This window comes from Nitrosomonas sp. Nm166 (assembly GCF_900112825.1).
In the GTDB taxonomy this organism is placed as follows: Bacteria; Pseudomonadota; Gammaproteobacteria; order Burkholderiales; family Nitrosomonadaceae; genus Nitrosomonas.
Map to the genome: position 1 here is coordinate 1 of NZ_FONE01000018.1, position 56,326 is coordinate 56,326.

General features: G+C 45.1%; 55 protein-coding genes, 1 tRNA gene and 1 pseudogene. 33 read left to right on the plus strand and 24 right to left on the minus strand.

Going from position 1 to position 56,326, the window contains the following annotated elements:
* Positions 1-171 precede the first annotated feature (171 nt).
* Entirely contained in the window at positions 172-594 is a 423-nt protein-coding gene (locus tag BM021_RS06650; RefSeq protein ID WP_090720149.1) for an OsmC family protein, read from the plus strand.
* Positions 595-614: 20 nt separating this feature from the next.
* On the opposite strand, the gene lipA is transcribed toward BM021_RS06650, so the two are convergent.
* The 7 genes from lipA to BM021_RS06685 all read right to left on the minus strand — a co-directional run bounded on the left by lipA (position 615) and on the right by BM021_RS06685 (position 6,083).
* Positions 615-1,559, minus strand: coding sequence for a lipoyl synthase (gene lipA, locus BM021_RS06655; protein WP_090720151.1), 945 nt, complete (start codon positions 1,557-1,559; stop codon positions 615-617).
* Entirely contained in the window at positions 1,549-2,217 is a 669-nt protein-coding gene (lipB, locus tag BM021_RS06660; protein WP_090720153.1) for a lipoyl(octanoyl) transferase LipB, read from the minus strand. The genes lipA and lipB overlap by 11 nt, the downstream gene beginning before the upstream one ends.
* 6 nt (positions 2,218-2,223) lie before the next feature.
* Positions 2,224-2,490: an HP0495 family protein gene (locus tag BM021_RS06665; RefSeq protein ID WP_090720155.1), complete on the minus strand. Its 267-nt coding sequence runs from the start codon at positions 2,488-2,490 to the stop codon at positions 2,224-2,226.
* Positions 2,491-2,535: 45 nt separating this feature from the next.
* Complete coding sequence (locus tag BM021_RS06670; RefSeq protein WP_090720156.1) at positions 2,536-3,405, minus strand: D-amino acid aminotransferase; 870 nt, start codon at positions 3,403-3,405, stop codon at positions 2,536-2,538.
* Positions 3,406-3,435: 30 nt separating this feature from the next.
* Positions 3,436-4,557 (minus strand): D-alanyl-D-alanine carboxypeptidase family protein, encoded by a 1,122-nt coding sequence (locus BM021_RS06675; RefSeq protein ID WP_090720158.1) that lies wholly within the window; start codon positions 4,555-4,557, stop codon positions 3,436-3,438.
* 88 nt (positions 4,558-4,645) lie between these two features.
* Positions 4,646-5,191, minus strand: coding sequence for an NUDIX hydrolase (locus BM021_RS06680; RefSeq protein ID WP_090720160.1), 546 nt, complete (start codon positions 5,189-5,191; stop codon positions 4,646-4,648).
* Between the two features lie 28 nt (positions 5,192-5,219).
* The gene (locus BM021_RS06685) at positions 5,220-6,083 is read right to left on the minus strand and encodes a DUF2914 domain-containing protein (RefSeq protein WP_090720162.1); all 864 of its coding nucleotides are present in this window, start codon (positions 6,081-6,083) and stop codon (positions 5,220-5,222) included.
* 228 nt (positions 6,084-6,311) lie between these two features.
* Between BM021_RS06685 and ligA the strand changes: the two genes are divergently transcribed.
* The 4 genes from ligA to def are packed head-to-tail and all read left to right on the plus strand — an operon-like array spanning position 6,312 to position 10,197.
* Entirely contained in the window at positions 6,312-8,339 is a 2,028-nt protein-coding gene (ligA, locus tag BM021_RS06690; RefSeq protein ID WP_090720164.1) for an NAD-dependent DNA ligase LigA, read from the plus strand.
* Between the two features lie 18 nt (positions 8,340-8,357).
* Positions 8,358-8,903, plus strand: a complete 546-nt coding sequence (locus BM021_RS06695; protein ID WP_090720166.1) for a hypoxanthine-guanine phosphoribosyltransferase — start codon at positions 8,358-8,360, stop codon at positions 8,901-8,903.
* Positions 8,904-8,921: 18 nt separating this feature from the next.
* Entirely contained in the window at positions 8,922-9,668 is a 747-nt protein-coding gene (locus BM021_RS06700) for an S-methyl-5'-thioinosine phosphorylase (RefSeq protein WP_090720168.1), read from the plus strand.
* Positions 9,658-10,197, plus strand: coding sequence for a peptide deformylase (def, locus tag BM021_RS06705; RefSeq protein ID WP_090720170.1), 540 nt, complete (start codon positions 9,658-9,660; stop codon positions 10,195-10,197). The genes BM021_RS06700 and def overlap by 11 nt, the downstream gene beginning before the upstream one ends.
* A 156-nt stretch (positions 10,198-10,353) precedes the next feature.
* Here the strand turns inward: def and BM021_RS06710 are convergent, their stop codons facing one another.
* Entirely contained in the window at positions 10,354-10,773 is a 420-nt protein-coding gene (locus tag BM021_RS06710; RefSeq protein WP_090720172.1) for a CopD family protein, read from the minus strand.
* 120 nt (positions 10,774-10,893) lie between these two features.
* Between BM021_RS06710 and BM021_RS06715 the strand changes: the two genes are divergently transcribed.
* The gene (locus BM021_RS06715) at positions 10,894-12,405 is read left to right on the plus strand and encodes a carboxypeptidase M32 (RefSeq protein ID WP_090720174.1); all 1,512 of its coding nucleotides are present in this window, start codon (positions 10,894-10,896) and stop codon (positions 12,403-12,405) included.
* 10 nt (positions 12,406-12,415) lie between these two features.
* Here BM021_RS06715 and pbpG read toward each other — a convergent pair whose 3' ends face one another.
* A complete protein-coding gene (pbpG, locus tag BM021_RS06720) occupies positions 12,416-13,243 on the minus strand; it encodes a D-alanyl-D-alanine endopeptidase (RefSeq protein WP_090720176.1) in 828 nt (275 codons plus the stop codon).
* Between the two features lie 365 nt (positions 13,244-13,608).
* Here pbpG and BM021_RS06725 point away from each other — a divergent pair, with 365 nt between their 5' ends.
* The gene (locus BM021_RS06725) at positions 13,609-14,403 is read left to right on the plus strand and encodes a lysophospholipid acyltransferase family protein (RefSeq protein ID WP_090720248.1); all 795 of its coding nucleotides are present in this window, start codon (positions 13,609-13,611) and stop codon (positions 14,401-14,403) included.
* On the opposite strand, the gene BM021_RS06730 is transcribed toward BM021_RS06725, so the two are convergent.
* The 3 genes from BM021_RS06730 to BM021_RS06740 are packed head-to-tail and all read right to left on the minus strand — an operon-like array spanning position 14,354 to position 16,477.
* Positions 14,354-15,157 carry a symmetrical bis(5'-nucleosyl)-tetraphosphatase gene (locus BM021_RS06730; protein ID WP_090720178.1) on the minus strand — a complete coding sequence of 268 codons (804 nt, stop codon included), beginning with the start codon at positions 15,155-15,157 and terminating at the stop codon, positions 14,354-14,356. The genes BM021_RS06725 and BM021_RS06730 overlap by 50 nt on opposite strands.
* Before the next feature lie 57 nt (positions 15,158-15,214).
* Positions 15,215-16,021 (minus strand): 4-hydroxy-tetrahydrodipicolinate reductase, encoded by an 807-nt coding sequence (gene dapB / locus BM021_RS06735; protein ID WP_090720180.1) that lies wholly within the window; start codon positions 16,019-16,021, stop codon positions 15,215-15,217.
* A gap of 54 nt (positions 16,022-16,075) precedes the next feature.
* Positions 16,076-16,477 (minus strand): outer membrane protein assembly factor BamE, encoded by a 402-nt coding sequence (locus tag BM021_RS06740; RefSeq protein WP_090720182.1) that lies wholly within the window; start codon positions 16,475-16,477, stop codon positions 16,076-16,078.
* A 77-nt stretch (positions 16,478-16,554) separates the two neighbouring features.
* Between BM021_RS06740 and fur the strand changes: the two genes are divergently transcribed.
* Positions 16,555-16,995: a ferric iron uptake transcriptional regulator gene (gene fur / locus BM021_RS06745; RefSeq protein ID WP_090720184.1), complete on the plus strand. Its 441-nt coding sequence runs from the start codon at positions 16,555-16,557 to the stop codon at positions 16,993-16,995.
* A 70-nt stretch (positions 16,996-17,065) separates the two neighbouring features.
* Complete coding sequence (locus tag BM021_RS06750; protein WP_090720250.1) at positions 17,066-18,415, plus strand: lytic murein transglycosylase; 1,350 nt, start codon at positions 17,066-17,068, stop codon at positions 18,413-18,415.
* A gap of 37 nt (positions 18,416-18,452) precedes the next feature.
* On the opposite strand, the gene BM021_RS06755 is transcribed toward BM021_RS06750, so the two are convergent.
* Positions 18,453-19,439 (minus strand): malate dehydrogenase, encoded by a 987-nt coding sequence (locus BM021_RS06755; RefSeq protein WP_090720186.1) that lies wholly within the window; start codon positions 19,437-19,439, stop codon positions 18,453-18,455.
* A 414-nt stretch (positions 19,440-19,853) separates the two neighbouring features.
* On the opposite strand from BM021_RS06755, the gene BM021_RS16040 reads away from it, so the two are divergent.
* The 9 genes from BM021_RS16040 (at position 19,854) to dapD (ending at position 24,761) form a co-directional block, all read left to right on the plus strand.
* On the plus strand, positions 19,854-19,916 hold the full coding sequence (locus BM021_RS16040; RefSeq protein WP_256207820.1) for an entericidin A/B family lipoprotein: 63 nt from the start codon (positions 19,854-19,856) through the stop codon (positions 19,914-19,916).
* A gap of 325 nt (positions 19,917-20,241) precedes the next feature.
* The gene (locus BM021_RS06765) at positions 20,242-20,430 is read left to right on the plus strand and encodes a PLD nuclease N-terminal domain-containing protein (RefSeq protein WP_090720190.1); all 189 of its coding nucleotides are present in this window, start codon (positions 20,242-20,244) and stop codon (positions 20,428-20,430) included.
* A gap of 338 nt (positions 20,431-20,768) precedes the next feature.
* Positions 20,769-20,966, plus strand: a complete 198-nt coding sequence (locus BM021_RS06770) for a YciI family protein (RefSeq protein ID WP_090720192.1) — start codon at positions 20,769-20,771, stop codon at positions 20,964-20,966.
* A gap of 131 nt (positions 20,967-21,097) precedes the next feature.
* Entirely contained in the window at positions 21,098-21,268 is a 171-nt protein-coding gene (locus BM021_RS06775) for a DUF1428 family protein (protein ID WP_090720194.1), read from the plus strand.
* A gap of 44 nt (positions 21,269-21,312) precedes the next feature.
* Positions 21,313-21,918: a DUF1579 domain-containing protein gene (locus BM021_RS06780; protein ID WP_090720196.1), complete on the plus strand. Its 606-nt coding sequence runs from the start codon at positions 21,313-21,315 to the stop codon at positions 21,916-21,918.
* 65 nt (positions 21,919-21,983) lie between these two features.
* On the plus strand, positions 21,984-22,139 hold the full coding sequence (locus BM021_RS16045; protein ID WP_256207817.1) for a VOC family protein: 156 nt from the start codon (positions 21,984-21,986) through the stop codon (positions 22,137-22,139).
* Positions 22,136-22,471, plus strand: a complete 336-nt coding sequence (locus tag BM021_RS06785; protein ID WP_256207818.1) for a VOC family protein — start codon at positions 22,136-22,138, stop codon at positions 22,469-22,471. The genes BM021_RS16045 and BM021_RS06785 overlap by 4 nt, the downstream gene beginning before the upstream one ends.
* A 239-nt stretch (positions 22,472-22,710) precedes the next feature.
* Positions 22,711-23,904 (plus strand): succinyldiaminopimelate transaminase, encoded by a 1,194-nt coding sequence (gene dapC / locus BM021_RS06790; protein ID WP_090720198.1) that lies wholly within the window; start codon positions 22,711-22,713, stop codon positions 23,902-23,904.
* Positions 23,905-23,939: 35 nt separating this feature from the next.
* Positions 23,940-24,761 (plus strand): 2,3,4,5-tetrahydropyridine-2,6-dicarboxylate N-succinyltransferase, encoded by an 822-nt coding sequence (dapD, locus tag BM021_RS06795; protein ID WP_090720252.1) that lies wholly within the window; start codon positions 23,940-23,942, stop codon positions 24,759-24,761.
* Positions 24,762-24,844: 83 nt separating this feature from the next.
* Here the strand turns inward: dapD and BM021_RS06800 are convergent, their stop codons facing one another.
* A complete protein-coding gene (locus tag BM021_RS06800) occupies positions 24,845-25,180 on the minus strand; it encodes a BON domain-containing protein (protein WP_090720200.1) in 336 nt (111 codons plus the stop codon).
* Between the two features lie 181 nt (positions 25,181-25,361).
* The gene (miaA, locus tag BM021_RS06805) at positions 25,362-26,315 is read right to left on the minus strand and encodes a tRNA (adenosine(37)-N6)-dimethylallyltransferase MiaA (protein WP_090720202.1); all 954 of its coding nucleotides are present in this window, start codon (positions 26,313-26,315) and stop codon (positions 25,362-25,364) included.
* A 154-nt stretch (positions 26,316-26,469) separates the two neighbouring features.
* Between miaA and BM021_RS06810 the strand changes: the two genes are divergently transcribed.
* The 8 genes from BM021_RS06810 to BM021_RS06845 all read left to right on the plus strand — a co-directional run bounded on the left by BM021_RS06810 (position 26,470) and on the right by BM021_RS06845 (position 41,191).
* Positions 26,470-26,658, plus strand: coding sequence for a twin transmembrane helix small protein (locus tag BM021_RS06810; RefSeq protein WP_090720204.1), 189 nt, complete (start codon positions 26,470-26,472; stop codon positions 26,656-26,658).
* Between the two features lie 100 nt (positions 26,659-26,758).
* On the plus strand, positions 26,759-27,928 hold the full coding sequence (locus BM021_RS06815; protein ID WP_218147827.1) for a BaiN/RdsA family NAD(P)/FAD-dependent oxidoreductase: 1,170 nt from the start codon (positions 26,759-26,761) through the stop codon (positions 27,926-27,928).
* Positions 27,929-28,165: 237 nt separating this feature from the next.
* Positions 28,166-28,564 (plus strand): zinc-ribbon domain-containing protein, encoded by a 399-nt coding sequence (locus tag BM021_RS06820; RefSeq protein WP_090720208.1) that lies wholly within the window; start codon positions 28,166-28,168, stop codon positions 28,562-28,564.
* 632 nt (positions 28,565-29,196) lie between these two features.
* Positions 29,197-29,466, plus strand: coding sequence for a hypothetical protein (locus BM021_RS06825; protein WP_090720210.1), 270 nt, complete (start codon positions 29,197-29,199; stop codon positions 29,464-29,466).
* 96 nt (positions 29,467-29,562) lie between these two features.
* On the plus strand, positions 29,563-30,702 hold the full coding sequence (locus BM021_RS06830; protein WP_090720212.1) for a DUF1207 domain-containing protein: 1,140 nt from the start codon (positions 29,563-29,565) through the stop codon (positions 30,700-30,702).
* 208 nt (positions 30,703-30,910) lie between these two features.
* Positions 30,911-34,246, plus strand: coding sequence for a maltose alpha-D-glucosyltransferase (gene treS / locus BM021_RS06835; RefSeq protein ID WP_090720214.1), 3,336 nt, complete (start codon positions 30,911-30,913; stop codon positions 34,244-34,246).
* Positions 34,243-36,069, plus strand: a complete 1,827-nt coding sequence (gene treZ, locus BM021_RS06840; RefSeq protein WP_090720216.1) for a malto-oligosyltrehalose trehalohydrolase — start codon at positions 34,243-34,245, stop codon at positions 36,067-36,069. Before treS ends, treZ begins: the two co-directional genes overlap by 4 nt.
* Entirely contained in the window at positions 36,062-41,191 is a 5,130-nt protein-coding gene (locus BM021_RS06845) for a malto-oligosyltrehalose synthase (protein ID WP_090720218.1), read from the plus strand. Before treZ ends, BM021_RS06845 begins: the two co-directional genes overlap by 8 nt.
* Positions 41,192-41,415: 224 nt before the next feature.
* Here BM021_RS06845 and ampD read toward each other — a convergent pair whose 3' ends face one another.
* Entirely contained in the window at positions 41,416-41,964 is a 549-nt protein-coding gene (gene ampD, locus BM021_RS06850) for a 1,6-anhydro-N-acetylmuramyl-L-alanine amidase AmpD (protein ID WP_090720220.1), read from the minus strand.
* 84 nt (positions 41,965-42,048) lie between these two features.
* On the opposite strand from ampD, the gene tmk reads away from it, so the two are divergent.
* The 7 genes from tmk to BM021_RS06885 all read left to right on the plus strand — a co-directional run bounded on the left by tmk (position 42,049) and on the right by BM021_RS06885 (position 48,797).
* Positions 42,049-42,672, plus strand: coding sequence for a dTMP kinase (gene tmk / locus BM021_RS06855; RefSeq protein ID WP_090720222.1), 624 nt, complete (start codon positions 42,049-42,051; stop codon positions 42,670-42,672).
* Positions 42,665-43,750 (plus strand): DNA polymerase III subunit delta', encoded by a 1,086-nt coding sequence (gene holB / locus BM021_RS06860; RefSeq protein WP_090720224.1) that lies wholly within the window; start codon positions 42,665-42,667, stop codon positions 43,748-43,750. Before tmk ends, holB begins: the two co-directional genes overlap by 8 nt.
* Before the next feature lie 354 nt (positions 43,751-44,104).
* Complete coding sequence (locus tag BM021_RS06865) at positions 44,105-46,153, plus strand: integrin alpha (RefSeq protein ID WP_090720227.1); 2,049 nt, start codon at positions 44,105-44,107, stop codon at positions 46,151-46,153.
* Positions 46,154-46,187: 34 nt separating this feature from the next.
* Complete coding sequence (locus BM021_RS06870; RefSeq protein WP_090720230.1) at positions 46,188-47,237, plus strand: TIGR03032 family protein; 1,050 nt, start codon at positions 46,188-46,190, stop codon at positions 47,235-47,237.
* 136 nt (positions 47,238-47,373) lie between these two features.
* Complete coding sequence (locus BM021_RS06875) at positions 47,374-47,778, plus strand: RNA-binding S4 domain-containing protein (RefSeq protein WP_090720232.1); 405 nt, start codon at positions 47,374-47,376, stop codon at positions 47,776-47,778.
* 56 nt (positions 47,779-47,834) lie between these two features.
* On the plus strand, positions 47,835-48,620 hold the full coding sequence (locus BM021_RS06880; protein ID WP_090720234.1) for an aldolase: 786 nt from the start codon (positions 47,835-47,837) through the stop codon (positions 48,618-48,620).
* A gap of 100 nt (positions 48,621-48,720) precedes the next feature.
* Positions 48,721-48,797 (plus strand) — tRNA-Val (locus tag BM021_RS06885).
* A 179-nt stretch (positions 48,798-48,976) separates the two neighbouring features.
* On the opposite strand, the gene BM021_RS06890 is transcribed toward BM021_RS06885, so the two are convergent.
* The 8 genes and pseudogenes from BM021_RS06890 to BM021_RS15735 all read right to left on the minus strand — a co-directional run.
* Positions 48,977-49,141: a DUF1328 domain-containing protein gene (locus BM021_RS06890; protein ID WP_090720235.1), complete on the minus strand. Its 165-nt coding sequence runs from the start codon at positions 49,139-49,141 to the stop codon at positions 48,977-48,979.
* A 307-nt stretch (positions 49,142-49,448) separates the two neighbouring features.
* Positions 49,449-50,993: an FAD-dependent oxidoreductase gene (locus tag BM021_RS06895; RefSeq protein WP_090720238.1), complete on the minus strand. Its 1,545-nt coding sequence runs from the start codon at positions 50,991-50,993 to the stop codon at positions 49,449-49,451.
* A 190-nt stretch (positions 50,994-51,183) separates the two neighbouring features.
* Positions 51,184-52,572: a flavin-containing monooxygenase gene (locus tag BM021_RS06900; protein ID WP_090720240.1), complete on the minus strand. Its 1,389-nt coding sequence runs from the start codon at positions 52,570-52,572 to the stop codon at positions 51,184-51,186.
* Complete coding sequence (locus BM021_RS06905; RefSeq protein ID WP_090720242.1) at positions 52,556-53,419, minus strand: phosphate ABC transporter ATP-binding protein; 864 nt, start codon at positions 53,417-53,419, stop codon at positions 52,556-52,558. The genes BM021_RS06900 and BM021_RS06905 overlap by 17 nt, the downstream gene beginning before the upstream one ends.
* Positions 53,419-54,267 carry a phosphate ABC transporter permease PstA gene (gene pstA / locus BM021_RS06910; protein ID WP_090720244.1) on the minus strand — a complete coding sequence of 283 codons (849 nt, stop codon included), beginning with the start codon at positions 54,265-54,267 and terminating at the stop codon, positions 53,419-53,421. The genes BM021_RS06905 and pstA overlap by 1 nt, the downstream gene beginning before the upstream one ends.
* On the minus strand, positions 54,264-55,154 hold the full coding sequence (gene pstC / locus BM021_RS06915) for a phosphate ABC transporter permease subunit PstC (RefSeq protein WP_090720246.1): 891 nt from the start codon (positions 55,152-55,154) through the stop codon (positions 54,264-54,266). The genes pstA and pstC overlap by 4 nt, the downstream gene beginning before the upstream one ends.
* The gene (locus tag BM021_RS06920) at positions 55,111-55,878 is read right to left on the minus strand and encodes a phosphate ABC transporter substrate-binding protein (protein ID WP_256207819.1); all 768 of its coding nucleotides are present in this window, start codon (positions 55,876-55,878) and stop codon (positions 55,111-55,113) included. Before BM021_RS06920 ends, pstC begins: the two co-directional genes overlap by 44 nt.
* A 264-nt stretch (positions 55,879-56,142) precedes the next feature.
* Positions 56,143-56,326: pseudogene (locus BM021_RS15735) on the minus strand (hypothetical protein); the annotation flags it as partial.

Genomic DNA, 56,326 nt, shown 5'->3' on the forward strand with positions numbered 1-56,326 from the left:
GTCGTCAATTGCACAAAAAATCGCTATAGTATCCATCGGAATCTGACTCCTCCAGTGATGAAGCTCTTTCTCATAATCGTTTCATCATAAGGAATCCGGATTCCTGTTACAGCTTTTTTTATGTCGAACTCGCGTTACAAATAGTATTCTTATGCATTCATCGGGAAGGAAATGAAAACTCGGATCACGTGGAAAGAAAATGTCAGTTTCTTAGCCGAATCAGGCAGCGGCCATTCGGTATTGATGGATGGAGCTCCAGAAGCCGGCGGACAAAATCTCGGACCGCGTCCGATGGAAATGCTGTTGATGGGACTGGGCGGATGCACCACGTTTGACGTGGTGCTGATTCTGAAAAAAAGCCGCCAAGACATTAGTAATTGTGTGGTAGAGATCGAGGCAGAGCGCGCGACCACTGATCCAAAGGTGTTTACACACATTCACTTGCATTTCATCATCACGGGAAACAATTTGAATCCGCAACAAGTGGAACGTGCCATTCATCTGTCTGCAGAGAAGTATTGCTCGGCCTCAATTATGTTAAAGAATACTGTAAAAATAACGCATGACTTTGAGATTGTCCTGCATAAAATGTAATTTTTGAGGAATCAACATCGTTAGAGCAGACCGGATTCATGCGCTTGTTGGTCTGCATGATAACTGGATCGCACCATTGGTCCACATGCTGCGTGACTAAACCCCATTTCGAGCGCTGTTTGTTCGAATACTTTAAAACTTTCGGGTGTGACGTAGCGCATCACCGGTAAATGACCGATACTGGGTTGCAAATACTGACCAATCGTCAGCATTTCAACGTTGTGCTCGCGTAAATCGCGCAATACCTCCATAATTTCTTCATCTGTCTCGCCTAAACCCAGCATCAGACCTGATTTAGTCGGAATGTGAGGAAAATCAGCCTTAAAGTCTTTCAATAATTTCAATGAGTGGGCGTAATCAGCGCCAGGCCGACATTGTTTATACAATCTCGGTACTGTTTCGAGATTATGGTTTAAAACATCCGGTGGACAAGCAGCGAGTTTCTCAAGCGCAATTTCCAGGCGGCCCCTGAAGTCTGGCACCAGAGTTTCTATTTTTGTGTGCGGTGAGTGTGCGCGTATTTCACGAATACAATCGGCAAAGTGCTGTGCACCCCCATCACGCAGATCGTCGCGATCCACGCTGGTAATCACGACATATTTTAATCTCATGGCGGCAATCGATTGAGCAAGATGCAGTGGTTCGTCGGCATTTGGTGGCTTGGGTCTACCGTGCGCGACATCACAAAAAGGACAACGGCGGGTACATAAATCACCCAGAATCATAAAAGTGGCTGTGCCTTTACCAAAACATTCGCCAATATTGGGGCAGGAAGCTTCTTCGCAAACTGTATGCAGTTTGTGTTCGCGTAACAGCCGCTTAACTTCATAAAAGTTTTCGCTATTGGATGAGCGAACACGTATCCATGAGGGTTTGCGCAATAAGTCACTGCGTGATTGTGGGGTAACTTTAATCGGATTGCGTGCCGTTTTATCAGCCCCTTTTTGGCGAATATCAGTGGTCATATGAGCTAGGTGATCCTTTGAAAAGTTTTTCTTGTAATTGGTTTACCAGCCGGGTATTCAAAATTTCTAGTCCATCGGTAATACCCAAGTCTTTGGTTTGTGTCACTTGCAAGCCTTGATAGCCGCAGGGATTAATGTAGGAGAAGGGTGTTAAATCCATATCAACATTAAGCGCGATGCCGTGATAGCAAAAATTCTTTTTGATTTTGAGTCCCAGTGCAGCGATTTTGGCATTACCGACGTATACCCCTGGTGCTTCAACACGCCCCACGGCTTTGATACAATAATCTTGCAGCAAGTCTATCACGGCATTTTCCAGGTTTCTGACCAATTCTCGCACACCCAGCTTTAAGCGGCGTATATCCAGTAGCAGATAAGCGACAATTTGCCCTGGCCCATGATAGGTAATTTGGCCGCCTCGATCGGTCTTGATCAAAGCAATTCCATGGTCGTGCAATAAGTGCTCAGGCTTTCCCGCAATGCCTTGCGTAAAAACCGGAGGATGTTGTAATAACCAAATTTCATCGTGCGTTTCAGAGGTTCGGGTATTGGTAAAGTTTTTCATAGCTTGCCAAGTGGCATAATAATCGGATAGCCCTATGTTTCGGACCTTGAAACGGTATTGGTCATAATCCATTGAAGGGTCATGATCTTGCATAATCACTCACAATACCACAGCAATCATCGGATGATCCGATAATGCTTGATATAGCGCATCTAGTTGTAATCTGGAAGTTGCGCGAATGGTACAGGTAATACTTAAATAAGTACCATTCTTGCTGGCTTTGATCGCCATGCTTGCGTCGTCAAAATCAGGTGCATGGTATTTGACGATAGCCAGCACAGTTTGTGTGAAATCCTGCTGTGCTTTGCCCATGATTTTGATCGGGAAGTCGCAAGGATATTCAATTAAAGAAGGCTGCTCTGTCATGTGAGAAATTAAACCCCCTGAATTCAAATATTCCAGAGTATGATTTTATGAGCTTGCAGCGTCAGGAAAGTGCCCACGCATATGAGTGGCTTTATACTGCTGATAGAGCATATATAAGCGAGTAAACATTTTTCCAGGTTTCCTGTTTCCAACGGGTTTGCTGTCCAGCGATGTGATCGGCATAATTTCCTTGGTGGATGATGTCAGTAAGATTTCATCCGCCGTGCGAATTTCTGTTTCTGAGATTTCCCTAATTTCGTGTGGAATCTGATTCGCTACTGCCAGCTCAAGCACCACATCATAAGTAATTCCGGGTAACATCAAATGACTCTTGGGGGGTGCTAGCAGTACCTTGTTTTTGACAACAAATATATTACTGGCGGCACCTTCCGTCAAAAACCCATCTCGGATCAGAATGGTTTCAAGTGCATGTACATCCACTGCCAATTGACGCAGCAATACATTTGGCAGCAAAGATATAGCCTTGACGTCGCAGCGTATCCAGCGGTTATCGACGGCGGTAATGGCGGATGCCCCGCCAACCAGCAATTGTGCAGGCGGTGGCAACAATGGATTGCTCATGATAAAAACAGTAGGCGGGACATCAACGGGAAAAGCATGATCCCGTTTAGCTACACCACGGGTGATGTGCAGATAAAGATATTGATCTTCCCCTTCATTTTTGGCAATGACTTGCTCCAACAAGTTTTCCCAATCCTTATCACTGAATGGGTTCTGTAGCCGAATTCCGTCCAGACTGTGTTGTAATCGATTGAGGTGCCTGGCGAGGCGAAAAGGTTTGCGCGAATACGCGGGAATTACTTCATACACGCCATCACCAAAAATGAAACCACGGTCCAGAACAGGAATGTATGCTTCCTCAATAGGCATAAATTTACCGTTCAGATATATCATGTGAGTCTTTATAATGTGTTGAGATAGGGATTAGTTCAAGAGCAGTTTTACGCTATCCCATGCACGACCGAAGATATTGGCCATTTCAACTTTTTCCAAAGCAACTAATGGGTAAGTTTCGATGATTTTGTCATCAAGCGTAAATCTTACTGTTCCTACTTCCTGGCCCAGCTGAATGGGAGCAATCAGTGGTTGCTTGTACTCCATGGTGGCTTTCAGTCTGTCTGATTGCCCTTTGGGCAGCGTGAAATAAACATCGCGATCAAAACCAGCTTTTAATTCGTTTTGAGTACCTTTCCATAAATGAATCGTGGTCAGCGAGTCATTCTTCTTATATAAATGCAGGGTGTCATAAGACTGGAAGCCGTAATTGAGTAATCGTTGGCTTTCAACGCTACGCGCGTTGGCTGATTTGGCGCCGATCACTACCGATATGAGCCGTCTTTTATCACGTATCGCCGATGTAATCAGACAGTAACCAGCATCTTTCGTCCATCCTGTTTTCATGCCGTCCACATGTGGATCTATCCATAATAGCCGGTTTCTGTTCGGTTGGGTAATGTTGTTATAGGTATATTCCTTTTGTGAATACAATGGATAGAATTCAGGAAAATCGCGGATGATAGCAGCTGCCAGCAAACTAAGATCATGCGCCGTTGTATAATGATTGGGATCGGGTAATCCGGTTGAGTTGGTAAAGTGCGTATTTTTCATCCCCAAACGCTCAGCTTCTTTATTCATCATGTCGATAAAGCTAATTTCTGAACCGGCAACTGCCTCTGCCAGAGCAATGCAAGCATCATTTCCCGATTGTACGATCATGCCTCGAATCAGTTCATCGATAGTTACCTGTTTGTTAGGTTCGATAAACATGCGTGAACCAATCATTCGCCAGGCGCTTTCGGATACCGGCGCTACCTGATTCAATGCAAGGCGGTTTTGCTTCAAGGCTGAGAATACTACATAGGCAGTCATCAGTTTGGTAAGGGAGGCTGGCTCGATACGCTCATGTGCATTTTGACTAGCTAATGATTGTCCGGTTTGGAAATCCGAAAGCATGTAAGCTTTAGCTGCTATGGTTATGCCTTGCTGCTGGGCAAATACTGAAGAGGCAGCCAGGCACAACAGCAATAATAGGAATAAATGCTTCATAGGAATTTATGAAAAATAATTATTATATCCTGCCCTAAGAGAATCTAAAACCTTCGTTTTTGATATGGGCATTAATTTGTAGGTTATATCAAGCATTGCCTGGCGATCGATCAATTACACCCATATGAAACCCTAGCTTGCCTTGACTACGTTCCTTAAAATAATGCTTCAGGGGATCGTGGATGACCCGGAACGCCATGTCTTCCCAAGGAATTTCCTGTTCAGACATGAGTTTGACTTCCAGGCTTTCAATGCCAGGCTTGAAATCAAGATCAAGCAGCCGTGCACGAAATAATAGATAAACCTGGCTAATATGAGGAAGGCTGTAAATGGCGTATAAGTTACCCATTTCTACTCTGGCATTGGCCTCTTCCAGAGTTTCACGAGCTGCTGCCTGTGCCAACGTTTCGTTATTTTCCATAAAGCCAGCGGGTAGCGTCCACCAGCCACGACGGGGTTCTATGGCGCGACGGCACAGCAAAATTTTATCTTCCCATTCAGGTATACAGCCCACAACCATCTTTGGATTTTGATAATGTATGACATGGCAGGTAGTACACACATATCGTGGCAGAGAATCGCCTTCAGGAATAAGCAATTCGACAATGGCGCTACAATTGCTGCAGTATTTCATACGGAATCCTCAAATTATTGGATGAAATTCAATGTTGAGTGACGGTAAAGTTCCTTGCGGCCAATTGAGTGCCGGATTCATCAAGCAATTCAACCCGCCAGATTCCCAGCCGTTGAAAATCCAATTGCTTGCTCGAATAAGTTCGCCAATTGTCATTATGAATTTCCAGCGACAATTGTGAGTCAAGTATATTGTTGCGATACCACGCGACGCTGACCTTTTTGCCCTGCAGATTCTTTAAATGCAGATAAAAGTAAATCGGTTTGGATTCACCCTGGTGCAACTGGATAGCATCGATAGCGTCGACCGACTCATGCGCTTCTATAGCTTGGCTTAATTGGGCCCTGAGTACCTGGGAGTGATCCAATATTTTTGGAGGTTTCGATTGGAGGATGATTTTAGGTTTCTTGCGTGGAATTACAATTGACCTATTAACATTTGGAACTGGCCTAGGTTTTGCTATCGATGTTTTGGCAGGTTCGACTCGGCTTTTTATTGGTTCAGACTGGGTAATGCCTTTGGATGGCGCTAAGTTTGGAGAGTCATTGTGTTCAGGTTGTGCCTCAATGGATTTGTTTGCGATAGGCTTATCCTTTATTTCAGGCTCTGGTGCGGCTTTTTCTGCTGCCATTTTATTTTCCTGCATGGAAGTGGCCTGATCAATGAACGGCATGGTGTCGCTTAATGGAACTTTGCGCTGATCGGTACCAGAAAGAACATAGTCGACCAAAGCAAGAATAAGTATCAGAAGCAGAACGGCTATGGAAATCTTTCTCCAGTCCAGCGATTGCTCATAGGTGATCTCTGGTTCAGGCAAGTCGGGATAAATCTGTTCTATGGCTTGATGCGGCTGCTGAATTTGAATGCGGATTTTTAATTTGTTGTCAATCATAAGAGAATATCTCAAGACATATAAATAAATGTCTGAAAGTAAATAGCTGATTTATTCAAGATGGAAATTTTCTATATACGCTTTACTAAGCTTCATTGTAGATTTTGTGTGGATATTAAATGAAGTAAGCTATTTATGATCTTATGATCTTGCGGCACCAACTCTGGCATGAATCCGTATTCCATAAGATCGACAGCATCGTATATCACAGCACATAAGTTATAAAGTATGAATGAAAACATTGAGAAAATAAAATTGCATGTACGGGATTTGCGTGCTGCAATCGAATTGCATAATTATCGCTATTATGCATTGGACAATCCAAGTATTCCTGATGCTGAGTACGATAAATTGTTTCGCGAATTGCAGCAAATTGAGCAGGATTACCCTCAACTGATCACGGCAGATTCGCCCACGCAGCGCATTGGTGTCCCACCACTTAAGGCATTTTCGCATGTTACGCATCGTGTACCCATGTTGTCGCTGGGCAATGCCTTCGATAAGGCAGAAGTGGAAGCATTTGACCGGCGTGTTTGCGAGGGATTATCCGTTGATAGGGTGGAATATGTGGTCGAACCGAAATTTGATGGACTTGCAGTCAGTTTGTGTTATGAAAATGGCGTGTTTATAACAGGTGCGACTCGGGGGGATGGCAATACCGGCGAGGATATTACCTTAAACTTGAAGACCATTAAATCTATTCCTTTATCATTGCCGGTAAAAAATCCTCCGTCACTGCTGGAAGTGAGAGGGGAAGTGCTGATGCTGAAGGCTGACTTTCTGGCTCTGAATCAACGACAACTGGCTAAAGGTGAAAAGGAATTTGCCAATCCACGCAATGCTGCGGCAGGCTCATTGCGCCAACTCGACCCGGCTATTACCGCAACCCGGCGCCTTACTTTTTTTGCTTATGGAGTCGGTCGATATGAGGATGCACCCATACCGCAGGATACACACAACAATGTACTGAAATATCTCGCTACATTGCATTTCCCAATTGCAAAGGAATGTCAGGTCGTCAAGGGTCTTCAGGCATTGTTGAATTATTATCAAGCGATTAGTGCACAACGCGATCAGCTGCCGTATGCGATTGATGGTGTGGTTTATAAAGTCAACTCTTTACTGCAACAGAAGAAGCTTGGCTTTGTGTCGCGTGCGCCGCGTTATGCAATCGCACATAAATTTCCAGCTCAGGAAGCGGTCACCCAATTACTGGATATTGATGTGCAGGTCGGCAGAACAGGTGCTTTAACGCCGGTTGCACGTTTAAAGCCAGTGATTGTTGGTGGTGTGACGGTAACCAACGCAACACTGCATAATGCTGATGAAATCGAGCGCAAGGATATGCGTATTGGTGATACTATCATCGTGCGACGCGCAGGCGATGTGATTCCGGAAGTGGTATCTGTAATGGTGGAAAAACGCCCAGTTGATACGCGGATATTCGCTATGCCGACACACTGCCCGGCGTGTAGTGCCAAAGTTGTACGGCTCCCGGATGAGGCGGTATTCCGTTGTACCGGCGGATTATTTTGCCCGGCGCAACGAAAACGGGCGATTTTGCATTTTGTATCACGGCGAGCAATGAATATTGATGGTTTGGGTGATAAACTGGTGGACCAGCTGGTAAATCATGGCATTGTGCGCACACCTGCAGATCTGTATAAGCTAGGACTGGCTGCATTAGTTAATCTGGAACGGATAGCGAATAAATCGGCCAATAATCTTCTGCAGGCAATCGAAAAAAGTAAACAAACTACGCTGGCGAGATTTATTTATGCTTTGGGTATCCGCAATGTTGGTGAAGCGACGGCAAAAGATTTGGCTAATTACTTGGGTAGCTTGGATCGGCTGATCGAGGCACATTCTGAGTATTTGCAACAAATCCCTGATATCGGTCCTGTAGTTGCCCAAAGCATTGTAGAGTTTTTTGCTGAAAAGCATAACTGCGAAGTCATTGAGCAGCTTCGTGCATGCGGCGTGCGCTGGAATGAGCATGAGGGAAAATCAGTATTGACTAACGCATCAGCATCGTTGATTGGAAAAACATTTGTGCTGACTGGAACACTGTCGACAATGAGCCGTGAAGAAGCTAAAGAAAAAATTGAGTCACTCGGTGCTAAAGTTAGCGGGAGTATTTCCAAAAAAACTGATTATGTAATTGTAGGCGCCGGTCCCGGCAGTAAATATGATAAGGCGCTGAGTTTAGGCATTCCTGTGCTCGATGAAGCAGGGTTACTGGAATTATTGCAATAATATTTATATTTGAAATTTATGCTGAACTATCAACAAGCACGACAGATTCTGGATGCTGCTGAATTAATTCATTCAGAGCAAGTCGTATCGCAAACAGTACAGCGACTGGCGGCTGAAATCACGCAGGCTTTATCCCACCAGCAGCCATTGGTATTGTGTGTGATGGGCGGGGCTGTGGTGTTTACGGGACAATTGCTGCCGCAACTTCAATTCCCGTTGGATTTTGATTATCTGCATTTGTCACGCTATGACAAAAAAAAGCATGGCGGAGCCATTCGCTGGCAAGTCGAACCCCATGAGACCGTGAAAGACCGAATTGTTCTGGTGCTGGATGATATTCTGGATGAAGGGGTTACGCTGGCCGCCATTCGTGACAAGATATTGATAAGTGGCGCCAAAGCATTTTATAGTGCGGTATTTGCGGAAAAAGAAACAGGCAAATCCAAGCCATGCAAGGCTGATTTTGTTGGATTAACGGTACCTAACCGATATGTTTTTGGTTTTGGAATGGATATTCAAGGTGTTTGGCGGAATTTACCCGCTATCTACGCAGTCAAAGATTGAACTAGAAATAGGTGAGCAATGCTTGCAATTATTGGCGGGAGTGGATTAACGCAATTGTCCTGCCTCGAGATATCAAATCGGCAAATTATACGAACACCATATGGAGAACCTTCTGGTCCATTGACGTTCGGTAAATTGAAGAACGAGGATGTTGTTTTTCTGGCGCGGCATGGTCATGGTCATACAATACCACCCCATGCTGTCAATTATCGTGCAAATTTATGGGCATTGCATTCGTTGAAACCATCTCATGTCATTGCTGTAGCATCGGTAGGAGGTATTCGATCTGACTTGATTCCGGGCCGTTTGGTAATTCCGCATCAAATTATCGACTATACTCACGGACGTAAATTCACTTATTTTGATACCACAGACCAGCGTGTAACACATATTGACTTTACCATACCGTATTGCCAGCAAACACGTGTATTGCTGCTACAAGCGGCTACCCATGCCAATGAGGAAATTATTGATGGAGGAGTTTATGCAGCGACACAAGGCCCAAGACTGGAAACAGCCGCTGAAATCAGTCGGCTTGAACGTGATGGTGCGGATATGGTCGGTATGACCGGTATGCCGGAAACAGCGCTGGCGAGGGAATTAGGGTTGAATTACGCCACCCTTGCGGTAGTGGCTAATTACGCTGCCGGGCGAGGCACTAACGTGAATGGCATACCGCTGAGGGAGATTTACGCAGTGCTCGAACGGGCAATGGTGAGTGTCAGGAACATATTGGAATATGTGGTGAGTCGTGATGGCTATTAAACCAGTCCTTAAAATGGGCGATCCATTGTTGCTCCAAGTGGCTAAAAAAGTCGATCAATTTCAATTCGACACCCCTGAACTGCATGCCTTAATCCAGGATATGCAAGATACCATGTCATCCTTGAACGGTGCGGGACTGGCCGCGCCGCAGATTGGCGTGAGTTTGCAGGTGGTGATCTTCGGAGTAACCCATAATCCGCGTTATCCACGGGCAGAAGAAGTTCCTTTCACTGTTTTGATTAATCCTGAATTGACGCCATTATCCGATGAAGAAGAAGAGGGTTGGGAAGGCTGCTTAAGTGTGCCAGGAATGCGGGGCGTGGTGCCGCGCTACACGCAATTGCGTTATCAGGGTGTAGATCAATACGGAGCAATGATTGATCGCAAAGTCAGCGGTTTTCATGCACGGGTGGTGCAACATGAATGCGATCATTTACAAGGGATTCTCTATCCAATGCGCATCAGGGATTTTCGTTTGTTTGGATTTACAGATGTGTTGTTTCCGGGGCAGGTGGTGATGGATGATTAATAACAGATGAATAATTCTTAGCAGTGAGGTACTTAAACAACTTAAACGTGAAATTGATGCATGGTAATCTGGACTGAACTGTACATAACTGTACATAATTTGAGCAATAGAATATTAGATTTGTATGGACAATTATTCAGAAAATCCATAAATTAACTACGTTAAATCTGGTTTAACTACCACTAGCATCACAACAGCAAACAGAATCAGTACCGGAAATTCATTAAACCAGCGGTAAAACACATGGCCATGCTGGTTACTGTCATTTTTAAAAGCAGTGACAAATTTTCCGCAGTAATAATGATAAACGATCAATGTCAAAACCAATGTCAGCTTGGCATATAGCCAGTCACCAGAAAAATCATAACCCAGCCACAACCACACACCGAAAACAACAGTTAACACTGCGCCGGGTGTCATGATGCCGTAATAGAGCTTGCGCTCCATGATCTTGAAGCGTTCCTTACCGGGTTGATCCTCACACATGGCGTGATAGACAAATAAACGCGGCAGGTAGAATAGACCGGCAAACCAGGTAACCATAAAAATGATGTGCAGTGATTTTATCCAGAGCATGGCAGTATGAATTGTTGGCCTTGTTAAAATTGTTATGATATTGGCTCGTGATTTTATCACTATCCTCTGAAATCAGGTGGATTGCACCCCAGCATTTGAATTAAATCGGATAATGAAAATATGAATCAACACTATCAGAATTTGGTTAAAAAATTGGAAGAAATTGCCCATTTGAACGGTGCGCTGAGTACGCTAGGTTGGGATCAGGAAGTCATGATGCCGCTAGGTGCAAGTGAAGCGCGTGCCAAGCAGATTGCAGCGCTGGCTGGTGTCATTCATGAACGCATAACCGATCCAGGGCTCGGGGATTGTCTGAATGAACTCAAAAATGTGGATCTCGATTCCTGGAATAAGGTGGAGCGCTGCAATATTCGTGAGGCGCGGCGCAGCTATGAACAAGAAACTCAAGTTCCTAAACAGTTGGTGCAGGAACTGGCCGAATTAAGCTCACTCGGGCATGGCATTTGGGTAGCAGCGCGCCAGGACAACAAATTTTCAAAATTTGCGCCGGTCATCAAACGTTTTCTGGAATTAAAGAAGGAATGGGCACAATGTGTCTGGCCTGACCTTAAACCCTACGACGCGAATATTGATTTGTTTGAGCGCGGCACAACAATGGAAATGATCACGCCGATATTCGAGCGGCTAAAAGCGGAATTAATACCGTTGATTCATACCATTCAGAGCCGTTCTTATCAACCAGATACTTCATTTTTACAGGGTAAGTTTGCGCTGGATAAGCAGGAAGCACTAGCACGCAAAATAAGCCAAGACATGGGTTTTAATTTTTCGCAGGGACGTATGGATATGTCAGTGCATCCTTTTTGCGGCGGCAGTCATCCAACGGATGTGCGCATTACTACGCGTTACAAGGAAAGTAGTTTCATTGAATCGTTGTATGCGGTAATCCATGAAACGGGACATGCGATTTATGAACAGGGACGCCCTGTTGCGATGGGGGATTTGCCGGCAGCGGAATCACTAACGATGGGCATTCATGAATCCCAGTCTCTGTTTTGGGAGCGCATGATCGGACAAAGCAGGCCTTTTTGTACGCATTATTTTGAGATGATCCGTACAGCTTTTACAAATAATCTGCGATCTGTTACCGTCGATTCATTTTATCGCGCGATTAATATCTGCAAACCCGATTTTATCCGGGTAGAAGCTGATGAAGTGACTTATCCGCTGCATATTATTCTGCGCTACGAAATCGAGAAAGGTTTGTTTGATGGGTCTATATTGGTAGATGATTTGCCGCAGATCTGGAATGAACTGATGTTGAAGTATTTGGGTATTGAGCCGCCCACTGACGCGCTGGGCGTTTTACAGGACTCGCATTGGAGCGGAGGTGCATTTGGTTATTTTCCTTCTTATACTTTAGGTGCGATCTATGCATGTCAATTTTATAAAACACTGCTGAGTGAGCAACCCGATACCGAAAAAAATATTGCAGAAGGAAATTTTGTACCTATTAAAAATTGGTTAAACGAAAAAATCCATCGTCAGGGTAGGCTGTATACACCACAACAGCTCGTTCAGCGCGTCACGGGCGAGGGCTTGAATCCGGATTATTTCGTTGATTACCTTAAGAACAAGTATCGTAAAATCTATAACCTGACTTCTATCTAATCCCAGTTTTTTATACTTGTCTGCGACCTTGATTGCCTTCTATCCATTTTTTTACGCGATTGGCGTCACCAATTCGGGTATTTTTGCCCCAGGAATTCAATAAAACAATCACAACGGGCTGACCAGAAATGTTGGCTTGCATGACTAAGCAGCGTCCAGCTTCATTCAGATAGCCGGTTTTAGAAACACCAATTTCCCAATTCTGGTTATGCACCAGGCTATTGGAGTTGACATACTGTAACTGGCCGCGTTTATTTCCAGGTGATACAAAATGCTTGGATGTGGTTGAGAATTCCCGAATAGGAACATAGTTGTTGGAAGCGGATACCAGTTTCGCCAGATCCCGCGCGGTAGAGACATTTCCGCTATTCAGACCGGTAGAATCGACAAAGCGGCTGTTAACCATTCCAATTTTCTTGGCTTTTAGATTCATAGCCTGAACGAATGCTTGCGTGCCACCGGGATAAGTGCGACCTAATGCTGCTGCGGCGCGATTTTCCGATGACATTAGCGCTAACCGTAATAATTCATGGCGTGGATAACTGCTGCCCACAGGCAATCGTGAAGACGTGCGTTTCAGTTTATCGACATCAGCTTGGGTAATAGTGATTTTTTCATTCGGTGGCAAGTGTGCGTCAAGAGTGACCATGGCGGTCATCAGCTTGGTAATGGAGGCGATTGGCATTACTTTGTCTGCATTTTTATCATAGATAATACGCTCATTTTGCGCATTAAAGACGATGGCAGCTTGCGATTTGATATCCGGATTGTTTTTCTGAGCAAGCGCATGATGGGAACAAAAAAATAGAATGCAAAATAACAGGACTGCTTGTTTCATTCTTTCTCATCTCCAATGATTGATAAATTTTTTAAATTATTTTTAAAACTTTTGTGGTAGCGGAAAACAATCAGAAAGTCATTCAATAAATCCGTGATTATTTCCTATCAAATGGCTGGAATTCCGGATTATTACGATATAATTGCTTGGCTGGATGAGGAACAAAATAGCCTGCAATGCAAAATGCCGCACATTTTACTATAGATTTGAGCGCATTTTAATAAAAATTAAGAATAATAAGTTCTTTGTTTATAGAAGGTTATGCACTTCTATTAAGAATTTTCATCAATAAATATGATTTAGGTAACTGAAAAGAACCATAACTTAAGTGATTTTCTCCTATGTCATCCTGCACAACAAGCCTGATGCAGAAAACTACTCCGCTATTATTACGCCTTATTCGCCTGATTCAATTGCTGTTACATGTCACTTCAGGATTATTGCAATCATTTGCTTATCCATTTTTCCCGCTGCACATTCAGCGGCACATCATGCAACAGTGGGCAAGTAGCCTATTGTCGATTCTGAATATTAAATTGCATTGTCATGGCAGACTGCCAGGTCCGGAAGTAACACGTGCATTGTTTGCTGCTAATCACGTATCGTGGTTGGATATCTGTGTATTGATGGCAGCATGTCCGAGCCGGTTTGTGGCTAAATCAGAGATCAATGATTGGCCAGTATTAGGATTAATGAGTAGAAATACGGCTACATTATTTATTGAGCGCGCAAAACGTAACGATACTTTACGCATCAATCAACAAATTATTGAGGTACTGGAAAAGGGCGAACGTGTTACAGTTTTTCCAGAAGGAACCACGACAGATGGTACAGAATTAAGTCATTTTCATGCTTCACTGCTGCAATCGGCTATCACTGCAGATGCGCTACTTTATCCTGTAGCTATTTGTTATCGCAATGTGGCGGGAGATATTTGCCAGGAAGTTGCTTTTATAGAACCCTCGCTGGTTTTATCGTTACAAAGAATACTGCGTCAGGTAAAAATTGATGTTGAATTAACTTTTGATGAGCCAATTCAATGCGGGACGAAGAATCGGCGGGAATTAGCCCGTTTAGCGGAACGAGCGATTGCGGATACGCTGTCACTGCCTATCCCACACAAGAAAGTTGAAAAACTTTTCGGTCCTCCAGCCGGATAGCAGTTAATTGCCTGCCCCAAACGCAGCCACTATCTAACGCAATCAAATTATCCGTCAGATATAATCCTAATGCAGACCAATGTCCACAGATGATGGTATGGTGCTGACTGGCCCGCTGAGGCAAGTTAAACCATGGCAAATAACCCAAGGGAATGGATTGCGGATCACCTTTGAAAGCAAGATTCATTTTGCCATCCCGTGTGCAAATGCGCATCCGTGTCATCGCATTGATGATCACCCGCAAGCGTACATTACTTGGCCATTCATCCTGCCAGTAATTGGGTTCATTGCCATACATGGATGCTAATAATTCCTGATCATTGTCTTGACGCAAAGCATTTTCAACTTCGCGGGCCAATTGCTCAGCTTGTGCAATTGACCAGGATGGTAATAATCCTGCATGTACCATGGCATATGGACCCGCGACATAAAATAACCTTTGCTGTCGCAACCAGTGCAATAGTTCATCTCGATCAGGTGCATCCAGAACGGGCCGGATAGTGTCCTTGGGGTTGCTTTTTATTATTCCTGCTGCGACCATTAATAAATGCAGATCATGATTACCCAGTACCATGATCACTGCGTCGCCAGCCTGTTTGATATACCGCAATAGCGGTAATGAATCTGGGCCACGATTAACAATATCTCCGACCAGCCATAGTTTGTCTTGAGCAGGATCGAACTGGATAAGATCCATCAGACGCTGAAATGCCGTAAAGCAGCCTTGAAGATCACCCATTGCATAAGTTGCCATTGTCGGCTGCCGTTTGTTTTATTTAAATGGTATTTGATCTATGATCACTGTAAGTATTTAACGTAAACCGAGCACATCTTGCATATCGAATAGACCATTCGGTTTGTCGGTCAGAAAACGTACTGCGCGCAGCGCACCCATTGCAAAAGTCATGCGGCTGCTGGCTTTATGCGAAATCTCCACGCACTCACCGATACCGGCAAACATGGCAGTATGATCACCTACGATATCTCCTGCACGAATGGTGGCAAATCCGATAGTTTGCGGGTTTCTTTCGCCAGTAACACCTTCACGTCCATAAACCGCTACTTTACTCAGGTCTCTTTTCAAAGCATCAGCAATGACTTCTCCCATCCGCAGTGCCGTGCCAGATGGCGCATCCACTTTATGACGGTGATGGGCTTCAACAATTTCAATATCATATCCTTCATTGAGCACTTTGGCGGCTATCTCTAGCAACTTGAAAGTCACATTCACACCGACGCTCATGTTCGGGGCAAATACAATGGCGATATCTTTTGCTGCTGCTTTGAGTTGAGCTTTTTCTTCTGTTGAAAAGCCGGTTGTGCCGATCACCATTTTTACCCCGGATTCGCGACAAATGGCAAGGTGCGCAAGAGTGCCTTCAGGGCGGGTAAAGTCAATGAGTTGATGGCAATCTTGCAGGGCGGCAGCAAAATCGCTGACAACAGGAATACCGCAACGGGTACCTATCAATTCTCCCGCATCCTTATTCAGGTAAGGATTGCCGATTCTCTCCAGTGCAGCAGCGAGTTGTATATCTGGTGCTTGCTCAACCGCTTCCAGTAATGTACGGCCCATGCGTCCAGCACTGCCTGCGATAGCGATTTTTTGAGTGATCATGTTATTGGTGTGATGATTATAAATTTAAATAAAAAATGAATATAAACTATCAGTTTACTTTGTTTCCGTCTCTTCAGGTTTGCTCGTTGCAGGTTCTGGTCTGGCTTCTGCAGGCTTGGGCTTTATCGGATCTTTGGAGAAACTTAAATAATTCTCCATATTGATCAGCTTGTCATCTTCAAAAAATATGGTTAATCTTTTCTGCTCAACGAGATCGCCACTTTCTCGCAATACATAAACATAATCCCATCGATTGTCACGGAAGGTATCGACGATCAAGGGCGATCCCATGACAAACAAAACTTGGGATTTGGTCATACCAGGTTTTAATTTTTCTAGCATTTCTTCGGTAACCACGTTGCCTTGCTGTACATCAATTTTGTAGAGAATATGAGGAAGAAATGAGCACCCTGTCAAGACTAGAGAAATGAGCAGCATGAAAGTTTTTACAACCATTTTATTGATATGATATGTTTCTAATGTAAGCGTAACACTATATGATACAGTAAATTATTTTTTGAACAGAGATAACCATGAGTAATTCCGGCGATCTGAAAAGCATAGATCTCAAAAACATTGGGCTTAAAACAACCTTACCACGACTTAAGATCCTGAATTTGTTTGAACAAAGCAGTGTGCGTCACCTATCTGCTGAAGATGTTTATAAGGAATTGCTAAATGAAGGTGAAGACATAGGTTTGGCTACTGTATATCGTGTTTTAACACAGTTTGAGCAAGCTGGTTTGTTGGAACGACATCATTTTGAAAGCGGCAAAGCCGTATTTGAGCTAAAAAGCGATGGTCATCATGATCATTTGGTTTGCCTGCAATGTGGTCGTGTAGAAGAATTCTATGATGCGGAAATAGAAAAACGCCAAATCGCTATTGCCCAAGATCATGGATTTAAATTACAGGAGCATTCATTATCCCTCTATGCGGATTGCATTAAGCCAGCTTGCCCTTATCGAAAGTAAGAGAATGCAAGTGCTTGTATCAAGCTATTCAATAAAAATTAAGGAAACGCTGATTAATTCGGCGAACGTGATGAAGCGCGAGGCGCACGGAACGCAGCAACCGAGACATATCAATCAGATAGACGAGGAAGCGAATACCGCGCAACAAAGCGATTCGCCCGTGCAGTCAATTAATCAGCGTTTCCTTAAGTTTTCCCTACTTTACAGACTAAGTTGCGGGTATATATTTTTAGGAATACTGGTATTTTCTGGCTGGATACCAGCTGTCCATGCGGATAACAATCAGTTTAGTGAATGCATAGCCAGAATCGGTTCTCAAGCAAGAACTGTAGGGATCTCCGATAGAACGGTTCAGCAAGTATTGAGCAAGACTAAATACTTACAGCGCATCATTGAATTGGATCGGCGCCAGCCAGAATTCACACAGACATTTGCAAATTACTTTAACATACGTATTAATGATGAGCGCATTCAGCGCGGCCGAGAATTATTAGTCAGATATCGTACTTTATTGGATCAGATTCAACAAGAAACCGGTGTTCCGGCACAATATCTGATTTCATTCTGGGGTTTGGAAACTAATTATGGCACTCATTTTGGTGATTGGTCGGTCCCTGATTCCTTAGCTACGCTTGCGTGCGATCAACGCCGCAGTAATTTTTTTACACAAGAATTGCTCAATGCGATGCGTATCATTGATGTGGGGGATATTTCTCCTGAGCGGATGATTGGATCGTGGGCAGGGGCGATGGGACATATGCAGTTCATGCCGTCAACTTTTCTAAGTTATGCTAAAGATATCGATGGCGATGGACGCCGTGATCTATGGGGCAGCATTCCGGATGCTTTGGGGTCAGCGGCAAACTTTTTGCAGCAACTGGGCTGGATTTCAGGATTAAATTGGGGACAAGAAGTTCGATTGCCACCGGCTTTTGATTATTCGTTGGCCGGACGAGATCAAATGCTGAGTCAGGCGGAATGGGCAAAACTGGGTATTACCACAGCATCTGGAGCGCCATTGCCGCCGATAGAACAGAGAGCTGCATTACTCGTTCCCGCCGGCCATCAAGGACCGGCTTTTTTGGTTACCAGGAATTTTTATATTCTCATGCGTTGGAATCGATCTGAATTTTACGCCTTGTCAGTAGGGCACTTGGCAGATCGTATTGCAGGCGCAGTTGCATTACAACGCACGCCACCAGTTGATACTATAAGAATAACACGGGAACAGGTGCGCCAGCTTCAAATAGATTTGTCGAAATTAGGTATTGATGCCGGCGAAGCCGACGGTGTCATGGGTTCAGCGACGCGTCAGGCGATCAGTCGTTTTCAGCAAAAGACGCAACGTATTGCAGATGGCCATCTGGATGTCACAGTGTTAATTGCTATTCGAGAGGCAGCCAGCTCTTTATCCCGCTAAAATATGGAAAAACTGGTATCTCAGATTTAACTCAAATTTAATTCAGTAGATGTTTAATTGCTGCTTGTTCGTTAACCAATTCCTGGTAGCTTTTCTGCATTCTTTCCTTGTCCCGTTCATTTATTTCTAATCCCTGAACAATTTCATACTGACCGTTCTGACAGATAATTGGGAAGCTGAAGATGACGCCAGCAGGAATACCATAGCTGCCATCGGAAGGTACTCCCATTGAAACCCAATTGTCTTCCGGAGTGCCAAAAACCCAATCTTGCATATGATTAATAATGGCATTGGCGGCGCTGGCGGCGCTTGACCTGCCACGACGCGCTTCGATAATTGCCGCGCCGCGTTTCTGGACTGTCGGGATGAAGTGGTTTTCTATCCATGCAGGATCTGCTAACAAAGAGGTTACTTTGTTGTTACCGATGGTTGCATGACTTAAATCAGGAAATTGTGTATTGGAATGATTGCCCCATACGATTATTTTCTTTACATCTGACACAGGCACTCGCAGCTTTAACGCAACCTGAGATAATGCACGATTATGATCCAACCGCAACATTGCTGAGAAATTACCAGGATCAAGATCGGGAGCATTTTTTAGAGTGATGTAAGCATTCGTATTGGCAGGATTGCCAACGACTAACACTTTGACATTCCGCTTGGCGACTGCATTGAGTGCTTTTCCTTGTTCAATAAAAATAGGACCATTGGCTGCAAGGAGGTCTTTGCGTTCCATATTTTCCCCGCGCGGGCGTGCACCTACCAGCAAAGCAATATCGACATTATTGAACGCAACTTCTGGATTGTCTGTAGTAATAATTTCTCTTAATAACGGGAAGGCACAGTCATAAAGCTCCATGACAATGCCATCAAACAAGGGCTGCGCATCAGTAATATCATGTAACTGTAGAATAATCGGCTGGTCTTTGCCAAACATATCACCTGCCGCTATGCGATATAGCAGGCTATAGCAAATCTGTCCAGTTGCGCCAGTGACAGCAATACGAATAGGCGGTTTCATTTATTCCAATCCTCTAGAAACTACCAATAGACTGAGAAAATTGGCGGTATATGGGGAAAAGTAAACAAATTATACTTGGAATCAAAGTCTCGCGGAAGAGCAAGTTTATTCACAAAGTAACAGAGCCATGTCATTTCATAGTATCAAATTTAAAGAAAGGCTTTGGAAAGTACGGAATTGGATCAATACAATATTCATGAGAACTCACTTCTCCAGATGAAATGTACGATTACGTACAGACTAGCATGAGGATGAGGAGGATTATAAAAAATAGCTTGGTATTATTTGTTATGGTTCTTCTAACGATTTTAAAAGAAAACCTTATCATTATTAGATTAAAAAGAGCTCATTATGAAAATGTTAACTTTTATGATTGCCTTGATTGCTGTTATTCAGTTATCTGCATGCAACACTATGAGAGGAGTGGGGAAGGATGTTCAGAGTGGTGGCAGAGCAATTGAAAAGTCTGCAGACTAGCTACTAAAAGGCTAGAGACGAAGAGATTCATTGCTTTGAGGAACTTATAAGACTATTGAACGTTGAATTTTCCAAAGGCCAATAACTGTACTCATAACCGTGGATAATCGCGGCACACTCACATCCATCTGAGTCAATGGATATCTATAAATTATGTGAACGATGAATAGAGGAAAATCTATGATCGATAGCTGTGAAGTACTTCAGCTAAATCTTTAGCTGCTTGGATTCATTATTGCTTCCTTCTAGTAAGAGCCCCACAGTGCAATTACTTATCTTATATGTGATATTGAGTTTGCATTAATTCAAAAATAGGAAAATAATCATGGATATTGAAGTTGGTGGTATTTCTGGTCTTATTTTGTTAGTCCTGGATGTATGGGCAATTGTAAAGGTCACTCAAAGTTCAGCATCTACAGGTAACAAAGTATTATGGATAGTAATAATTTTGATTCTGCCTTTAGTCGGTTTGATTCTGTGGTTTTTTTTGGGGCCAAGAGAGAGGATAACTTAGTAAGCCACTAGAAAGTCAACTTGAACATTGTAATGATTGTTTGATATATTTGTACCAGTTTGTACCAGTTTTAATGAATAGTTGGTTCAGCATTTAAAAACTATTAATATATATTAATCAGCCACTTATATTATTAAGTAAGCCAACAGATATGCGATCAGTTCGGTAACTGTACAGTCTGGTTTGAGCTTGTACAGATGTACAGGTTATGCATTCTTAACCATTTTAATCAAGAAACCTTCGGTAGCATCATTCATCACTGTTGGAATCCGATTTATCTCGATTTTCCAGTCGTAGCCTCTAGAATGACTTGGTCTTAGGTTTGGCTTACGTAAGTTATGCGTAAGGTTGGCATCGATGTGGCAGCCGTTGGACTAGGAAGCCTGCAACTGGATTCTACCGCTACAACAGTTAGAGTACGCGATGGCAAAATTAATATAACTGATAGGCTTTTCACCGAAACCAAGAACTTATTGCATTATGATCAAAGGCATGTCGAAGGCCAAAGCCATCGAATGGAGCAAGCGCTTTCCTAATCCTCTGGGCGAAGGAGTGAGTGTGAATTGAAGTGTGGCAATTGTTTGGGCTGGATGGTTCGAGCCAATTGAGACTATTGATTTAATCGGTCGCGCGAGCTGGAGGCCACCAGAGCGATTGAATTTTTTAAATGGCTCTTAATTTTGCATGGATCGTCTTTGAATCGAGGGAACAGCGTGACCGAATTAATCAGGCAGTGATGGCTGATCCACGTTTGGCAGGAATGATGAATTCCGATTCTCCGCCGTTCGATTGCAAGCGTATGGTATACGGTGGTTTCAAGATAATTGTTGACTTCTAGAAAATCTATTTTTATTGATAAATTAAATCTTATACGAGGAAATCATGCGCTATATACAATTACAATTTATTTTTACTGCTTTTTATGTTTTGTTAGCGATATCTGCTGCTATTGCTGATGACAAACATAGTGATAAACAGATGGATCCGCGAGAAATGATGGAGGTTTACACTAAGCTGGCTACGCCAGGGAAACCTCATGAGTTAATGGCAAGTCTCACAGGTAGTTGGACGACGAAGACTAAAGAATGGATGGATCCGCAGAAACCCTTCATTGAATCCACGGGCACCGCAGATATAAAAATGCTGCTAGACGGGCGCTACCTGCAGCAAGAGATTACCGGTACTATGCACGAAAAGCCTTTTTCAGCAATCTGGACCATTGGATACGATAATCTACTCAAGCAATATGTTTCGACATGGATCAGTACGATGAGTACGGGGGTTTTCATGATGGATGGCACGGCCAGTGAAGATGGTAAAATCATTACCTTTAAAGGCCAGCATGCCGAAGTGGGAGGAGGACAGATGACACATCGCGCCATCTGGAAGATTATAGATAGCAATAGCCAGGAATTTGTGATGTATGGTACTCATCATGGTGGTCAGGAAATGAAAATGCTGGAGACTACCTATTCAAGAAAACAGTAACTCGGTAACAGGAGTCACTTTCCTGGAGAAGAGGAAAGCGGCTTGAATATTTTGGGAGTAAATGTATGCAAAAAATCAACCCCTGCTTATGGTTTGATCACCAAGCCGAAGAAGCGGCCAATTTTTACACGGCCATTTTTAAGAACTCACGCATCAAAAAATTGCCCGGTATGGTAAAGCAGGTTTCGAGTTCCATTGCAAATCGGAAGGATCTATTATGACTGTGGAATTTGAGCTGGATGGTCAAACATTTACCGCCCTCAATGGAGGACCGGCGTTCAAGTTTAATGAAGCCATATCGTTCCAGGTAGTTTGTAAAACACAAGACGAAGTAGATTATTACTGGAGTCAGCTCTTCCAAAGCGGCGATGAACAAGCTCAGCAATGTGGTTGGCTGAAAGACAAATTCGGTGTTTCCTGGCAAATTGTCCCGGAAATTCTGGGTGATCTACTAGGCAATTCCAGTTCTGAAAAATCAGAGAGAGTGATGCAAGCCATGCTACAAATGAAAAAGATCGATATTGCCAAGCTTAAATCGGCTTATGATGGATAAAATAAGCAATGCAATAAAAATAGCCTTTTCCTAGAGTCTCATAATATCCTAATTAGGCTCAACCTGTCTGGGTGCAGGTGTGATCAAATGAAACACAGATTCCCGATTGCTGCAACATGATTTGGTTTAAGTTGTTCATTCTTGCCAGTGCGTTTTATAATCCGCGCACAACAAATTATTCAATTTTTGAGGTAGTCAGTGCAAAAGCTTATCACTGAGCATTGCGGCTAACACAGGGTATGAATCCAAATCTGAATCAACTGCAGCCTTATCCGTTCCAAAAATTGCGGCAACTGCTTGAAGGTATCACGCGTAATGCTGCGTTAAGTCCAATCGAATTGCAGATTGGTGAACCCAAACATGCAACACCTGATTTTATTCGTCAGGCGATGGTGAACAATCTTGATGGTTTGTCCACTTATCCGACGACACATGGAACCTCATCGTTACGCACCAGCATCGCGGCATGGATTAAACGGCGTTTTAAGCTAACCGATATCAATCGAGATACAGAAATCATTCCAGTCAATGGCAGCCGTGAAGCGCTGTTTTCCTTTGCGCAGGCGGTGATTGATCGCAGCATTTCTCAGCCGGGGGTAGTTTGTCCCAATCCGTTTTATCAGATTTACGAGGGTGCTGCACTATTGGCGGGAGCCATGCCGTTTTTTATTAATACATTGCCGGATGACCATTTCAAGCTGGATTATTCACAATTAACCGATGCAGAGTGGTCACGCACGCAACTGATTTATGTATGCTCACCCAATAATCCTACAGGCAGCGTCATGAAACTGAATGAATGGCGGGAATTGTTTGCGTTGTCAGACCGCTACGGTTTTGTGGTGGCCTCGGATGAATGCTATTCGGAAATTTATTTTGATGAAAAAAATCCGCCCTTGGGAGCGCTGGATGCTGCGCAACAACTGGGCCGCACTGGTTTCCCACGCCTGGTGGTGTTCAACAGTCTGTCAAAACGTTCGAATGTACCGGGGCTGCGTTCTGGCTTTGTGGCCGGCGATGCCAAACTATTGGAAAAGTTTTTGCTGTACCGGACTTATCATGGATCGGCGATGAGTCCAGCCGCTCAGGCTGCTAGTGCTGCGGCTTGGAGTGATGAAGCGCATGTGGTAGAAAACCGCCGTTTATATGCCCAGAAATTCTTCGAAGCCGTAGCGCTGTTATCGGATGTAACGGCAGTGCAGATGCCGGATGCAGGTTTTTATTTATGGGTCAAAACCCCCATCAGCGACACCGAATTCACCAAAAAGCTATATCAAAATTATAATGTGACAGTGCTGCCGGGCAGTTATCTGGCACGTGAAGCGCATGGTATGAATCCAGGAAAGAATTTCGTGCGGATTGCGCTGGTTGCATCACCGCAAGAGTGTATTGAAGCCATGAGCAGAATGAAAAATTTTTTAAAATCCTTATGACTCAATGCCTTGAATTTAAATTATCAGGAAAAAATATGAATGAATTAGAAACCATCATTGAAGAAGCTTTTGATCGTCGTGCTGAGATTACACCGCGCAATGTTGATGCCAGTTTAAAGGAGGCGGTCACACAGGTTCTTGCAATGCTTGATAGCGGTAAACTGCGCGTAGCTGAGAAAATCAATGGTGAGTGGATGACGCATCAATGGATCAAGAAAGCAGTGTTGCTGTCATTTCGTATTGAAGACAATAGCTTTATCAAAGGGGGTTTTTCTAATTATTTTGACAAAGTACCTTCAAAATTTGCTGATTACAGTTCAAGAGATTTTCGTGACGGTGGTTTTCGTGTCGTGCCGCCTGCGGCAGTGCGCAAAGGCTCATTTATTGCCAGTAATGTGGTGTTAATGCCGTCGTATGTCAATATCGGTGCGTATGTGGATGAAGGCACCATGGTTGATACGTGGGCGACAGTTGGATCCTGTGCGCAAATTGGCAAGAATGTGCATTTATCGGGTGGGGTTGGCATCGGTGGCGTACTGGAGCCGGTGCAGGCGAATCCGACGATTATAGAAGACAATTGTTTCATCGGGGCGCGCTCAGAGATTGTGGAAGGGGTGATCGTCGGCGAGAATTCAGTAATTTCAATGGGCGTATATATTGGTCAGAGTACGAAAATTTATAACCGCGAAACCGGAGAAGTCAGTTATGGCCATATTCCACCGGGTTCTGTTGTGGTATCAGGTAATTTGCCGGCTGAGAACGGAAAATACAGCCTTTATTGTGCAGTGATCGTCAAACAGGTAGATGCTAAGACTCGGTCGAAAACCGGTATTAATGAACTACTGCGTGGAATTTGATTGATTTAATCAAATAAATAAAAAATCCCCGTCATTGGGGATTTTTTTATTCAGATCTGGACAATTGATGGCTCAGTTTCTGATTATTTTTTGACGATCTGGTTATCTACTTTCTTTACTCCGTCCACGGTCCAAGTATGCATGTTGACGCGGGTAAGCTGATCTTCATTATTAACCGTGCCACTGAGGACGACATTGCCATCGTTCACTTTAATATCGATTTGGGTGCCTTGTAAAAATGGATCCGATTGCACCGCTGAAGTAATGCGTGCATAAATGGTCGAGTCATCGTAAACCGGTGCAGAAGGTGGAGGAACCCAGGATTTATGTGTTCTTTCAGCGTAGTTTTCGCAAGCAGTCAGTACAAACACTGTCATCAATAGTGCTGCTAAAGTAAATAATTTATAATGGATTTGCATAGTATTTTCCTATTAGTATTTTTCTAATGAAACCAAACTCTGCAACATAAACGTTCTTAGTTCGATTGCCTTTGTTAACCAAGTTCTTGTTCTGAGATATTTTAAATCATAACCCTACTGACAGGATATACAATAGATTCAGAAAATAGCATGCATTAAAGGTCAAACCGGTATTTTAATTCTATCCGAGGCTTTCTTGTAAAAAGCGTTGCACCTGTGCAGTTAAATTCCTTGTCAGACAATCAAATTCCTGCATTGCATCAGTTTTCATGCTGCGCAACCAAGTCAGTTGCCGTTTAGCTAATTGGCGAGTGGCGGCAATTCCCATATTGCGCAATTCGGAAAACTTTATCTTATTATCCAAATAAAAACAGGTTTGACGGTAACCTACACTACGCATTGATGGTGATTCAATACTAAGGAAAGGAAATTGTTGGCGAATGGATTGAACTTCCTCGATCAATCCGCAGTTCAACATGACTTCGAAGCGCTCTGCGATGCGTAGATGTAATTGGCTACGCTCGCTGGGAATGAGCGCAATGCGTATTTTGTGATAAGGAAAATTTGTTTGCCGAGGCATATTCAGAATCTCAGACATCGGTCGCTGAGTTAAATAGCATACTTCCAGAGCCCGTTGAATGCGTTGACTATCTGTCGGCTTAATGCGCGCTGCAGTTTCTTGATCTAATTCAGCCAGTCTCTGATGCATGGCTGACCAACCCACTTCTTTAGCCATATTTTCGAGCATCAGGCGTAGATTATGATCTGCTGGCGGCAATAAAGATAGACCTTCCTGTAATGCCCGGAAATAAAGCATCGTACCGCCGACCAGCAGTGGAATTTTGCCGTGCCGAGTGATCTCATGCATGATATTCAGCGCATCATCACGAAATTGCGCAGCTGAGTAATGCTGATCTGGATCAATAAGATTAACCAGATGGTGAGGTGTACGAGATAGCGTTGCCTGATCGGGTTTAGCCGTTCCGATGTCCATATAGCGATAAACTTGAGCAGAGTCAACACTGATAATCTCAACTGGAAAATTCTCTGCAATATCCAAAGCAAGCTGGCTTTTGCCACTTGCAGTAGGACCCATTAAGAAAATAGCTGGTGGCAGATGGGTTAAATTGTGCATCGTAGCTATGGAATAATGGATGAGTATTGAAACAAGCTATTGAACTAACAATGATTGGGCTGAGGCATTAATATTTAATAGTGAATAGTCATTGGACAATTCGTAAAACTCGGCTAAACTCTGGCACATTCAAACTTCTCGTAGGGGCAAGCCATTGAAAATCTTCGCAGCCATATTATTTCTTATCATATTATATAGCTTAGGCTCAGCGTTGTATTACATGTACAAAGATAAGGGGAGTTCAACACGTATGGTCAAGTCCTTGAGCATACGCATTGGTCTGTCGCTTTTTCTATTTATTGTCATGATGATATCGACTTATTGGGATATGGTGTTCAACTAAGAATGTGCCCTGTAAAGAAATATTGATATATTCATCGTGATCAATAATCTTGAGAAAGCTCTCCAAAGATGTCGTCATCATAGGCTCAGGCGCGGCAGGTATGATGTGTGCGATGGAAGCTGGCAAACGCAGACGCAGCGTATTACTGATCGACCATGCCCGAAAATTGGCAGAGAAAATCCGTATTTCCGGTGGCGGTCATTGTAACTTTACCAATCGCCATACCAAGGCGGAAAATTTTCTTTCCGGTAACCCTCACTTTTGCCGTTCCGCCCTTGCTCGTTTCACACCTCAGGATTTTATTGCACTGATTGAGAAACACCGCATTCGGTACCATGAGAAGAAATTAGGGCAATTGTTTTGTGATGATAGCTCACAGCAAATCATTGATATGTTGCAGCATGAATGTGCAATCGCGGGTGTGGATTGGCAAATGCCTTCTCAAGTCAGGCATGTTGAGTATGTTTCAGCCGATGAAGAAACGCCATATACCAAGCAAAAATTCATACTAACAACAGAACGCAATACTATTACAGCAGGTTCACTAGTAATTGCCACGGGTGGTTTGTCAATTCCTCAAATTGGTGCCAGTGCATTGGGGTATCAAATTGCTCATCAATTTGGTATTCGTGTAACGCCTTTGCGTCCGGGATTGGTGGGCTTAACTTTTTCTGCTGAAGATTTTATTGGTTTTAAAAATATTTCAGGGGTGGCGCTTGATGCTGAGGTCAGTTGCAGGGGTACTTCATTTCATGAAAATATATTATTTACTCACCGTGGCTTAAGTGGTCCCGCAATTTTGCAGATTTCCTCTTATTGGCAACCTGGTGAACCGCTTCATATCAATTTGCTGCCCCAGCAAAATGCACAGCAAATTTTTTTAACATATAGACAAAGCACTGTGACGTTACCAAATCTGCTGGCCCGTTATCTACCGAAACGTTTTGTGCAAGTATGGTGCTCAGTAATGCTCGCTCAGCTATCCGTGACTGAAAAGCCCATGAATCATTATCGTAATAATGAATTAAGCCACCTTGCAGATAAGCTTCACGATTGGCAAATTGTTCCGAGTGGAACGGTGGGTTATAAAAAAGCAGAAGTCACGCTGGGGGGTGTTAATACGCATGAATTATCATCCAAGACGATGGAGTGCAAGCATATACGAGGCCTATACTTTATCGGGGAAGTGGTGGATGTTACCGGTCATTTGGGTGGATTTAATTTTCAGTGGGCTTGGTCGTCGGGTTACGCAGCCGGACAAGTAGTTTAAGTATTTCATAGCGTATTTTATTTTTAATTGCAATTGAGCATCAGATACATTGTTAGCATCCTTGATGAAATATGCGTTATTTAACCCTCTGATAGCACGCCGATCCAATTTTTCTTTTAGCGTATTTCATTGTCTTTGCAGTAAATGATAATATGAATTCAATGTCTGACGCTGCTTTAAGCCGTAGCTAGTTTTACAGTAAATCATTTTATAAAATATCATTACAAGGACTTTATTATGCGTTGTCCAAAATGCGGAACAGAAAATTCGGATCATGCGGAATTTTGTATCAACTGTCATGAAAGTTTGTTAAGTAATCCTCAACCAGACGTGGGTACGAATCAGTACATCAGCAATGAGTCAGTCATTCAAAGTGAGACTAAGGCGCATGATTCTCTGCAGGTGGGCAAGAGAAATCCATCGCATGTTTCAGATAGTGAAAAACCAGTGGTTTCAGTTGGACTAAATATCGCCATCATTATCGGTACGATAATTTTTCCCATTGTAGGCATAGCCATGGGTTATACCTACTTTAGAAAAGATCATCCCGATGCAAAAAGAGCAGGAAAAAACTGGCTAGTACTTGGATTAATTATGTTTTTATTAAATATCTTCTTAGTTAGCTTCATGAAATAATGCTCGGCTATTTCGCTAGGCTTGAGTGATCTTTAAGCTGATGAGCAAACTTTACAGCTCACAGCTGAAGCTCGAACTACTTACTTTACAACAACAAACTGCATATTTATTTGTTTTGCTAATAGTGAATATCAGAACATTCTAGTTTATATCCTGTATTCATGAACTTGCTAAATACCAATATTGTTTTGACCTCATTCCTGCGGGATGAGTGAAACTAGTTACTCTTATCTATTCCAATTATGTGACCTGTCTAATAGACAGGTTCACTCAATAAGTGTTGCAATACCAGAAAAATTCAATTAGTCGTGGCTTTTGTTGATTTAGGTTTGCGTGATCCTGAATGGGACGTTGCAATACCAGAAAAATTCAATTAGTCGTGGCTTTACTTCGTTCACTAACCGATTGGCCATGCTTAATCTAACACTATTTTTACTCTTGTTGCTGCGGTTGAAATACTTGGTTAATAGGTATTTACCGGTATGAGCAACTTGAGTATCGCGATAGAAATCTGCCTATGTAAAGAGGAGCCTTCATTCTTTACCGAAGGATAGCAAAGCGGAAAAGTTAGGTATGCAGTTTGTTCGTGTCTGTATTAGTGAGATTCATTCTAAGCGTACAGGAGATATAAAATGAAACGATTTATATTCATCATGTTGACCATGTTTTTATCATTTTCTCAGCCAGGACTTGCTGATGAATCACTCAATGAAAAAACGGAGGCAGGCAAGAATGGCAAGCAAGTCGACAAGTCCGTAAATCGTGCAGAAGAAGTAACCTGTGCTGAAGGTGATCTTGAATGTCTGCAGCGAAAGGCCGAACACCGTGTAAAAGAAGTTTACGATTCAAGTAAAGATAAGACTTCTGAAATAAGAGAAAAAATTGATAATGACAGGAAGTAATATTGACTCCTTTCCGATTAAGCTGGCAGTAAAATTTTATCAGTCTGTTTCAGAATAGAAAGTAGTATTTCTGGCAATAAAATTAAGGAGAAAATAATGAATTCTGTGCGGCTTCTTGTTTTCCCTGTAATCTCTTTATTTCTAGTAGCACCTAGCTATAGCGATGTGATACCCAATGATTCGTATATTGCGGGCTATGCAACCGGGATTCTTAAACGTGATTTCAAGCTGGACTTATCCTCATTAATTGTGCGAAATGGGATTATTACGTTATCGGTACCGCAACTGTCATCAAAAGATCGTGCTCAAATTTTGAAGATGTTATCTGAAATTCCTGGAGTAAACAGCGTAAAGTTGCTAGAAACCGATAATCAGCAAAGAAGTGCGGCTATTACTTCGCCACCCACTGAGGAAGGTACTCCTGCAAGTTCTGCAAGTCCATTTGTATCAGACTCAACAGCTCTGCCTACAGGTTTTCTACCCGCAGGGCATCTATTCAAACCTCTGTTAGCTGATCCGCGCTGGGCGCATTTTTCAGCCGCTTATCGTAACTATGTGGGCGATAATCTTGATGGGAATAATAACGGATCAGTGAGTTTTGGTGAAACTATCCCATTTTATCGAGCTAATCTAGGTCAATCGACTATTCAATGGGAAGCCGGTTTACAAGCTGGGGTTTTTAGTGACTTCAATCTCGATGCGCGTTCTTCCGATTTAATCAATACGGACTTTATTGCTTCTGCCTATTCAAGTATGCGAAAAGGCCAGCTCTCTGCTTTCGCCCGGATTTATCATCAAAGCTCACATCTTGGCGATGAGTTTCTGTTAAGAACTCGTCTAGAACGTATTAATCTCAGCTATGAAGGCGCAGATCTTAGGTTCTCGCAGGAGCTACCTTATGGAGTACGAATCTATGGTGGAGGAGGAGGAATTTTTCATAAGAACCCATCTACGATTAAGCCTTGGTCAGTTCAATACGGAATTGAATTCAGAAGCCCGTGGCGGATTAATTTTGCAGCCATGAGACCTATACTGGCCGTTGACTTTAAGAATTTCGAACAGAACAACTGGCGGTTGGATGTGTCTGCCAGAGCCGGCGTTCAATTTGATAATTTTGGTGCTTTTAATCGCAGGCTTCAATTTTTGATAGAGTATTATAATGGCAACTCTCCTACGGGTCAGTTCAATAAAGAAGCGGTTCAGTATCTCGGAATTGGTGCGCACTATCATTTTTGATGAGCTATGCCTTAGGTGCTTTGATTTTGCAATGCTAAAGCCGAGTTTTGATAGTTGACACATCGTTAAAGTTAACGAGTCAGCAATAAGTCTTTATGTGTATGGCATCACCTTACATTTTCTTTAATAACTTGACCAACCAATGATTGCTCGTTACGGTAACTAACCGGACCACCTATGCGCTAATGAATGAGTGATAAAAAAATTTATGCATATCGAGGAAGATACTTTCTGGTACAAAGATGCCATCATTTATCAATTACATGTGCGTACTTACTGTGATAGTAACGGTGATGGGATTGGAGACTTCACCGGGTTGACCTCTAAGCTGGATTATTTGAAAGGACTTGGAGTCAACACACTTTGGCTGTTGCCATTTTATCCATCGCCTCTGCGGGATGATGGTTACGATATTGCTGATTATAGCGGTATTCATCCTGATTACGGCACGATAGCTGATTTCCGTCTCTTTCTACAAGAAGCCCATAAGCGCGATCTCAGAGTCATCACTGAATTAGTCATTAATCATACGTCGGATCAACATCCCTGGTTCCAGGCAGCCCGTATAGCGCCGCCCAGCTCTACCAAAAGGAATTATTATGTCTGGAGCGATACCGCCAAGAAATATGAAGGTACACGCATCATTTTTACTGATACGGAAAAATCTAACTGGACATGGGATGAAACAGCAAAGGCGTATTACTGGCATCGATTTTTTTCTCATCAACCTGATCTCAATTTTGCTCATCCACATGTCATTAAAGCAGTATTGCGTGCTATGAGATTCTGGTTCGACATGGGCGTAGATGGGATGCGGCTGGATGCCATTCCTTACCTGTGCGAGCGTGAAGGTACCAGCAATGAAAATCTTCCCGAAACTCATGCTGTCATCAAGTATCTGCGCGCAGAGCTGGATCGGCATTACACCAATCGGGTATTTCTCGCCGAAGCCAATCAGTGGCCGGAAGATGTCTATGAATATTTTGGCGATGGAGATGAGTGTCATATGGCATTTCATTTTCCACTCATGCCGCGCATCTTCATGGCAGTGGCCCAGGAAGATCGTCACCCGATTATTGAGATTCTCGCGCAAACACCAGAAATACCTGAGAACTGCCAATGGGCTGTATTCCTGCGCAACCATGATGAATTAACGCTGGAAATGGTTACAGACCGTGAGCGGGATTACATGTATCTGACTTATGCGACAGATCCTCGTGCGCGGCTTAATCTTGGCATTCGAAGGCGACTCGCACCGCTTATGGAAGGCAATCGGAGCAAGATCGAGTTGATAAACAGTTTGCTACTTTCCATGCCGGGTTCTCCTATCATTTATTATGGGGATGAAATCGGCATGGGTGACAACATTTATCTGGGTGATCGTCATGGTGTGCGGACACCGATGCAATGGAGCCCTGATCGCAATGCTGGTTTCTCCCATGCCGATCCGCAGCGATTATATTTGCCGCCTCTGATGGATCCGTTGTATGGCTATGAAGCAGTGAATGTGGAAGCTCAAAGCCGTAATGCGAATTCACTACTAAATTGGATGAAGCGCTTAATTCTTACCCGTAAAATTCACAAAGCTTTCGGTCGTGGCACGCTTAAATTTTTGCATCCGGGTAATCGCAAAATACTCGCCTATCTGCGCGAATATCAGGGCGAAAAAATTCTGTGCGTAGCCAATCTCGCAAACACCGCTCAGCCTGTCGAACTGGATCTTGCGGCATACAAGGGTTGTGTTCCAGTTGAGTTGCTGGGACGGACTGCTTTCCCTGCTATTGGAGAACTGCCTTATTTACTAAGTCTGCCAAGCTACAGTTTTTATTGGTTCCGATTGGCTATGGATGTGGATGCACCTGTATGGCATGTGGATAAACTTCCGCGAGAGGAACTACCAGTTTTAGTATTACCCGAAGGATTGCTGAACGCACTGATGTCCAAGCCTAAGGGGAAGGTCAGTGATGTGCTAGCTCGGAAAACCCGTGCAAAGCTGGAAACTGAAGTTTTGCCGCTCTTCCTTTCAACGCAGCACTGGTTCATGCAAGGGGCGGAAACTCTTGTTCGCCTCGAATTAGAGTTGGCAGATATCTGGAAAACAGTAGAAAGTAAAGAATGGTTGCCGTTGCTGATCAATCTCACCTTTGATACAGGGATAGTCCAGACTTATTTCCTGCCGGTGGGCTTATTGCTGGGTGAAGCTGCCGATCAGCAATATCATGCTTTATCACCATGGATGCTAGCCAAAGTCAGGCAACATGCACGTGTAGGTATGCTTTATGATGCTTTAGGTGAAGATGCTTTCTGTCATTTCTTACTGAATGCCATCGTAGCCGAGTTGCACCTTCCTTTTGCTTCGGGTGAGATGGTATTTTCCAGAACCTCGGCGTTTCCGCAATTGCCTGAAACATTGACTGTGATTCGACCTGGCGTGGAGCAAAGCAATACATCCATTGTGTACGGTAATCAAGCTATCCTGAAAGTTTACCGGCGAGTACAAGCAGGTATCAATCCGGAATTGGAGATGGGGCATTTTTTAACAGAAATATCGCCGTGCTCAAGCGTTACGCCTTTGATGGGCAGCGTGGAATACCAGACTCGTGATACTGTTACTGCTATTGCGACATTACATCGTTATGTGCCAAACCAGGGTTCTTTTGGGAACTATACACAAGATTATTTAAACCGCTACTTCAAGCTGTGCATCGAAGAGCCTGGCCGGGCCTATGATCCTAATGCGCACATGGATTATCAGGCACAGATGAATACGCTGGGACAACGTACAGCTGAGTTGCATCAAGCATTATCTCAAAAGACCGGCAATTCCGCATTTGATCCTGAACGCTTGTCATTAAGTGAACTTACTGCTCACGCAGAGCAACTGCGAGCAAGGCTGATCGCCATTTTTGATAAATTAGAACAACTCTTCACACATTTGCCCGGACCATTGCACGATATGTGTAGCCATCTGCTCAGCATGCGGCTACGTATGCTGGATCGAGTCACTTATTCGCTGCCAGATGATCCAGTGTTATATAAGATTCGTATTCATGGAAATTATCATCTTGGTCAGATATTGATCGTTCATAACGATTTTATTATCACGGACTTCGAAGGTGATCCGGATCAGCCTCTGGAAATACGGCGTGCCAAACAATCCCCGCTCAGAGATATTGCAGGGCTATATTATTCGCTTTGTACCCATATGGCATCGGTGCAATATCGCTATCTTGCTGAATGTCCCGATCATCGTGATTGGCTGGAGCCTTGCGCGCAGCACTGGATGGCGACTGTCACCGATGCTTTTCTATCCGGTTACCGCACGGCAATTTCCGGTTGTTACATTTATCCGCTCGAGCCGATGCAAGAACAAAAATTGCTCGAATTATTCCTGCTGGAGAAGATGTTGAATGAACTGGATATCGCTCTTACCGAGCAATCTGCCGCACTGGAATCTGCGGTGCGGATCATGCTGAGTTTGATCGTTGATAACAAACTGTTTCCCGAGTTTTCTTCTGTACAACCCGCGGAGATTAAGTTGTGAGACGAAGCCATGCAATGCCCTTTGGCGTTCAATTTACCCCAGAGGGTAAGGTGCGCTTTCGCCTCTGGGCACCTGCTGCACGGCAGATTAAGCTTTTTCTTGATGATGAAGAGCCAGTACCGATGAGAGCACTAGAAGCTGGGTGGCATGAGTGGATAAGTGAGCTGGCGCAAGCGGGTAGCAGATATCGTTATCAAATTGATGATGGGCTTTGTGTGCCTGACCCTGCTTCGCGTTATAACCCAAATGATGTGCATGGAGCAAGTGAGGTAATCGACGCCGCGGCTTTCGACTGGCAAGATAGTGCTTGGCGCGGCCGACCGTGGGAAGAAACGGTGATTTATGAAATGCATGTCGGCACTTTTACTCCGCAAGGTACTTTTGCTGCCATCGAGCAAAAGCTAGATTACTTGGCTGAACTCGGTGCAACAGCCATAGAACTCATGCCAGTAGCGGGTTTTCCCGGTTCCCGTAGCTGGGGTTATGATGGTGTCTTGCTTTTTGCGCCAGACAGTATCTATGGCTCGCCCAACGATTTCAAACACCTGATACAAAGCGCTCATCATCATGGCATGATGGTACTGCTTGATGTCGTTTATAATCATTTCGGACCGGAGGGCAATTACCTGCACTTGTATGCTCCGCAATTTTTTACTGAGCGGCATCACACGCCATGGGGTACAGCTATCAATTTTGATAGCGATGAAAGCCAGATAGTGCGCGATTTTTATATTCACAATGCCCTCTACTGGCTTGAAGAATATCATCTTGACGGACTGCGGCTAGATGCCGTGCATGCGATATTCGATCATCATCAACCTGATATTCTTGAAGAACTGGCGCGGGCAATACGTGAAACGATCGGTGTGGAGCGGCATATTCACCTTATACTTGAGAACGATCACAATGCAGCGCGCTATCTTACGCACGGACAGAACAAGCAAGCCTATAATGCTCAATGGAATGACGATGCACATCATGCCTATCATGTATTGCTGACCAATGAACGTGATGGTTATTATGCTGATTATTCGGACAAGCCTATCCACCATCTGGGGCGTTGTTTGGTTGAAGGATTTGCTTATCAAGGTGAGACTTCTGCTTACCGCCACGGCACATCGCGCGGTGAACCAAGCGCTGATCTGCCTCCTTCGGCTTTTGTTACCTTTCTGCAGAATCACGATCAGATTGGTAATCGTGCATTAGGTGAACGCCTTGTAAGATTGGCTGCACCCGAAGCATTGCGCGCGGCTACCATCATTTTTTTATTGTCGCCCTCGATACCCTTGTTGTTTATGGGTGAAGAATGGGGAGCACGCGAGCCCTTCCCCTTTTTTTGTGGATTCAAGGGCGAATTGGCCCAGGCTATAACAACAGGGCGACGTGCCGAATTTGCTCACTTTGAATATTTTCGTGACTTTACTGCACGCGAAGCAATTCCAGATCCCTGTGCGTCACATACTTTTGATCTGGCACGGCTGGATTGGCTGAAACAGAAATGTTCGCCCCATCGGGAATGGCTCATGTTGTATCGAGAGCTGTTGGCTTTACGGCGGCAAGTCATTATTCCGCGGTTGGCTATTACCCATGGCGACAGTTATCAAGTGTTTGCATCGCATGCGCTGCGCGCTGACTGGCAAATAGGAAGCGATGCATGGTTGACAGTCTACGTTAATCTAGGAGCAGCATCGGCTGATTTGACTGCTGCGCCATCTGGCAGAATGTTTTATGGCAGCGTGGAGAATCTCGATCAACAGCTGTCATCTGGCATATTACCTGCATTTTCGGCAGCCTGGTACTTATTAGAGGATAGTAATGAATAGTAGTAAGGATGAATTAGAGTTACTGGCAGGGCTCAGTACTCTAGCTGATATTTTGCCTGCTTATATTGATAACTGGGAGCAGCAGCACGCGACTTCTCCAGCCACTCAACGGGCGCTGCTGACTGCTATGGGATTTGATATTTCTACACCAGAAAAAATCGCTGCCGCCATTGAGGAACGTAAATTACGTCCTTGGCAGCATATACTTGAACCCGTATCAGTGATCCGGCAAAACACACCTTGGGTACGTGTGGTTCTGCCGGATGCGTATGCCGATGAAGAATTGACATGGCGGCTTATTTTGGAAGGCGGCGGAAACCTAACTGGTCAATTTCATCCGCAGGAACTGACACCACTGGATACTCGAGAAGTGGGTGATGTAGATCACACAGCCTGGCAGCTTGAAATATCCGAATTGCCGCCGCCGGGATATCATTACCTGGAACTTTTGCATGCTGGAGAAATGATTGCGCGGCAATCGATCATTGTCGCGCCTGCTGTTTGCTATCAGCCGGTAGCAGTGACTGATTCCGGCCGCGTCTGGGGACCGTCCGTCCAACTTTACACGGTGCGGTCTGAACGCAATTGGGGAATGGGCGATTTCACGGATTTGCGACGCCTGGTGGAGCAGTGGTCATCGCAAGGTGCAGATATCATTGGCATCAACCCTGTGCATGCGCTGTTTCCACATAATCCGGTGCATGCTAGTCCGTACAGTCCTTCAAGTCGCCTGTTTCTCAATATTCTTTATCTTGATGTGGAAGCCATTGCTGATTTTCACGAATGTGAAGCAGTACACGCCATGTTGCGCACTCCTGAATTTCAGATACGCCTGGAGGGATTGCGGGCAACCGACAAAGTGGATTATGCAGGGGTTGCAGCGCTCAAACTGCCTGCGCTTGAAATGTTATATCGTCATTTCTGTGAGCAGCACCTCGCGCTGAATAGTAAGCGTGCTGAAGAGTTCCGGATGTTTCAGAAGCGTGAGGGCAAAGCGCTTTATCGGCATGCATTATTCGAGGCGCTGCAAGAGCACTTTCATAAGCAGGATCCTGCGGTATGGGGTTGGCCGGTTTGGCCTGCAGCTTATCGGGATCCTCAAGCGATTGAAGTAAGCGAGTTTGAAAAACAATATCAGGATCGCATCACTTTTTTTGTTTATTTGCAATGGCAGGCTGATCTGCAGCTTGCTGCCGTAGGATGGCGTTCACTTGAACTGGAACTTGGTGTGGGCCTGTATCTCGACTTAGCAGTGTCGGTGGATATCGGAGGTGCCGAAGCTTGGTCTAATCAAGCACTGTATGCTATCGGCATAGGTATCGGCGCGCCTCCGGAACTCAATAATCAGCTTGGCCAGAATTGGGGATTGCCTCCCTTTGTGCCAGACCGACTGCGCGAGGCAGCCTACGCCCCTTTTATTGCTATCCTACAGCACAACATGCGACATGCGGGGGCGCTACGTCTTGATCACGTGATGGGACTGATGCGTCAATTCTGGGTACCTGCAGGCGTATCACCTACCGAAGGTGCTTATGTGCGGTACCCTTTCGAGGATCTGCTTGGCATTTTGGCTTTAGAAAGCCAGCGTAATCAATGCCTGGTGATTGGTGAAGATCTGGGAACTGTACCAGAGGAAGTACGTGCTGCATTGGCGCCTTTGGGGGTATTGTCATATCGGCTGCTGATCCTGGAAAAAGAAGCTAGCGGAGATTTTATTGCACAAGCAAATTATCCTGCACAGGCGCTTGCAGCGGTAACCACGCATGATCTGCCGACTCTGGCAGGTTTTTGGGACGGACGTGACATCATATTACGCACTGATTTGCAATTATTCAGTTCTAACGAAGCCCGCAGAATTCAGGTCATTAATCGCGCTAAGGAGCGCGCTCATCTTCTACTGATGCTGGAACAAGCTGAATTGCTACCGGAAGGCGTGACGGTCAATCCTGTATCATTGTCTGCTGCGACGCCAGAATTTATTCAGGCAGTATATGTTTATCTTGCCCGTAGCCCATCCAAAATACTGATGGTGCAGATTGAAGATATACTGGGCGTACTCGATCAAATCAATATTCCGTCGACTACGACGCAGCATCCTAACTGGCAGCGCAAGTTACCTGTGAATCTTGAAGTCTGCCTATCAGATCGTCGCTTACTCGCTATGACGGCGGTGATGAGACAGGAACGCCCCAGAATCCGCATCGCGCCAACTTCCGCGAAAAAACAAAGCCTGCGAATTCCACTTTCCACTTATCGCCTTCAACTTAACCGCAACTTTACTTTCGTGCAAGCCAAGCAATGGGTGCCTTATCTGGCTCGCCTGGGTATTAGTCATATTTATTGCTCACCCTATCTCAAGGCGCGTCCCGGTAGCAATCATGGCTATGATATTGTTGATCATAATGCCTTCAATCCAGAAATCGGTACAAAGGAAGAATTTGAAGCTTTTTGCGCCGCGCTGCATGCACATAACATGGGACAAATTCTGGATCTGGTGCCGAATCACATGGGAATAATGGGAGCGGATAATCAATGGTGGCTTGACGTGTTGGAAAATGGCCCCATTTCAGTATATGCACCGTTTTTTGATATTGACTGGAATCCTCTCAAAGAAGAGTTGCATGGCAAGGTGTTATTACCTATCCTGGAACGTTCGTACGGTGATACGCTGGAAAGTGGTGAATTAACCCTCGGCTTTAATGAAGAAGTTGGTAGTTTCAGTGTATGGTATTACCAGCACCGGCTACCCATCACGCCTCGCGAGTATCCGCGATTGTTACAGCATCGCCTGAACTTGTTGAAAGCACAGCTTCCAGTTGATAGTCCTGATTTGCAAGAACTTACGAGTCTGATCACTGCGTTTGATAACCTCCCAACACAGGAAATCACCTCGCCGGACAAAATCCTGGAACGACACCGCGACCAGGAACTGCTCAAGCGACGTCTTGCAGCATTGGTAAATATCTCGGCACCCGTTCAGCAAATGATATCGGATACGGTCAACGATTATAATGGCAATCTGGAAGATCCTGATTCTTTTACTTTATTGCATGCGTTACTGGAGACGCAATCCTGGCGTATCGCCAACTGGCGCGTAGCCTCGGATGAGATCAACTATCGACGCTTTTTTGATGTCAACGATCTCGCGGCATTACGCATGGAAGATTGTCATGTATTCGAAGCCACTCACCAGCTCGTGCTGGAATTGATTACTGAAGGTAAAGTGGATGGGTTGCGGATTGATCATCCCGATGGGTTATTCGATCCCATGCAATATTTTCAGCGACTTCAGGATCGTGTTGCGATGCGATCGCCCTCCATGGAAGGAGAAAAAGCAGTTTATATCGTGGCGGAGAAAATCCTTGCCAGCCATGAATCGCTGCGTGAAGATTGGGCCATTCACGGCACTACGGGGTACGATTTTTGTAATCTGATCAACGGTCTGTTCGTCAATCCTCGCGCAAAAGCAGCACTGGAACGTACCTATCGTTCATTTACTCACTCGCAACTTGATTTTGAAGAACTCGTTTATCGCAGCAAGCACCAAATCATGAAACATGCGATGGCCAGCGAACTCAATGTCATGGCAGGGCAATTGAGCCGTATCTGTGAATTGCGGTCACATACACGCGATTTTACAACTAACAATCTGCGCCATGCACTTGCCGAGGTAACTGCTTATCTCCCTGTTTATCGCACTTATGTTCGTGATGGGCAAGTGACTGTACTGGATCGCCGCTATGTAGAGTGGGCAGTGGCGCGCGCCAAGAAAATGACTCAAACCCTGGATGTGAGTGTCTTTGATTTTCTCAGTTCTGTTTTATTGCTCGATGCTGCGATCGGTAAAGATCAACCTTATATTGATGCCATCACTGCATTTGCCATGAAGTATCAACAATTTTCCAGTCCCATCATGGCTAAAGGCTACGAAGATACGGCTTTCTATCAGTATCATCTTCTGAGTTCCTTGAATGAAGTAGGTGGTGATCCTCGCCATCTAGGTACTTCAATAAAAGCTTTTCATGCTGAAAACGGCAAACGTCGAGAACGCTGGCCTTATTCCATGCTGAATACTTCTACTCATGACAGCAAACGTAGTGAAGATGTACGTTCCCGCATCAATGTACTATCTGAAATACCTGCCGAATGGCATGAACAGGTAATGCGCTGGCGGCGGCTCAATAAGAGTAAAAAACAGTTAATCGACCGCAAAGAAATCCCTAGCGCTAATGACGAATATTTGATTTATCAAACTCTGATCGGTATATGGCCATTGGAGGAAACAGATTTGGTTAGGCAGGAAGCATTGATTGAGCGCATTGAAGCTTATATGTTAAAGGCAGTGCGTGAAGCGAAGCAATATACCAGTTGGATTAATCCCAACACGTCGTATGAAGATGGGCTGCAAGCTTTTATCCGAAAATTATTAAGCACATCAAGTACCGCCGAGAATACCTTTCTTACTGATTTCCTGCTATTTCAAAAACGTATAGCACGCTGGGGAATGTTTAACTCGCTGTCACAAACCTTACTGAAGCTGACTGTACCTGGTGTGCCAGATATCTATCAAGGCAACGAGATATGGAATTTTAGTCTTGTAGATCCTGACAACCGTCGACCCGTCAATTACTCTCAATGCCAAAAGTTACTCAAAGAAATGGAAGCATATTCCAGTATGTCTCGAAACTCGCTAACGCAACAAATAAGACAGTTGCTTAACAGCATGACAGATGGTCGTACCAAGCTGTATCTTACATGGCGATTATTGCAGAGTCGCCAACGCTGGCCTGGGCTTTTCCGGGATGGCGCTTATTTACCTCTCTCGACTGCCGGGCCTCTTGCAGATTATGTATGTGCTTTTGCCCGTCATGCAGACAATATTACCCTGATAGTGGTGACACCGCGCTGGTTCACACGGCTCACACCCACTCCTGATAAATTACCTTTAGGTTCTGAAGTATGGAATGAAACGGTTATTGAGACTCCTAATCTTGTTGTAGGTGCCCAAGGCATAAATGTATTAACTGGTGAGACGGTCTCAGTCATTCCGAAGGATAAGGAACCTAGCCTTTCTGTTTCCGTGGTGCTCACTTCTTTTCCCGTCGCATTGTTGCAGTTTTGACTGGCCAGTAAATCGGAATAATGTAAATTCTCCTGTGTTTGAGGCAGGCATGTAAGATCTGGTTGTCTGCCATACTGCACGGGATGAATGTGAAGCAGCAGAGAAGGAGGAACAGGAAACAGCTATTCGCGATGGCTAAACAGATTGCCGAAGAACAGAAGAAGAGAGCCGGGACGAGCCGCGAAGCTAGCAATTTCATATAAGAGTCATTTAAATTTAACAAATTAGATAATGCCGCTATCTAGGCCAGCAGCATACCTCTTCCAATCAAAGTAAGGTCCTGGATCAGTTTTGCGATCAGGCGCAATATCAGAATGCCCGGCGATATGTTTGATCGGATAGTGATTGCACAAGCACTTCGTCAGAGCAGTCAATGCTGTATATTGCGCATCGGTAAAAGGCGTGATATTGCTGCCTTCCAGTTCAATGCCTATCGAGAAATCATTGCAGCGCTCTTTGCCTTGCCAGCAGGAAACGCCTGCATGCCAGGCGCGATCATTGCAGGATACAAATTGTATTGTTGCGCCATCACGGCGGATGAAAAAATGTGTGGATACTTTGAGTCCCTGTAAAGATTGATAATAAGGGTGCGCTTGCGGGTTAATCCGATTCGTGAATAATTCAATCACACCATTGCCGTCAAATTCGTTGAGTGGGAGGCTGATGTTATGGATCACCAACAAGCTGATCTCAGTGCCAGCCGGACGTTGATCGAAATTAGGGGAAGCGATAAATTGGGCGGTATTCAATAAACCGGAAGCATCGATGTGCATGCGTTAAAATAAGCGGTAATTGCGTAGGGATGCATAGTAGCTCACTTGAATAAAACTTGAAAACCGATCATTCATAGATACAGCATGCGAGGCAAATTTATTACCCTGGAAGGCATTGACGGTGCGGGCAAATCGACCCAACTTACCTGGATCATCGAGTTATTGCAGCATGTGGGATTGCAGGCAGTGGTAACTCGTGAGCCCGGGGGAACACCGTTAGGTGAGCAGTTGCGTACTTTATTGCTGGATAAATCCATCACCATGCACCCGGAAACAGAAGCGTTATTGATGTTTGCCGCGCGTCGCGAGCATATCGATAAAGTGATTCTGCCGGCATTAAAGCAATGCCAATGGGTAATATCGGATCGCTTTACCGATGCGAGTTTCGCCTATCAGGGCGGCGGCAGAGGTCTGGATAGCGACAAACTGGCTATTTTGGAACAGTGGACGCAAGGCGCGCTGCAACCAGATTTGACGCTTTATTTCGATGTGCCGGTGGAGTTAGGGCGGCAGCGTGTCAGCCAATTAAAGACTACCGACCGGTTTGAAAAAGAGCAGGTTGATTTTTTTCAGCGTGTGCGCGCAGCTTATCTCGACAGAATCCGGCAGTTCCCTGATCGCATCAAATTAATTGACAGCAGTCGGCCTTTAATGGAAGTCAAAGCTGCAGTTGAGCAAACATTACGGTGTTTATTGAATCATGAGTGATATCTACAGTTGGCAACAGGGTATCTGGCAGCGATTGACGCAACACGGTGAATTTCGTAGCCATGCATTGTTACTAAAGGGAAAAAAGGGCATCGGCAAATACGATTTTGCGCGTCATCTGGCGAAGTCATTGTTATGCACCGCGCCTGCAGCAGGGCGGAAAGCGTGTGGGAAGTGCTTAAGTTGTGGATGGTTTGAGCAGAACGGACATCCTGATTTTTATCAGGTCATGCCGCAGGCGCTATCGGTCGATTCCGCTGAGCAGCGCGAAAAAGAAGAAAGGGAAGAAAAATCCAGTAGTTCAACAATAAAGAAAACCGCCAGCCAGCAGATCAGTATCGAGCAAATTCGTAAGCTGACGGAATTTGTGTATATGACTGGGCATCAGAATGGTTACAAGATTATTCTGATTTATCCTGCAGAGGCCATAAATAGCGCAGCAGCCAATGCACTGCTCAAAAAGCTTGAGGAACCACCGGAAAATGTTTTGTTTATCCTGGTAGCTCATCAAGCGCAACGCTTGTTGCCAACGATACGCAGTCGCTGTCAGCAGATCGCTATGCCGATACCGGACATTGAAACGGCGGTGGCGTGGCTAAAACAACATGCAGTGAATGATCCGCAAGCAAGTCTAGCTGCCGCTAGTTTCTCCCCGCTATCGGCTTTATTGCTGAATAAAGGCGAAAATGCAGTCTGTTACGAACAATTCATTCAGCAAATTGCTGATCCCAATCGGCTGGAGCCGATTTCTCTGGCCGCAGCCTTGCAATCAATTGATTTATCTACTACTGTCAATTGGTTACAAAAATGGTGCTATGACTTAGCCAGCTATCATATAACCGGGAAAATTCGCTATCATCTGAAGCGGCTGCCTGCAATCCAGGCGTTGAGCAAACAATTGGATTTGCATGCGTGTATCGCCTTTAGCCGGGCCTTAAACTCAAAGCAACAACTGTCCCTCCACCCACTCAATCCGCGTTTGTTTTTGGAAGAAATGTTTATCGACTATATGGCGATGATGCGCAAAAATATAAAAAATAGTGAGTCACAATTAATTCTGAAAAATTCAAACGTATGATGCCCCGTAATTACTGGCGGTGATTAACACGATCTCAGATTTTGTCTAGAGAAACTGTACACGTTGATTACGTTTAAGGTTCGACAAGTTCACTTTGAGCGTAATGAATACCTCATGTTATTGCTCGAAGACTACCTATCAAATTTTTAAAGGAACGAAAAGGCACCGAAATATATCTCATTTCCTATAGTATCTTATCGGCATTTATTTTATGATTTTACTCAAATTATTGGGTTACGGCTCATGTAGTAAATATTGGATCATGGCCTAGCTATCAGCTCAAGCGAGGGAGAGATGATGGCAAATACTCAATAATTAGTCTATTTCCGAATTTATTTATAAGGAGTGCTAGTCATGTCAGTTATTGGCAATTTCAGCTTACTCAACCTGAATGGTAGTAACGGTTTCCGTCTGGATGGAGTGGCAGCGGGAGATCAATCAGGCTTTTCGGTAAGTGGTGCTGGGGATATTAATGGTGATGGGTTTGATGATGTGATTGTCGGCGCTTGCCTGGCTGATCCGAATGGAGACGAGTCTGGGACCAGCTATGTAGTGTTTGGTAAGGCTACGGGTTTTGCTAATGTGCTGGATTTATCCAGCCTTGATGGTACTAACGGTTTTCGGCTGGATGGCACGTCGGCGTATGACCGGTTGGGCAGGTCGGTGAGTAATGCTGGGGATGTCAACGGGGATGGTTTTGATGATTTGATTGTAGGTGCCCGTCTTACAGATCCGAGCGGCTACAATTACAGTTACAGCTACAGTAGTGGATCCGGCGCCAGTTATATCGTATTTGGCAAGGCTTCCGGTTTTGGTGCTGCAATAGATTTATCCAGTTTAGACGGCAGCAGCGGTTTCCGTCTAGACGGAGAATTGGCATATAGCGCTTCGGGTCATTCGGTCAGCAGTGCGGGGGATGTCAACGGGGATGGTTTTGATGATTTAATTATCGGTGCTCCCGATCCGTTCGCCTTAACTCCTGAGGAGGAATACAGTAGATCTGGCAATAGTTACATCGTATTTGGCAAGGCTTCCGGTTTCATTGATACCTTGGATTTATCCAGCCTCGATGGCAGCAATGGTTTCCGCCTAAATGGGGAGATGGGTGATCATTTGGGTCATTCAGTGAACAGTGCAGGAGATGTTAATGGTGATGGTTTTGATGATTTGATCGTAGGCGCGCGTCAGATAGGTCCGAACGACTACAGCAATGGCTTTGGTGCCAGTTATGTGATATTTGGCAAGGCTTCCGGTTTTAGTGCTGCAATGGATTTATCCAGTCTGGATGGCAGCAATGGCTTCCGCCTGGATGGAGAGCTACTCGCGTATGGTACCGCCGGCCATTCGGTCAGCAGTGCGGGGGATGTCAACGGAGATGGCTTTGATGATGTGATTGTGGGCGCCAGTAGCGCCAGCTTGAACGGTACCAGTTATGTTATATTTGGCAAGGCTTCCGGTTTTGGTGCTGCATTGGATTTATCCAGCCTCGATGGCAGCAATGGTTTTCGTTTGGATGGGGAGTTGGGGTATAGCGCCCGGGGTCATTCAGTGAGCAATGCGGGCGATGTCAACGGTGATGGTTTTGACGATGTGATTGTGGGTGCCTCCGGCGTCGATTTGAATGGCATAAACTCTGGGGCCAGTTACATCGTATTTGGCAAGGCTTCCGGTTTCAGGGATACATTGGATTTATCCAGCTTGGATAGTAGTGACGGTTTTCGCTTGGATGGGATGGCGGAGCATGATTATTTGGGTAATTCGATCAGCAGCGCGGGGGATATTAACGGGGATGGTTTTGATGATTTGATTGTTGGTGCTCCTGGTGCTGATGTTAATGGCAGTAACTCTGGCGCTAGTTACGTGATATTTGGCAGTAGCGATTTTACTGGTGAGGTGACTTATGTGGGTACACCCGGGGATGACAGTTTCAGAGGTACATCGGCAACAGAGCGCTTTGAAACTGGTGATGGCAATGACACAATGATCGGTCGCGGTGGCGCAGATGTGTTTGATGGCGGCGCTGGCAACGACAATATCTGGGTATTTGACCTTGATTTCCAATTAGCGGATGGGGGTGCTGGTAACGACGTGCTGCACTTAACGGGTAGGAATTTGGATCTGAATCTGGCAAGTTATGGTGATAAAATCAGTGATATCGAAACTATTTGCCTGTCCGGTACTGGTGATAACACGTTGACCTTAACTGCAGCAGGCTTGCTCAACCTGTCGGATACTACGAATGTCTTGAAAGTGCATGGCAGTGCCGGCGACCGTGTTATGGGACTTGATAGTGGCTGGGCGGATGAAGGTCTTGATGCCAATGGGTATTTTCACATTTATACGCAGGGGAATGCGGTTTTGTTAGTCGGAGCAAACGTGACGACAGATTTTGTTTTTGGTTAGGAAAGATTTCATCATTTAAAGAGCAAAAAACTTAATGGATAATCATGAAACTGCCGCACCGACTCTGGAAATCACGACTTCGCGCCAAATGCTGTCCTGGTTGGCCGAGCAGCGTCTTGCCATAGCGTTGACAACCTACCAGATTGGCAAGCTGTACTTTATCGGACTTAAACCCGATAACGGACTTTCGGTATTCGAGCGCAGCTTTAACCGCTGTATGGGTTTGTGTTCGACACCGAATGGTCTGTATATGAGCAGTTTGTATCAAGTCTGGCGTTTCGAAAACGTATTCGAAGCCGGGCAGCAGCAAGACGGCTACGACCGGTTATATGTGCCACAAGTAGGTTATACCACCGGTGATCTGGATATTCACGATATGGCAGTGGATCATGATGGCCGACTGGTGTTCGTCAATACTTTGTTTGGTTGTCTGGCTACATTGAGTGAAACGCACAGCTTCAAGCCGCTATGGCGTCCTGCTTTTATCAGCAAATTGGCAGCCGAAGATCGTTGCCATCTAAATGGCTTAGCGATGAAAGATGGTCAGCCGGCTTATGTTACGGCTGTTAGCCAATCTGATGTGGCTGATGGTTGGCGTGAGCATCGTACCAGTGGCGGTATAGTCATCGATGTGAAGAGCAACGAGATTGTTTGTACCGGCCTATCTATGCCGCATTCGCCGCGTTGGTATAACGGCCGGCTGTGGCTGCTTAATTCCGGCACCGGGGATTTCGGTTATGTCGATCTTGAGACAGGTCGTTTTGAGCCGCTGTGTTTTTGTCCTGGCTATATGCGCGGCTTAAGCTTTCATGGTGACTTCGCTCTGGTAGGCTTATCCAAACCCCGTCAAAATAAAACGTTTAGTGGTTTGGCATTGGATGTCAACTTAAAATCACGCAATGCTGAGGCGCGCTGTGGTGTGCAGGTAATCGATTTGCGCACCGGCGATGCGGTCCATTGGTTGCGTATGGAAGGGGTGGTTGAAGAGCTGTATGACGTAGTGGCTTTGCCTCATGTGCGCCGTCCGATGGCATTGGGCTTTAAGACTGATGAAATTCGGCGGGTGCTGAGTATTGAAACGTAGTGCTTCCACTAACGCTGGGCAAGCTGGTATTTTTGTCAAATGACGAATTTAAAGCGTTTTTGTAGTGTGCTGTTCTCGAGCGGCTCGTAACTTCGTAATTTAGTCAGTATTGTTGATTGGTTGTGACAGCATAAATATGCAACCTAAAAATAATATAGAAAAATATCGTATCGATAAGTGGCTGTTCGCGGCGCGTTTTTTTAAAACTCGCTCGTTGGCGGCTGAAGCGGTTGAGCGCGGGCGGGTTACTTTGAATGATCAGCGGGTAAAACCTGCCAAGGTGGTTGCAGTAGGAGACATGCTAACGATCCGTATCGGTAATTATCAATATGTAATTAAGGTATTGGTATTATCCAATAAACGGGGTTCAGCAACGCAAGCGCAGCAGCTTTATAGTGAAACGGACGAAAGCCGGGAGCAGCGGCAAATACTGGCTGCCCGCTTAAAAGCGCAACCACAGCCATTTTTTACCAAAGGTCGACCCACCAAACGCGACCGGCGTGAGATAGAACGGTTTATCTCCAACCAGGATGAGTTCTGAATTTGTGAAGGAAGTATTACTGCCCAGTTTAATGACTATCACCCAGCGAGAGAGCAATGAACAATAAAACCTTTAATCTGGATAAAGACCAGTTGATTAAACAATCCTTCGTACAGATGGATATGCACTTGCAAGGTACAGACTACACGCAGGCGCAGAAACTGGCACTGACTTGCAGGATTTTGTTTGATAACGGGCATGATTCAGGATTGGCAGGGCAGATCACGGCACGTGGCGAAAAAACAGGAACTTATTTGACGCAAAGACTGGGTTTGGGTTTTGATGAAATTTGCGTGAGCAATCTCTTGCTTGTTAATGAAGATTTGGAAGTCTTGCAGGGCGACGGCATGGCAAATCCCGCTAATCGTTTTCATTCATGGTTATACCGTGCCAGACCGGATGTACAGTGCATTATTCATACTCATGCCATACACACTGCTGCACTGAGTATGTTGGAGGTTCCGCTGGAAATATCGCATATGGATAACTGTGTGCTGTATGATGATGTAGCTTTTTTGCCCAAGTGGCCAGGTGTACCGGTAGGCAACGAAGAAGGTGAGCTGATTTCCAAGGCGATTGGTAACAAACGCGCCTTGCTGTTAGCACATCACGGGCTGCTGGTTGCCTGCCCGAGCATTGAAGAAGCCTGTATTTTATCCATTGCTTTTGAGCGAGCTGCACGCATGCATTTGCTGGCAGCCGGTGCGGGCAAGATTCAACCCATTGACCCTGATTTGGGGCGCGAAGCACATGACTGGATTCTGCGCGGACAGCGCAGTACGGTGGGTTTTTCTTACTATGCACGGCGCAGTCTGAGAAAAAATGCCGATTGTTTACAGTGACTTTCGATTGAATTTGAACGCCAGATTAATCACTATCTTAGCTGCCAACGCATATATGAATTGTACTGGTTAGCTGTTTCGGTTAGAATCCGCTCTTCCCAGGCGCGTAGCTCAGTTGGTTAGAGCACCACCTTGACATGGTGGGGGTCGTTGGTTCGAATCCAATCGCGCCTACCAATATAAATCTCAATAAACCACAGGCTGATGTAGAGTCTTTTTTGTATCTGCCGACCTGATAAATTTAATTACCTATCAAACAACCGGGTATTAAATTTATCAGACGGTAGATAATTTCTATCTTTTTGCTTGTATTGATAGAATACCAGCACTTTATCGCAAGAATTTGGTTAAATATTTTAGGGAGGAGGGCGTCTTCCGGTAAAAAAGAAGAAGATTGCCATGATAATACCTATCACGAATGCAATCCAGGCAATTTGTGTAGCTGTACCTGCAATCCCACTAAATCCCAATACGCCAGCAATAATCGCTATGATTAAAAAAGTAACTGCCCAACTGATCATGTTTTTCTCCTTAATTTTCTATAACTACTGTTTATAAAAATTTCTTATTCTTTAAAATCAGTGCTAAGAATAAGAATACTAGAGTTCGAAAAACACATATTATTAAAACGATATAAGCAAGAGTCTATTAAAATCCCTACTATTAGTTAATTTTCCTTTAAATTTTTAAAAAAGTCGGTTCGATATCGTACGTTTGAAAAAAATGATAAGTATCCGTATTTGTTGAGAGGAAAGTTTATTAAACAGAATATTGAAACCGCATTCTCAAAATATCTATGGGAAGATTTCGTTTTAGTGTCATACACTTCTAAGCCTTGTTTAACTCGAGATTGACGACCGCTAGCGGAGTTGAAGCGGGGCCATGTAATACTTCACCATTCGTGTCAAAGCGTGATCCATGGCAAGGACAATCCCAGGAACGCTCTGCAGAGTTGAAGTGAACAACGCACCCTAAGTGAGTACATTTAGCAGACACTGCGTGCAATTGGCCTTGGTCATCCCTATACACTGCCCATTTGTGTGGGCCATCCTGAACAATTGCGCCTTGTCCTGCTGGAATATCCTGAATGGAGTCTACCTCGCCCCCTCTTAACCAGTCGCTATACTGGACCAGTGTGTTAGCTTGTTCCGTAACAAAGTCGGAAATGCCATGAATGACTTTGCGTGCTGGATTGTATATGGAAATCCATGGGTTATGCCGCCCCATAATATGATCGGTAATAATCAATCCGCCAATCGTGCCATGTGTCATCCCATTACCGGAATCACCTGTGATGACATATACATTATTATCATCCATGGGATTGTGCCCAAGAAATGCAGGTCCATCCGAGGGCTCTATGATTTCACCCGACCAGCGATATTCGACTGACTGTGCCATTGGGAAGCGTTCACGAACCCATTGTTCAATTTCATCATAGCGATGCTCAGGGTGAATGTCTTGCCCTACTTTATGATCCCTGCCACCCACAATGAGTATTTCAGAGCCGCTTTCGGACTCCGGCGTTTCAAGGCGCACATAATAATAAGGATCTCCAGTATCCCACATGAGAATGCGCGGCACGCTTTTCTTAGGAACACGGACACCAATGACATATGTTCTATATGCGGCTTGTTTGGTATGCATGACTACTTTATTATTGAAGGGAGTATTGGTTGCAACAACTACTGATTTGGCTTTAATTTCTCCGCCATTCGTACTCACTGTCTGCATTAATTTGTCGCCTTCAATCTTCAATGCACGAGTGCCACAATGGATGACACCGCTATTACGTACAAAAGCATTTGCTAATCCCTTCAAATAATTGAGTGGATGAAATTGGGCTTGGTTAGGATATTGTATGCAGGGGCCGGTAGTAAAACTTATGCCAGGAACTTGTTCCAGTTTCTGGACGGCGATGCCCGCTCTGCGAGCAGCTTCAAATTCCTTTTCGATATTTTTGAAGTCTTTCTCGGAAAATGCATATAAATAACCATTTAAGCGCTCAAATGAACAATCAATCTGCTCTTTTCCGATAATAGACTCGACTAAATCCACTGCTTTCGAAAAACTGTTGGCCACTAAGGCCGCATGCTCGGCTCCAAAATCACTTTCAATGTTGTGATACCACTCGTCTGGAGGAAAAAAATGCGCTGTCGTACGTCCAGTTTCACCAGAGCCAATGGAGTGGGCATCAATCAGTATTACTTTCTGATTTTGTTCGGTTAGAAGATATGCTGTGGTAAGACCGGCAATTCCAGCACCGATTACGCATACGTCGGTTTCAGCATCGTCCTCAAGCGGTGGAAAGGTAGGGAGCGTTGTCGTAGCCTGCCAGATGGAAGTGGAAGAGTCATTTCGAGTAGATTGCATGTCTTTTCCTTTATTAGTAACCAAACTCGGTTTGCACAATAAATTAAACGGCCGCATTAAAATCAATTTAGCTCATACATAGCTATGAGTCTGTGTGATGCAGCACATATCCAAAAAATTGGCCAAAGTCCCATCGAGAGCATGGTTTGAGACTCGCTTGGATGAACGCTTGTGATATTGAAGAGAAAATTTAGTCAGTAATTGGCAAAGGAAATTGCCTGACCCAGTCTTTCAGCAACTTGCCATAACCCCAGTGTTCCACTTCGATATAATGACGAGTGGATTCTTTGTAATTGACGCCGCCGCTGAGATGCTGATGCGGATTGGCCTTGCGTTTTCGAAGTACATCTGCCGAACTATGCCCATCTCGAACTGCTGTTGCAAATCGAGCCGCTGCCAGCATCTGCCAATGGACCAACCCGAACTGACCGCTATCCGGCTGGATCAAGCCGGCAATAAATAGCGAATCGTAATTTGGATGGAAGATATTGAGATACAAGTGGGGCCGCCCATCCTGCCAGTTTAGATGGCGGTTATCAATGAAAGGAAAACGGATCAAGTACCCGGTGGCAAACACGATCATATCCACTTCAATCGATGACCCGTCAATAAAATACACCGTGTCTCCGTCAAATCGCTCGATATCAGGTTTTGGTATGATGTCTCCTTGACCGACATAGTAGGGTAGCAGCGAATTGATTACTGGATGGGTCTCAAAAAGTCGGTGATCCGGCTGTGGAAGGCCAGTTCTTTCAGGCCGACCAACCAGGAGCCGGTGCAAGGCAGTTGCAGTCAGCCTGCGAAACCAGAGCGGCAAGCGCAGCGCTAGCAGCTGATCACCGACCTGATCGATAGGACGAGCGAAGATGTGCTTGGGCATGTACCAGTATCCCCTCCGTGTACTGTGCCATGTACAATCTGCAATCTGAGCGGCTTCTACGGCGATATCACAACCACTGTTTCCACCTCCAACGGCGAGAACGCGTTGGCCAGCGAAGATATCCGGGGTGCGATAATCAGCTGAATGTAGTGATTTGCCGGAAAACACTCCACGATATTCGGGCAATTTAGGAAACCAATTGTGTCCATTCCCAATGACCAACACGTCGAATCTTTCCGCATGACCATTCTTGAAGGTGATTACCCAGCCGGTGCGGGCATCACCCTCAGTGACTGGCTCGACACGAATCACCTCAGTGGAAAAATGAATGTGTTCAACCAGGCGAAATTGCTCGGCATAGGCTCGCAGGTAGGCCAGGATTTGAGAGTGGTGGGGATAGTCAGGATACTCCTGTGGCATCGGAAAATCGGGATATTCTGTGCCGGGCTTTGAAGAGATGGTATGGGTAGATCGATACACGCGGGCGCAAGGCTTTCCGTAGTTCCAGTTGCCACCAAGGTCATCTTCCCGCTCAAAAACATGCACTTCAAAACCATGGCAGAGAAAATGCCTGGCTGCGACAAGTCCGGAGCTACCAGCACCAATGACCGCAACTGTTTGCTTCACTGTACAACTACCAGAATCCGATTGAGCTTCTGCTGGTACATCATTCTCATAGCGACTATCCTCGAATACCATTGATATAAGATGCCGTCAGTTCATGGGCGGGTGTTTCAAAAATATGTTGGCACTGACCAAATTCAACAAGCTCTCCTGCACGCTCCTTTACCCAGAAAACTGCGGCGTAGTTAGCAATACGACGCGCCTGCGCCAGATTATGCGTAACGATGACAATGGTGTAGCGGCCGCGCAAGCGGCTGATCAAGTCCTCCACCACCCCGGAAGCAATGGGATCAAGCGCGCTGCAGGGCTCATCCATCAACAATATTTGTGGACTCAAAGCCAGTGCGCGCGCAATGCATAAACGCTGCTGCTGACCGCCCGACAGACTGTGTGCCGCAGTGTCCAGACGATCGCATACTTCATGCCATAGCCCGACATCGCGCAATACCTGTTCGATAATCGCTTCCACCTCGGCGCGTTGTTTAATGCCGTGTTCATGCAATGGCAGTGCGATATTGCGGCGGATCGACAACGGAAATGGCACCGGTTTCTGGAACACCATGCCGATTTGCCGCCGCAGTGCCTGCACATCACAGGCAGCATCATAGATATCGTTACCATCGATAAGAATCCGCCCTTGTACTTTGCAGCCAGGAATCAAATCGATCAAGCGATTCAGCGCTGACAGGAAACTGGTTTTGCCGCACCCTGAGGGACCGATCAAAGCGGTGATACAACCCCGGTAAATATCCAGTGTGACATTCTCCAGTGCAGTTTTAGTGCCATATTGAAGCGACAGATTTTTGACCTGAATCACAGGTTCTGGATCACAGCAGGCAGGGCCGGTTTGTAATGGTCCCAAGGTAAAAGCATTGTCACAGCAGCGATTAATCTGCGTAGATTGAGCTGGATTCGATGTCATCAAAGTATGATCCTTCTGCGTTGCAGGTCATAGGAAAGTTTCATGGCAAGAATATTGATGCACAACAGCAAAGCCACCAATACCAGAGCCGAGGCGTAAGCTGGTTGGTCGCCGCCGGGCACATTCATAGATAAATCGTAAATATGCAATGCCAAAGATCGCCCTGAATCGAGCAGTGAGCCAGGCGTGCGGTCGACATATCCGCTGGTGAATATCAAGGCTGCAGTTTCTGCAATCGCACGGCCGATACCCAGAAGCAATCCCGCTGCAAGTGCAGGCGCTGCCGCAGGCAATAATAGATGCACGAGCGCTGCCGTCTGCGACATGCCCAATGCCGCAGTAGACAATCGATAGCTTTGCGGTACAGCGCGCAAGCCGGCTTCCGCTGTACTGACAAGAATCGGCAACAGCATGCAGGCCAATGTCAAACCCCCGGACAAAATGGAAAACCCCATGCCCAGATAAATACTAAAGAATGCGTTGCCAAACAATCCAAAAACAATCGACGGCACACCGGCCAGCACCTGCAGGCTGAAGCGGATCGCTATGCCAAAGCGGCTAGCAGCGGGCACAAATTCAGCCAGCAATACTGCCGTTGTCCAGGCAAGTGGCAAGGCGGCGATTAAGGCCACCATCAGTATCCATAAGGTAGAAATCAGGATCGAACCAATACCGCCCGAACGCCCGGCATCGCGCGGCGATTCTGTTAGAAAATCCCATGACAAGTGGCTAACTCCGCCGCGTACCAGATCAATCAGTATCCAGACAAAAACGGTACTGACCGCTAATACCGCCAGGTAGATCAACCATTGCACCAAGGAATCACGGTATAACAGCCACTTATTCATGCGGAACTGCTCCAATCCTGATTGTTTCTTCTTAACCAGCCAGCCGTTGCTGCAAGCAGCATGACCAGCAGCATCAGTAACAGGCCAGTTACAAACAATACTGCGCGGTGATCTCCCATGGCATAGGCCATTTCCAGCGCAATATTGGCGGCCAGGGTACGAATGGGGTCAAACAGGGTAGTAGGATGCTGCACGACATTGCCAGCAACCATTAAAACTGCCATGGTTTCACCGAGTGCCCGTCCCGCAGCCAGAATGATGCCTGCGACAATTCCTGTTTGTGCCGCAGGCAATGCAACGCCATAAATCATCCCCCAGCGCGACATTCCTAATGCCGCTGCATTTTGCAAAAATTCATCAGGAATCGCTTGCAGCGCTGAGAAAGCAGTCAGCGTGATGGTAGGTAGTATCATCAATGCCAAAACCAGGATCGCAGCCAGCAAACTGGCACCCGGCGGATGCCATTGCGTGATGAGCGGAACCAAAGTGGTCAATCCCCAGAATCCAAAAACTACGGAAGGAATACCCGCCAGTAATTCAATCAAGCGCTTATACGGCGTGGCAAGATGAGCAGAAGCATAAAAGACGATAAATAGTGCGGAAGCAAGACCCAGTGGAATCGCCAGCAGCAATGCACCAATACTGGCCAGTACAGTGCCCGACAACATCGGCATCAAATTGTAGGATGCTTCGAGCGGGTGCCACGATGCATCCAGCAAGAACCGTGCGGGGGCCAGCTGAAACATGGCAGGCCACGATTCACGCAATAAAAAAAACAGAATCAACAGCATGACCAGGGCGGCAATTACCGCCCCGAAACGCAATACCCACTGTACCAGTTTGTCAGTCACGGAATGGGACAAGATATTGCGCTTCGACCAGATCATGCGCTTGTGGTGAACGGGCAAATTCAATGAAGCGCTGGATTAATCCCTGTGGCTCGCGGGACATCACCAGATTGAGCGGGCGGGACAAGGGAAAAGTTCCGTTACGCACATTGGCGACAGAAGCTTCTACACCATCCAACGCTAATAACCCGATAGGTGCACCCCGCTGGGCTTCATATTCTGCCGCGCCAATGGATACATAGCCAATGGCATGTGGATTGCCTGTCACAGCCTTGATGCCTTGCGCGTTATCACCGATGATGATGTGTGGTTTGATTTCACTGTTTTTCAATTGGAAATAGTGTAAAAACAATTCCAGTGTTGAGCGTCCCTCAGCTTTATTGATCACAATAATTCGTGCATCGGCTCCTCCCACTGCTTTCCAGTTGATTATTTTGCCGGTATAAATATCTGCGATCTGCTGTTTGCTGAGCGCGATAACCTGATTGTTGGCATGCAGAATAATGCTGACGCCATCCAGCGCGATGGTAAACGCACGCAAGTCATGCTCATCCGGTTTGAGGGCGCGCGATACCATCCCAATGTCGGCAATGCCATTCCGTGTATCCTGTATGCCGCGCGCAGAACCGCCGGTTTGCACATCAATGCGTACACCAGCGTTGATGGCCTCAAACCGCCGCGCAATTTCACCCATCAGCGGCGCCACGGTACTAGAACCTGTTAACACCAGCCGCTCCGATGCAGCGTTTACGTTAGCTACCATGTGAAGCATCGCTATAATAAAAACCGAACAAAACAATAAGAAAATTCTGTTATTGGAAGTATCCATATTTTTAATATTTAATAACTAATCAAATTGATTAAAATTAATGACTTCGTTAAGGATAGCCTCTCTGGTTTCTTGTGTATTTTTGAGACTTGTTGGTGTGTGACAAATAAATTTAGGCATCTTGTTTTAGGTGACTTCCTTGTGAGTCAGAGTAAGTAATTTAACTATTCTATTAGCTAAACGAGCTTTCACTAAACTTCAATAATTCCAGTTATGTGTCTCGCCGCAAGCATGACAATAACAAGCATAAAGTGCGTTATACATCACCTTTCCGTATGGGCGGATTCGTATAATAAGTGCAATTTTCTGAGTTGGGTGGTCAGCTGTTATATTTTGACCATTTAACTTGCTAAAGGAAAATGCCAAATGAAGTACAAACAAC

What these genes read in the sequence shown, in the direction of transcription:
- BM021_RS06750 (WP_090720250.1), top strand. Translation starts at nt 17,066, where the DNA reads ATGAAGCGCGAGGCGCACGGAACGCAGCAACCGAGACATATCAATCAG.
- treS (WP_090720214.1), top strand. Translation starts at nt 30,911, where the DNA reads ATGCATATCGAGGAAGATACTTTCTGGTACAAAGATGCCATCATTTAT.
- BM021_RS06825 (WP_090720210.1), top strand. Translation starts at nt 29,197, where the DNA reads ATGAAACGATTTATATTCATCATGTTGACCATGTTTTTATCATTTTCT.
- BM021_RS06765 (WP_090720190.1), top strand. Translation starts at nt 20,242, where the DNA reads ATGGATATTGAAGTTGGTGGTATTTCTGGTCTTATTTTGTTAGTCCTG.
- BM021_RS06785 (WP_256207818.1), top strand. Translation starts at nt 22,136, where the DNA reads ATGACTGTGGAATTTGAGCTGGATGGTCAAACATTTACCGCCCTCAAT.
- BM021_RS06665 (WP_090720155.1), bottom strand. Translation starts at nt 2,490, where the DNA reads ATGACAGAGCAGCCTTCTTTAATTGAATATCCTTGCGACTTCCCGATC.
- ligA (WP_090720164.1), top strand. Translation starts at nt 6,312, where the DNA reads ATGAATGAAAACATTGAGAAAATAAAATTGCATGTACGGGATTTGCGT.
- BM021_RS06820 (WP_090720208.1), top strand. Translation starts at nt 28,166, where the DNA reads ATGCGTTGTCCAAAATGCGGAACAGAAAATTCGGATCATGCGGAATTT.
- BM021_RS06900 (WP_090720240.1), bottom strand. Translation starts at nt 52,572, where the DNA reads ATGGTATTCGAGGATAGTCGCTATGAGAATGATGTACCAGCAGAAGCT.
- dapD (WP_090720252.1), top strand. Translation starts at nt 23,940, where the DNA reads ATGAATGAATTAGAAACCATCATTGAAGAAGCTTTTGATCGTCGTGCT.
- BM021_RS06920 (WP_256207819.1), bottom strand. Translation starts at nt 55,878, where the DNA reads ATGGTAGCTAACGTAAACGCTGCATCGGAGCGGCTGGTGTTAACAGGT.
- dapB (WP_090720180.1), bottom strand. Translation starts at nt 16,021, where the DNA reads ATGATCACTCAAAAAATCGCTATCGCAGGCAGTGCTGGACGCATGGGC.
- BM021_RS06680 (WP_090720160.1), bottom strand. Translation starts at nt 5,191, where the DNA reads ATGAAATACTGCAGCAATTGTAGCGCCATTGTCGAATTGCTTATTCCT.
- lipA (WP_090720151.1), bottom strand. Translation starts at nt 1,559, where the DNA reads ATGACCACTGATATTCGCCAAAAAGGGGCTGATAAAACGGCACGCAAT.
- holB (WP_090720224.1), top strand. Translation starts at nt 42,665, where the DNA reads ATGAGTGATATCTACAGTTGGCAACAGGGTATCTGGCAGCGATTGACG.
- BM021_RS06710 (WP_090720172.1), bottom strand. Translation starts at nt 10,773, where the DNA reads ATGCTCTGGATAAAATCACTGCACATCATTTTTATGGTTACCTGGTTT.
- BM021_RS06670 (WP_090720156.1), bottom strand. Translation starts at nt 3,405, where the DNA reads ATGATATATCTGAACGGTAAATTTATGCCTATTGAGGAAGCATACATT.
- BM021_RS06830 (WP_090720212.1), top strand. Translation starts at nt 29,563, where the DNA reads ATGAATTCTGTGCGGCTTCTTGTTTTCCCTGTAATCTCTTTATTTCTA.
- pstA (WP_090720244.1), bottom strand. Translation starts at nt 54,267, where the DNA reads ATGAATAAGTGGCTGTTATACCGTGATTCCTTGGTGCAATGGTTGATC.
- BM021_RS06865 (WP_090720227.1), top strand. Translation starts at nt 44,105, where the DNA reads ATGTCAGTTATTGGCAATTTCAGCTTACTCAACCTGAATGGTAGTAAC.
- BM021_RS06650 (WP_090720149.1), top strand. Translation starts at nt 172, where the DNA reads ATGAAAACTCGGATCACGTGGAAAGAAAATGTCAGTTTCTTAGCCGAA.
- pstC (WP_090720246.1), bottom strand. Translation starts at nt 55,154, where the DNA reads ATGATCTGGTCGAAGCGCAATATCTTGTCCCATTCCGTGACTGACAAA.
- pbpG (WP_090720176.1), bottom strand. Translation starts at nt 13,243, where the DNA reads ATGAAACAAGCAGTCCTGTTATTTTGCATTCTATTTTTTTGTTCCCAT.
- BM021_RS16045 (WP_256207817.1), top strand. Translation starts at nt 21,984, where the DNA reads ATGCAAAAAATCAACCCCTGCTTATGGTTTGATCACCAAGCCGAAGAA.
- BM021_RS06725 (WP_090720248.1), top strand. Translation starts at nt 13,609, where the DNA reads ATGCAGAAAACTACTCCGCTATTATTACGCCTTATTCGCCTGATTCAA.
- BM021_RS06695 (WP_090720166.1), top strand. Translation starts at nt 8,358, where the DNA reads ATGCTGAACTATCAACAAGCACGACAGATTCTGGATGCTGCTGAATTA.
- dapC (WP_090720198.1), top strand. Translation starts at nt 22,711, where the DNA reads ATGAATCCAAATCTGAATCAACTGCAGCCTTATCCGTTCCAAAAATTG.
- BM021_RS06880 (WP_090720234.1), top strand. Translation starts at nt 47,835, where the DNA reads ATGAACAATAAAACCTTTAATCTGGATAAAGACCAGTTGATTAAACAA.
- BM021_RS06890 (WP_090720235.1), bottom strand. Translation starts at nt 49,141, where the DNA reads ATGATCAGTTGGGCAGTTACTTTTTTAATCATAGCGATTATTGCTGGC.
- BM021_RS06700 (WP_090720168.1), top strand. Translation starts at nt 8,922, where the DNA reads ATGCTTGCAATTATTGGCGGGAGTGGATTAACGCAATTGTCCTGCCTC.
- BM021_RS06770 (WP_090720192.1), top strand. Translation starts at nt 20,769, where the DNA reads ATGCGTAAGGTTGGCATCGATGTGGCAGCCGTTGGACTAGGAAGCCTG.
- BM021_RS06905 (WP_090720242.1), bottom strand. Translation starts at nt 53,419, where the DNA reads ATGACATCGAATCCAGCTCAATCTACGCAGATTAATCGCTGCTGTGAC.
- BM021_RS06870 (WP_090720230.1), top strand. Translation starts at nt 46,188, where the DNA reads ATGGATAATCATGAAACTGCCGCACCGACTCTGGAAATCACGACTTCG.
- lipB (WP_090720153.1), bottom strand. Translation starts at nt 2,217, where the DNA reads ATGCAAGATCATGACCCTTCAATGGATTATGACCAATACCGTTTCAAG.
- miaA (WP_090720202.1), bottom strand. Translation starts at nt 26,315, where the DNA reads ATGCACAATTTAACCCATCTGCCACCAGCTATTTTCTTAATGGGTCCT.
- BM021_RS06815 (WP_218147827.1), top strand. Translation starts at nt 26,759, where the DNA reads ATGATGTGTGCGATGGAAGCTGGCAAACGCAGACGCAGCGTATTACTG.
- BM021_RS06800 (WP_090720200.1), bottom strand. Translation starts at nt 25,180, where the DNA reads ATGCAAATCCATTATAAATTATTTACTTTAGCAGCACTATTGATGACA.
- BM021_RS06895 (WP_090720238.1), bottom strand. Translation starts at nt 50,993, where the DNA reads ATGCAATCTACTCGAAATGACTCTTCCACTTCCATCTGGCAGGCTACG.
- BM021_RS06875 (WP_090720232.1), top strand. Translation starts at nt 47,374, where the DNA reads ATGCAACCTAAAAATAATATAGAAAAATATCGTATCGATAAGTGGCTG.
- def (WP_090720170.1), top strand. Translation starts at nt 9,658, where the DNA reads ATGGCTATTAAACCAGTCCTTAAAATGGGCGATCCATTGTTGCTCCAA.
- BM021_RS06780 (WP_090720196.1), top strand. Translation starts at nt 21,313, where the DNA reads ATGCGCTATATACAATTACAATTTATTTTTACTGCTTTTTATGTTTTG.
- BM021_RS06755 (WP_090720186.1), bottom strand. Translation starts at nt 19,439, where the DNA reads ATGAAACCGCCTATTCGTATTGCTGTCACTGGCGCAACTGGACAGATT.
- ampD (WP_090720220.1), bottom strand. Translation starts at nt 41,964, where the DNA reads ATGCACATCGATGCTTCCGGTTTATTGAATACCGCCCAATTTATCGCT.
- BM021_RS06730 (WP_090720178.1), bottom strand. Translation starts at nt 15,157, where the DNA reads ATGGCAACTTATGCAATGGGTGATCTTCAAGGCTGCTTTACGGCATTT.
- tmk (WP_090720222.1), top strand. Translation starts at nt 42,049, where the DNA reads ATGCGAGGCAAATTTATTACCCTGGAAGGCATTGACGGTGCGGGCAAA.
- BM021_RS06685 (WP_090720162.1), bottom strand. Translation starts at nt 6,083, where the DNA reads ATGATTGACAACAAATTAAAAATCCGCATTCAAATTCAGCAGCCGCAT.
- BM021_RS06675 (WP_090720158.1), bottom strand. Translation starts at nt 4,557, where the DNA reads ATGAAGCATTTATTCCTATTATTGCTGTTGTGCCTGGCTGCCTCTTCA.
- BM021_RS06740 (WP_090720182.1), bottom strand. Translation starts at nt 16,477, where the DNA reads ATGGTTGTAAAAACTTTCATGCTGCTCATTTCTCTAGTCTTGACAGGG.
- fur (WP_090720184.1), top strand. Translation starts at nt 16,555, where the DNA reads ATGAGTAATTCCGGCGATCTGAAAAGCATAGATCTCAAAAACATTGGG.
- BM021_RS06775 (WP_090720194.1), top strand. Translation starts at nt 21,098, where the DNA reads ATGGCTCTTAATTTTGCATGGATCGTCTTTGAATCGAGGGAACAGCGT.
- BM021_RS06715 (WP_090720174.1), top strand. Translation starts at nt 10,894, where the DNA reads ATGAATCAACACTATCAGAATTTGGTTAAAAAATTGGAAGAAATTGCC.
- BM021_RS06845 (WP_090720218.1), top strand. Translation starts at nt 36,062, where the DNA reads ATGAATAGTAGTAAGGATGAATTAGAGTTACTGGCAGGGCTCAGTACT.